This is a genomic window from Pseudomonas sp. TWI628 (genome assembly GCF_039673865.1).
Taxonomy (GTDB): Bacteria; Pseudomonadota; Gammaproteobacteria; order Pseudomonadales; family Pseudomonadaceae; genus Aquipseudomonas.
The window spans coordinates 1-57,671 of sequence record NZ_JBDJMM010000010.1; the positions used below are offsets into that span (position 1 = coordinate 1).

Annotated in this window: 47 protein-coding genes (1 of these 47 running past the window's edge); 27 read left to right on the forward strand and 20 right to left on the reverse strand. The window is 63.9% G+C overall.

The genetic code is table 11. The features are described from left to right. Positions 1 to 204: 204 nt before the first annotated feature. Positions 205 to 1,269, reverse strand: coding sequence for a 23S rRNA (cytidine(2498)-2'-O)-methyltransferase RlmM (rlmM, locus tag ABE528_RS09495; protein WP_152955829.1), 1,065 nt, complete (start codon positions 1,267 to 1,269; stop codon positions 205 to 207). Between the two features lie 222 nt (positions 1,270 to 1,491). On the opposite strand from rlmM, the gene acnA reads away from it, so the two are divergent. Further along, entirely contained in the window at positions 1,492 to 4,233 is a 2,742-nt protein-coding gene (gene acnA / locus ABE528_RS09500) for an aconitate hydratase AcnA (protein WP_346652780.1), read from the forward strand. 300 nt (positions 4,234 to 4,533) lie between these two features. After that, positions 4,534 to 6,099 carry a PAS domain-containing methyl-accepting chemotaxis protein gene (locus tag ABE528_RS09505; protein WP_152955827.1) on the forward strand — a complete coding sequence of 522 codons (1,566 nt, stop codon included), beginning with the start codon at positions 4,534 to 4,536 and terminating at the stop codon, positions 6,097 to 6,099. A 74-nt stretch (positions 6,100 to 6,173) separates the two neighbouring features. Here ABE528_RS09505 and ABE528_RS09510 read toward each other — a convergent pair whose 3' ends face one another. The 5 genes from ABE528_RS09510 to ABE528_RS09530 form a co-directional block, all read right to left on the reverse strand. Further along, positions 6,174 to 7,058, reverse strand: a complete 885-nt coding sequence (locus ABE528_RS09510; protein WP_152955826.1) for a pseudouridine synthase — start codon at positions 7,056 to 7,058, stop codon at positions 6,174 to 6,176. Between the two features lie 50 nt (positions 7,059 to 7,108). Next, entirely contained in the window at positions 7,109 to 7,417 is a 309-nt protein-coding gene (locus ABE528_RS09515) for a transcriptional regulator (protein WP_346652781.1), read from the reverse strand. Between the two features lie 71 nt (positions 7,418 to 7,488). Next, the gene (locus tag ABE528_RS09520) at positions 7,489 to 7,920 is read right to left on the reverse strand and encodes a D-Ala-D-Ala carboxypeptidase family metallohydrolase (protein ID WP_346652782.1); all 432 of its coding nucleotides are present in this window, start codon (positions 7,918 to 7,920) and stop codon (positions 7,489 to 7,491) included. Between the two features lie 108 nt (positions 7,921 to 8,028). Next, entirely contained in the window at positions 8,029 to 8,268 is a 240-nt protein-coding gene (locus ABE528_RS09525) for a glutaredoxin family protein (RefSeq protein WP_346652783.1), read from the reverse strand. A 76-nt stretch (positions 8,269 to 8,344) separates the two neighbouring features. Continuing rightward, positions 8,345 to 9,553 carry an ammonium transporter gene (locus ABE528_RS09530; RefSeq protein WP_152955822.1) on the reverse strand — a complete coding sequence of 403 codons (1,209 nt, stop codon included), beginning with the start codon at positions 9,551 to 9,553 and terminating at the stop codon, positions 8,345 to 8,347. Between the two features lie 322 nt (positions 9,554 to 9,875). On the opposite strand from ABE528_RS09530, the gene ABE528_RS09535 reads away from it, so the two are divergent. The 6 genes from ABE528_RS09535 (at position 9,876) to ABE528_RS09560 (ending at position 16,843) form a co-directional block, all read left to right on the forward strand. After that, on the forward strand, positions 9,876 to 10,190 hold the full coding sequence (locus ABE528_RS09535) for a YqjD family protein (RefSeq protein WP_110631147.1): 315 nt from the start codon (positions 9,876 to 9,878) through the stop codon (positions 10,188 to 10,190). Positions 10,191 to 10,199: 9 nt separating this feature from the next. Continuing rightward, positions 10,200 to 10,574: a phage holin family protein gene (locus ABE528_RS09540; protein ID WP_152955821.1), complete on the forward strand. Its 375-nt coding sequence runs from the start codon at positions 10,200 to 10,202 to the stop codon at positions 10,572 to 10,574. Next, on the forward strand, positions 10,571 to 10,900 hold the full coding sequence (locus tag ABE528_RS09545) for a hypothetical protein (protein WP_152955820.1): 330 nt from the start codon (positions 10,571 to 10,573) through the stop codon (positions 10,898 to 10,900). Before ABE528_RS09540 ends, ABE528_RS09545 begins: the two co-directional genes overlap by 4 nt. A 102-nt stretch (positions 10,901 to 11,002) precedes the next feature. Continuing rightward, entirely contained in the window at positions 11,003 to 12,334 is a 1,332-nt protein-coding gene (locus tag ABE528_RS09550) for a deoxyguanosinetriphosphate triphosphohydrolase (protein WP_346652784.1), read from the forward strand. 280 nt (positions 12,335 to 12,614) lie between these two features. Beyond that, positions 12,615 to 13,235, forward strand: a complete 621-nt coding sequence (locus tag ABE528_RS09555; protein ID WP_152955818.1) for a response regulator transcription factor — start codon at positions 12,615 to 12,617, stop codon at positions 13,233 to 13,235. An 8-nt stretch (positions 13,236 to 13,243) separates the two neighbouring features. Next, a complete protein-coding gene (locus ABE528_RS09560; protein ID WP_346652785.1) occupies positions 13,244 to 16,843 on the forward strand; it encodes a transporter substrate-binding domain-containing protein in 3,600 nt (1,199 codons plus the stop codon). A gap of 38 nt (positions 16,844 to 16,881) precedes the next feature. On the opposite strand, the gene ABE528_RS09565 is transcribed toward ABE528_RS09560, so the two are convergent. Next, positions 16,882 to 17,226 (reverse strand): YggL family protein, encoded by a 345-nt coding sequence (locus ABE528_RS09565; RefSeq protein WP_027919421.1) that lies wholly within the window; start codon positions 17,224 to 17,226, stop codon positions 16,882 to 16,884. Between the two features lie 187 nt (positions 17,227 to 17,413). On the opposite strand from ABE528_RS09565, the gene dacB reads away from it, so the two are divergent. Beyond that, a complete protein-coding gene (gene dacB / locus ABE528_RS09570) occupies positions 17,414 to 18,877 on the forward strand; it encodes a D-alanyl-D-alanine carboxypeptidase/D-alanyl-D-alanine-endopeptidase (RefSeq protein WP_346652786.1) in 1,464 nt (487 codons plus the stop codon). Between the two features lie 60 nt (positions 18,878 to 18,937). On the opposite strand, the gene ABE528_RS09575 is transcribed toward dacB, so the two are convergent. Together ABE528_RS09575 and rlmKL are read right to left on the reverse strand one after the other, a co-directional pair. After that, positions 18,938 to 21,331 (reverse strand): diguanylate cyclase, encoded by a 2,394-nt coding sequence (locus ABE528_RS09575; protein ID WP_346652787.1) that lies wholly within the window; start codon positions 21,329 to 21,331, stop codon positions 18,938 to 18,940. 94 nt (positions 21,332 to 21,425) lie between these two features. Further along, positions 21,426 to 23,618 (reverse strand): bifunctional 23S rRNA (guanine(2069)-N(7))-methyltransferase RlmK/23S rRNA (guanine(2445)-N(2))-methyltransferase RlmL, encoded by a 2,193-nt coding sequence (gene rlmKL / locus ABE528_RS09580; protein ID WP_346652788.1) that lies wholly within the window; start codon positions 23,616 to 23,618, stop codon positions 21,426 to 21,428. Positions 23,619 to 24,180: 562 nt separating this feature from the next. Between rlmKL and ABE528_RS09585 the strand changes: the two genes are divergently transcribed. Further along, positions 24,181 to 24,396 carry a ribosome modulation factor gene (locus ABE528_RS09585; RefSeq protein ID WP_079227119.1) on the forward strand — a complete coding sequence of 72 codons (216 nt, stop codon included), beginning with the start codon at positions 24,181 to 24,183 and terminating at the stop codon, positions 24,394 to 24,396. Positions 24,397 to 24,492: 96 nt separating this feature from the next. On the opposite strand, the gene ABE528_RS09590 is transcribed toward ABE528_RS09585, so the two are convergent. Continuing rightward, positions 24,493 to 25,518 carry a quinone-dependent dihydroorotate dehydrogenase gene (locus tag ABE528_RS09590; protein ID WP_346652789.1) on the reverse strand — a complete coding sequence of 342 codons (1,026 nt, stop codon included), beginning with the start codon at positions 25,516 to 25,518 and terminating at the stop codon, positions 24,493 to 24,495. Between the two features lie 127 nt (positions 25,519 to 25,645). On the opposite strand from ABE528_RS09590, the gene ABE528_RS09595 reads away from it, so the two are divergent. From ABE528_RS09595 to cobA, 5 genes are all read left to right on the forward strand, one after another. After that, the gene (locus tag ABE528_RS09595; RefSeq protein ID WP_346652790.1) at positions 25,646 to 26,848 is read left to right on the forward strand and encodes a CmpA/NrtA family ABC transporter substrate-binding protein; all 1,203 of its coding nucleotides are present in this window, start codon (positions 25,646 to 25,648) and stop codon (positions 26,846 to 26,848) included. 11 nt (positions 26,849 to 26,859) lie between these two features. Further along, positions 26,860 to 27,435 carry an ANTAR domain-containing protein gene (locus ABE528_RS09600; protein ID WP_346652791.1) on the forward strand — a complete coding sequence of 192 codons (576 nt, stop codon included), beginning with the start codon at positions 26,860 to 26,862 and terminating at the stop codon, positions 27,433 to 27,435. A 187-nt stretch (positions 27,436 to 27,622) separates the two neighbouring features. Continuing rightward, on the forward strand, positions 27,623 to 28,834 hold the full coding sequence (locus ABE528_RS09605) for a nitrate/nitrite transporter (protein ID WP_152955810.1): 1,212 nt from the start codon (positions 27,623 to 27,625) through the stop codon (positions 28,832 to 28,834). Positions 28,835 to 28,843: 9 nt separating this feature from the next. Beyond that, complete coding sequence (locus tag ABE528_RS09610; protein ID WP_346652792.1) at positions 28,844 to 30,511, forward strand: bifunctional protein-serine/threonine kinase/phosphatase; 1,668 nt, start codon at positions 28,844 to 28,846, stop codon at positions 30,509 to 30,511. 27 nt (positions 30,512 to 30,538) lie between these two features. Further along, positions 30,539 to 31,279 carry a uroporphyrinogen-III C-methyltransferase gene (cobA, locus tag ABE528_RS09615; RefSeq protein ID WP_152955808.1) on the forward strand — a complete coding sequence of 247 codons (741 nt, stop codon included), beginning with the start codon at positions 30,539 to 30,541 and terminating at the stop codon, positions 31,277 to 31,279. A 74-nt stretch (positions 31,280 to 31,353) separates the two neighbouring features. On the opposite strand, the gene ABE528_RS09620 is transcribed toward cobA, so the two are convergent. The 8 genes from ABE528_RS09620 to ppsA form a co-directional block, all read right to left on the reverse strand. After that, on the reverse strand, positions 31,354 to 32,391 hold the full coding sequence (locus tag ABE528_RS09620) for an OmpA family protein (protein WP_346652793.1): 1,038 nt from the start codon (positions 32,389 to 32,391) through the stop codon (positions 31,354 to 31,356). Between the two features lie 110 nt (positions 32,392 to 32,501). Then, the gene (gene sigX / locus ABE528_RS09625) at positions 32,502 to 33,068 is read right to left on the reverse strand and encodes an RNA polymerase sigma factor SigX (protein WP_033696348.1); all 567 of its coding nucleotides are present in this window, start codon (positions 33,066 to 33,068) and stop codon (positions 32,502 to 32,504) included. A 113-nt stretch (positions 33,069 to 33,181) separates the two neighbouring features. Then, a complete protein-coding gene (locus ABE528_RS09630) occupies positions 33,182 to 34,006 on the reverse strand; it encodes a mechanosensitive ion channel domain-containing protein (RefSeq protein ID WP_027919410.1) in 825 nt (274 codons plus the stop codon). A 2-nt stretch (positions 34,007 to 34,008) separates the two neighbouring features. Continuing rightward, positions 34,009 to 34,272: a CrfX protein gene (locus ABE528_RS09635; RefSeq protein ID WP_103449775.1), complete on the reverse strand. Its 264-nt coding sequence runs from the start codon at positions 34,270 to 34,272 to the stop codon at positions 34,009 to 34,011. Between the two features lie 93 nt (positions 34,273 to 34,365). Beyond that, the gene (locus ABE528_RS09640) at positions 34,366 to 35,361 is read right to left on the reverse strand and encodes a zinc transporter ZntB (RefSeq protein ID WP_346652794.1); all 996 of its coding nucleotides are present in this window, start codon (positions 35,359 to 35,361) and stop codon (positions 34,366 to 34,368) included. Positions 35,362 to 35,388: 27 nt separating this feature from the next. Next, complete coding sequence (gene rraA / locus ABE528_RS09645; RefSeq protein ID WP_054883439.1) at positions 35,389 to 35,880, reverse strand: ribonuclease E activity regulator RraA; 492 nt, start codon at positions 35,878 to 35,880, stop codon at positions 35,389 to 35,391. Between the two features lie 95 nt (positions 35,881 to 35,975). Continuing rightward, complete coding sequence (locus ABE528_RS09650) at positions 35,976 to 36,968, reverse strand: alpha/beta hydrolase (RefSeq protein WP_346652795.1); 993 nt, start codon at positions 36,966 to 36,968, stop codon at positions 35,976 to 35,978. A 102-nt stretch (positions 36,969 to 37,070) separates the two neighbouring features. After that, positions 37,071 to 39,446 carry a phosphoenolpyruvate synthase gene (gene ppsA, locus ABE528_RS09655; RefSeq protein ID WP_346652796.1) on the reverse strand — a complete coding sequence of 792 codons (2,376 nt, stop codon included), beginning with the start codon at positions 39,444 to 39,446 and terminating at the stop codon, positions 37,071 to 37,073. A 190-nt stretch (positions 39,447 to 39,636) separates the two neighbouring features. On the opposite strand from ppsA, the gene ABE528_RS09660 reads away from it, so the two are divergent. After that, entirely contained in the window at positions 39,637 to 40,455 is an 819-nt protein-coding gene (locus ABE528_RS09660) for a pyruvate, water dikinase regulatory protein (RefSeq protein WP_054885785.1), read from the forward strand. Positions 40,456 to 40,540: 85 nt separating this feature from the next. On the opposite strand, the gene ABE528_RS09665 is transcribed toward ABE528_RS09660, so the two are convergent. After that, the gene (locus ABE528_RS09665; RefSeq protein ID WP_152955803.1) at positions 40,541 to 45,406 is read right to left on the reverse strand and encodes an NAD-glutamate dehydrogenase; all 4,866 of its coding nucleotides are present in this window, start codon (positions 45,404 to 45,406) and stop codon (positions 40,541 to 40,543) included. 275 nt (positions 45,407 to 45,681) lie between these two features. Here ABE528_RS09665 and ABE528_RS09670 point away from each other — a divergent pair, with 275 nt between their 5' ends. From ABE528_RS09670 to ABE528_RS09715, 10 genes are all read left to right on the forward strand, one after another. Beyond that, the gene (locus ABE528_RS09670; protein ID WP_152955802.1) at positions 45,682 to 46,035 is read left to right on the forward strand and encodes a hypothetical protein; all 354 of its coding nucleotides are present in this window, start codon (positions 45,682 to 45,684) and stop codon (positions 46,033 to 46,035) included. A 144-nt stretch (positions 46,036 to 46,179) separates the two neighbouring features. Then, the gene (locus ABE528_RS09675; protein WP_346652797.1) at positions 46,180 to 46,890 is read left to right on the forward strand and encodes a FadR/GntR family transcriptional regulator; all 711 of its coding nucleotides are present in this window, start codon (positions 46,180 to 46,182) and stop codon (positions 46,888 to 46,890) included. A 104-nt stretch (positions 46,891 to 46,994) separates the two neighbouring features. Further along, positions 46,995 to 48,188, forward strand: a complete 1,194-nt coding sequence (lhgO, locus tag ABE528_RS09680; RefSeq protein ID WP_346652798.1) for an L-2-hydroxyglutarate oxidase — start codon at positions 46,995 to 46,997, stop codon at positions 48,186 to 48,188. 58 nt (positions 48,189 to 48,246) lie between these two features. Continuing rightward, complete coding sequence (locus tag ABE528_RS09685; RefSeq protein ID WP_346652799.1) at positions 48,247 to 49,578, forward strand: MFS transporter; 1,332 nt, start codon at positions 48,247 to 48,249, stop codon at positions 49,576 to 49,578. A gap of 147 nt (positions 49,579 to 49,725) precedes the next feature. After that, positions 49,726 to 50,685, forward strand: coding sequence for a MoxR family ATPase (locus ABE528_RS09690; RefSeq protein ID WP_027919334.1), 960 nt, complete (start codon positions 49,726 to 49,728; stop codon positions 50,683 to 50,685). 3 nt (positions 50,686 to 50,688) lie between these two features. Beyond that, a complete protein-coding gene (locus ABE528_RS09695) occupies positions 50,689 to 51,633 on the forward strand; it encodes a DUF58 domain-containing protein (RefSeq protein WP_152955798.1) in 945 nt (314 codons plus the stop codon). Continuing rightward, positions 51,630 to 52,124, forward strand: coding sequence for a DUF4381 domain-containing protein (locus ABE528_RS09700; protein WP_152955797.1), 495 nt, complete (start codon positions 51,630 to 51,632; stop codon positions 52,122 to 52,124). Before ABE528_RS09695 ends, ABE528_RS09700 begins: the two co-directional genes overlap by 4 nt. Beyond that, a complete protein-coding gene (locus ABE528_RS09705; RefSeq protein ID WP_152955796.1) occupies positions 52,117 to 53,193 on the forward strand; it encodes a VWA domain-containing protein in 1,077 nt (358 codons plus the stop codon). The genes ABE528_RS09700 and ABE528_RS09705 overlap by 8 nt, the downstream gene beginning before the upstream one ends. Further along, positions 53,190 to 54,908 carry a tetratricopeptide repeat protein gene (locus ABE528_RS09710; protein ID WP_346652800.1) on the forward strand — a complete coding sequence of 573 codons (1,719 nt, stop codon included), beginning with the start codon at positions 53,190 to 53,192 and terminating at the stop codon, positions 54,906 to 54,908. Before ABE528_RS09705 ends, ABE528_RS09710 begins: the two co-directional genes overlap by 4 nt. Continuing rightward, on the forward strand, positions 54,905 to 56,530 hold the full coding sequence (locus ABE528_RS09715) for a BatD family protein (protein WP_346652801.1): 1,626 nt from the start codon (positions 54,905 to 54,907) through the stop codon (positions 56,528 to 56,530). The genes ABE528_RS09710 and ABE528_RS09715 overlap by 4 nt, the downstream gene beginning before the upstream one ends. Positions 56,531 to 56,913: 383 nt before the next feature. On the opposite strand, the gene ABE528_RS09720 is transcribed toward ABE528_RS09715, so the two are convergent. Further along, positions 56,914 to 57,345, reverse strand: a complete 432-nt coding sequence (locus tag ABE528_RS09720; protein WP_346652802.1) for a DUF2628 domain-containing protein — start codon at positions 57,343 to 57,345, stop codon at positions 56,914 to 56,916. Between the two features lie 232 nt (positions 57,346 to 57,577). On the opposite strand from ABE528_RS09720, the gene ABE528_RS09725 reads away from it, so the two are divergent. Further along, a protein-coding gene (locus ABE528_RS09725; RefSeq protein WP_152955788.1) for an exonuclease SbcCD subunit D C-terminal domain-containing protein crosses the window boundary here: on the forward strand, positions 57,578 to 57,671 show its 5' end (the start). 1,145 nt of this gene lie beyond the right edge of the window; only the first 94 of its 1,239 coding nucleotides appear in the window; it begins with the start codon at positions 57,578 to 57,580; its stop codon lies off the right edge, out of view.

Here is a 57,671-nt window from a genome sequence, read left to right on the forward strand (position 1 = left end):
GACGGGCATCCATGCCCGTCACCTCCCTCCGCAAGACCTGCGTTCGGCCTCCTGAAGTCGCAATCTGCGTCGCCTGAACTACCGCGCGCTTAGAAGCAAAAGCAAGAGCAAGAGCAAGAGCAAGAGCAAGAGCAAGAGCAAGAGCAAGAGCAAGAGCAAGAGCAAGAGCAAGAGGCAAGCGGATCGCGGATCGCGGATCGCGGATCAGCGTGGCTTAAGGTCCAGCCTGCGCAGGTGGCAAGTCACTTCCTCACGGTCGTGATACAGCTGCTTGCAGGCAATCGATACCTTGATCTTGCGCGCCTTGAACGTCGCCTCCATGCGGTCAAGCAAACGACGCACCTCGGCATAGCGCTGCTTCATTGGCAACTTCAGGTTGACCACCGCCTCTCGGCACAACCCCTCCCCCAGCCACGTCTCGATCAGCGAGGTGGTCCGCGCCGGTTTCTCGACGATGTCGCAGACCATCCAGTCCACCGGCTGCTTGGGCTGCCACGTAAAACCGTCCGCCATCAGGTGCTCTACCAGCCCAGTCTCCATCAGGCTTTCGGCCATCGGCCCATTGTCGATGGCGGTGACCAGCATGCCACGGCGCACCAACTGGTAAGTCCAGCCGCCTGGCGAAGCGCCCAGGTCGACACCCTTCATGTCGTCGCCAAGGCGCTGCTCCCACTGCTCACGCGGGATGAACTGGTGCCAGGCCTCTTCCAGCTTGAGCGTCGAACGGCTGGGCGCCTCACGCGGGAACTTCAGGCGCGGGATGCCCATCGGCCACAAGGCGCTGTTGTTCGCCTCAGCCATGCCAACGAACACCCGACGACCGCTGATGAAAGTCAGCAGCAGCCGCGGCAAGCTGGGGTTGTCGACCAGGCGACCAGCCTTTTCCAGGGCCTTGCGCAGAGGCACTTCGAACTTGCGGCAGAACGTCGACAGCTCCTTGCCGTCGTTGCTGTCCAGCACTTCCAGCCAAAGGCTGCCAAATACCGGCTGCCCAGCCAGATGCTCCAGCAGCACGCTGATACGGTCGCTCTCTGGCAGCTCGATATAAGTGCCTCGCGCCCACTGGCGCGGGAAGATCAGTTGCGCGAAGCGCAGTTGGGCCATCAGGCGTTCGGCACCTTCGGCCTCGGCACAGACAAACTCGGCACAAGCGCTCTGCGGCTTGCCCTTGGCATAGCCGGCCACGCCCAACACGGCGGCATATTCGCTGATCTCGGCGCAGACCTCACCCTCGAAACCGGGCCGGCAATGCATGAACAGGGTATTCATCTCTCACTCCACTACGGCTGGCGCACTACGGGCGCCGGCAGGGCGGCGATGATAAAGGAAGATCGGAACCTGCGACATGCCCCGCCGGTCCAGAAAAGAGTCAGGGGCAGCAAACAGAGCTACCCTGACCCTTCAGCCAGGCCCGTGCCGTACGGGCCGAAACAGCGCGCTGGCACCGGCCATAACCCGCAGTGCCGGGCCCCGCCGCACAAGGAGTTGGCAATGCCCTCGCTCGATAGCCTGAACACCCTCCAGACCCTCCAGGTGGCTGACCGCACCTATCACTATTACAGCCTCGCCGAAGCCGCTCGGCAGCTGGGCGACCTGCAGCGCCTGCCCATGTCGCTCAAGGTACTGCTGGAAAACCTGCTGCGCTGGGAAGACGGCAAGACCGTCGCCACCGATGACCTGCGCGCCCTCGCCGGCTGGCTGCAGGAACGCCGCTCTGACCGCGAAATCCAGTACCGCCCGGCGCGGGTGCTGATGCAGGACTTCACTGGCGTGCCAGCTGTCGTCGACCTCGCCGCCATGCGCGCGGCCATGGCCAAGGCCGGTGGCGACCCTCAGCGAATCAACCCACTGTCGCCAGTGGACCTGGTGATCGACCACTCGGTGATGGTCGACCGCTACGCCACGCCACAAGCCTTCAGCCAGAATGTCGACATCGAAATGCAACGCAACGGCGAGCGCTATGCCTTCCTGCGCTGGGGCCAGAGCGCGTTCGACAACTTCCGCGTGGTACCGCCAGGCACCGGCATCTGCCACCAGGTCAACCTGGAATACCTCGGGCGCACAGTCTGGACCCGCGACGACGATGGTCGCACCTATGCCTTCCCCGACACCCTGGTCGGCACCGACTCGCACACCACCATGATCAACGGCCTTGGCGTACTCGGCTGGGGCGTGGGCGGCATCGAGGCGGAAGCAGCCATGCTCGGCCAGCCGGTGTCGATGCTGATCCCCGAAGTGATTGGCTTCAAGCTCACTGGCAAGCTGCGCGAAGGCATCACCGCCACCGACCTGGTACTGACCGTGACGCAGATGCTGCGCAAGAAAGGCGTCGTGGGCAAATTCGTCGAATTCTACGGCGATGGCCTGGCCGACCTGCCGTTGGCCGACCGTGCCACCATCGCCAACATGGCACCTGAGTACGGCGCCACCTGCGGCTTCTTCCCGGTCGACGAGGTCACCCTCGACTACCTGCGCCTGTCGGGTCGCCCAAGCGAGACGGTGCAGCTGGTCGAACAGTATTGCAAGGCGCAAGGCCTGTGGCGCCTGCCTGGGCAGGAACCGCTGTTCAGCGACACGCTAGCCCTGGACATGCATGACGTCGAGGCCAGCCTGGCCGGGCCCAAGCGGCCACAGGACCGGGTTGCCCTGGGCCAGGTTGGCCAGGCCTTCGACCACTTCATCGAGCTGCAACCCAAGCCGTTGGCCAAGGAGGTCGGCCGCCTGGAGAGCGAAGGTGGCGGCGGAGTGGCGGTCGGCAACGCCGATCAGGCCGGCGAAATCGACTACAGCCATGAAGGACAGACCTACACCTTGCGCGACGGCGCCGTGGTGATCGCCGCGATTACCTCATGCACCAACACTTCCAATCCCAGCGTGATGATGGCGGCCGGCCTGGTGGCGAAAAAGGCCCTGGAAAAAGGCCTGCAACGCAAACCCTGGGTCAAGAGTTCACTGGCCCCCGGCTCCAAGGTAGTGACCGATTATTACAAGGCCGCAGGGCTTACCCCTTACCTCGACCAGCTTGGCTTCGACCTGGTCGGTTATGGCTGCACCACTTGCATCGGCAACTCCGGGCCACTGGACGATGCCATCGAAAAAGCCATCGGCAGCGCCGACCTCACGGTCGCTTCGGTGCTGTCGGGCAACCGCAACTTCGAAGGCCGCGTGCATCCGCTGGTCAAGACCAACTGGCTGGCCTCACCGCCGCTGGTAGTGGCCTACGCGCTGGCCGGCAGCGTGCGCGTCGACCTGACCCAGGATGCACTGGGGACGGGCAAGGACGGCCAGCCCGTCTACCTGCGCGATATCTGGCCAAGCCAGCAGGAAATTGCCGACGCCGTGGCCAAGGTCGACACCACGATGTTCCACAAGGAATACGCCGAAGTGTTCGCCGGCGATGCGCAATGGCAGGCTATCGAGGTGCCACAAGCGGCCACTTATGTGTGGCAGGACGACTCCACCTACATCCAGCACCCACCGTTCTTCGATGGCATCGGCGGGCCGCTGCCCGAGATCAGGGACATCCAGGGTGCGCGCATCCTCGCCCTGCTCGGCGACTCGGTGACCACCGACCACATCTCCCCGGCCGGCAACATCAAGGCCGACAGCCCCGCCGGGCGCTACCTGCGCAGCAAGGGCGTGGAACCCCGGGACTTCAACTCTTACGGCTCGCGGCGTGGCAACCACGAAGTGATGATGCGCGGCACCTTCGCCAATATCCGCATCCGCAACGAGATGCTGGCTGGCGAGGAAGGTGGCAACACCGTGCATGTGCCCAGTGGCGAGAAGCTGTCGATCTATGACGCCGCCATGCGCTATCAGGCCGAAGGCACGCCGCTGGTGGTGATCGCCGGCCAGGAGTACGGCACCGGCTCCAGCCGCGACTGGGCGGCCAAGGGCACCAACCTGCTGGGGGTCAAGGCGGTGCTGGCGGAGAGTTTCGAACGCATCCACCGCTCCAACCTGGTGGGCATGGGCGTGCTGCCGTTGCAGTTCAAGGCCGGGCAGGATCGCAAGCAATTGGCGCTGACCGGCAAGGAACAGATCGACCTGCTGGGGCTCGCTGGCGCGCAGATCAGACCGGGCATGAGCCTGCCGCTGCGTATCACTCGCGAGGATGGGCAACAGCAGCAGATCGAGGTGCTGTGCCGGATCGATACGCTCAATGAGGTGGAGTACTTCAAGTCAGGCGGGATCTTGCACTATGTGCTGCGGCAGATGATTCGCAGCTGATTGGCTTGGCAGTTGTAGCGTCGGCGAAGATCGTGCGCCGCGCGGGGGGCGCTCGATCTTCGCTCCACCACAGAAAAACATCAGGCACCCGGCAGTAGCACTTTAATGGCCGGTCAGTCATCATGCCCCCGATTTGCCACAATATGGTCACAAATATGGACAATCTGCTGCGAATATCCAGTTTCCCATAGCGCACCCGCAATAGCGGCCAATTGCCACAGATCAACTAAATTAAATATCCATTCAATAAAACCAGTGGCTTGCCGATATCAGTCGAAAGCCTTGCGGATTATTCAACCCATGCGTAACAACCAGCCGATTACCCAGAGGGAACGGACCTTCCCTGCCCAACAACGGTTGATCTCCACCACCAATGCCAAGGGTGTGATCACCTACTGCAACGATGCATTCATCGAGATCAGCGGTTTCACCCGCGAGGAGCTGATTGGCGCCCCCCACAACCTGGTGCGCCACCCCGATGTGCCGACTGCGGTGTTTGCCCACATGTGGCAAACCCTCAAGCAGGGCTTGCCGTGGATGGGCATCGTCAAGAACCGTTGCAAATCCGGCGATCACTACTGGGTAAACGCCTACGTCACCCCGATTTTCGAGAACAACCAGGTCGTTGGCTTCGAGTCGGTGCGGGTCAAGCCTAGCGCCGAGCAGATCCGCCGTGCCGAGGCCCTGTACCAGCGCATCAACGATGGCAAGACTGCCATCCCGCGGCGTGATCGCTGGCTACCGGTGCTGCAGGACTGGCTGCCGTTCATCCTGATCAGCCAGGTCGGTTTCCTGATTGGCAACTGGCTCGGCCACTCGTGGGGCTTCGCCCTGGCCGCCGGCCTGTCGGTACCGCTCGGCCTGCTCGGCCTGAGCTGGCAGCAGCGTGGCCTGAAACGCTTGCTGCGCCTGGCCGAACAGACCACCTCCGACCCGCTGATCGCGCAGATGTACACCGACAGCCGTGGGGTACAGGCACGCCTGGAGATGGCCATGCTCAGCCAGGACGCGCGCATGAAGACCTGCCTGACCCGCCTGCAGGACAGCGCCGAGCACCTCAGCGAGCAGGCGCGCCAGTCCGATGTCCTGGCGCACAAGAGCTCCTCGGGCCTGGAGCGCCAGCGCGTGGAGACCGAGCAGGTCGCCGCCGCCGTCAACCAGATGGCCGCCACCACGCAGGAAGTGGCCAACCACGTGCAGCGCACCGCAGACGCCACTCAGGAAGCCAACCGCCTGACCAGCCAGGGCCGGCAGATCGCCGGGGAAACCCGCGACGCCATCGAGCGCCTGTCGACCGCCGTGGGCGAAACCGGCCAGACCGTGACCCAGCTGGCCAAAGACAGTGACGAGATCGGTGGCGTGGTCGATGTGATCAAGGGCATTGCCGACCAGACCAACCTGCTGGCACTCAACGCCGCCATCGAAGCGGCCCGTGCCGGCGAGATGGGCCGTGGTTTCGCCGTGGTCGCCGACGAAGTGCGCCAGCTGGCCCAGCGCACCGCCGAATCGACCGGGCAGATCCACGGCCTGATCGCCAAGCTGCAACAAACGGCCAACAACGCCGTACTGACCATGGAAACCGGCCACCGCCAGGCCCAGGAAGGCGTTGACCGCGTCATGCAGGCCGACCAGGCACTGGTCGGGATCAGCGAAGCCGTGGCCAATATCACGGACATGGCGACCCAGATTGCCGCCGCCACCGAAGAGCAGACTGCAGTGGCCGACGAGATCAGCCGCAACATCAGCACCATCGCCGAACTGGCCGACCAGACAGCCGAGCAGGCGCAGCATTCGGCGTTGCTCAGCGAGGAGCTGACCACCACTGCCGGCGGGCAGTATTCGCTGGTGGAACGGTTCAACCGCTAGTTCTGACCTAGGCGGTCACTGAACTGCGCCCCTGAGGCTGGACTTTTTGTCCAACGTCAGGGGCGCAGTTCACCTTACCAGTCCAGGGCCAGCCGGCTCTCGAAGTAACGCTCCTCGCCGGTCAGCGGGTCGGCAAAGCGCAAGCTCTGCGCCAGCAGTTTCAACGGCCGCTGATAGTCGTCTTCTTCCTTGAGCAATTCGGGATAGAACGGGTCATTGCAGATCCCCGCCCCCAACGCCGCCATGTGTACCCGCAACTGATGCGTCTTGCCCGTTACCGGCGACAGCCCGTAACGCCACAACTCGCCATGCTTCTCCAGCACTTCGGCAAAGGTCTCGCTGTTGGCCTCCCCCGCCACTTCGTGCATGCGGAAGAACGGCTCGCCATGCACCAGGCGACTTTTGTGCACCAAGGGGAATGCCTGCTGCGGCAACGCGGCAGCAATGGCTTGATAGCGCTTGTCGATCCGCCGCTCCGGGAACAACCGCTGATACGCGCTGCGCGTCTGTGGATTGGCAGAGAACAGCACCAACCCGGCCGTGTGCCGGTCGATGCGGTGCAACGGCACCAGATGCGGGTTGTCCAGGCGCCGGATCAGGCGGCGCAACAGGGTTTGCTCGACGTATTCACCCGTGGGTGTCACCGGCAGAAAGTGCGGTTTGTCAGCCACCACCAGGTGCTCGTCCACATGCAGGATGGTCTCCTGCACCGGGATCGGCCGCTCGTTGGGCACCTCGCGAAAATAGTGAAGGCGCATGCCGCGACGGTATGGCAAGTCGGCGGCAATCGCCCTGCCCTCGGCATCCAGCACCCGACCGCGCGCGAAGCGGTCGAGCCACTGCGCGCGCTCGATGGCCTTGAAATGGTCGCACAGGCAATCGAGCACCGTGGCCCAGTTGCCGGGCGGCAGGCAAACCGTACTGGCTTGCTGGTGGGCGGGGTCGAAAGGCGTAGTCATGGCAGGGCTCGAGCAATCAAAGCCAAGCATTATCCCCCAAGCCCGGTGCCTCAACCAGCCTCGACCATCCCCTCGCTATGCGCCTTCAACCAGCGCAGGACCTGCACAGGTTCCCAACGCCCGGGGTCATAGAGTGCGTAGACCAGGCCCTGGTAACCCACCACATCCAGCCCCCGATGGTAACCGGCACGCTGGAACAAGGCCTCGATTTCTGCAAAACAGGTATTGAAATGCACCTTGCCGAATGGCGTGCGGTCATCGGTGACCAGACCTTCGAAGCGCAATTCCAGCACGGCATCGCACACCCGCTCGACCGGCATGCGGTTGATGCTGTACTTGAGTTGCTCGACGTTGAGCATGGTTCCACCTCGATACTGTATTTATATACAGCATACGAAGAGTGACACCGCTGCGTCAATCGGCCAGGACGTCACTGCAAGCCTGGCAGGTAGCCCGTACCCTTGCGAATGGTCAGCACCTCGCGGCGCGGCGCGGCGGCTGACACCGACAGGTGAACCCAGCTGTCGAACTCGAGGATCAACTGGTCGAACGCCACGTCACTCTTGCTTATCTGCCTGACCACTTCCCGGTTGTCGACGCCGATCACCGTGAAATCCGCTGCCAGGCCTTGCACGTGCTGGCTGCCTCGCGCCCCGCCGACGCGCGCATTGACTGCCGCGCTGCGGTATCCGCTGCTGACGATGATGGGGCAACCCAACAACACCCGGACCTGCTCCAGCACTTGGCAAAGCAGGCGCAAATTACTCAGGACTGCAGGCGTAGGGGTGTTGTCCAACCCATCTCTCGCGGCAATTTGCGAAGTAGTCAGTTCTTCCAGGGAGAAATGTGGCGTGATCAGCATGACGGGGCTCTCGATGACAATGCAAAAGTACCGATGACCATTCAACGGTGCGACATCATCATTTCTGGCCCGCCGGCGATGCACGAGGGCAGGCCTTCCCTCTGCCCGTCACTGGGCGAGGAAGGCCACTACCTGCTGGGCATCGAATGGCCAATGCAGCTCTGCCGACGTATCGCTGCGCCGCAACACCGGAATGATCAGACCGTACCGCTCGAACAACGCCTGGTCATCGGCGATGTCGACCAACTCGATCAGCAAGCCGTGTTCAACGAAGGGCATCAGCACGGCTTCGGCCACTTCGCACAAGTGGCACCCGACGGTGCTGAAGAGTTGGCATTCAGGCAGCATGGAGGGCAAGTCCCGATTTGGCTGTAGGAAGAAACTCATTCTAAGTCTGTCCTGCCCCCTCTGCACCTGACCCTGCTCAATCCTGACTGGTGGCACCGATGCGGTGCAGCGACAGGTCCGCGCCCTGGAACTCCTGTTCATGGCTCAAACGCAAGCCATTTACCTGGCGAATCAGTCCGTACACGGCAAAGCCTCCGACCAGTGCGACCAGCACGCCCGCCAGGCTGCCCAGCAGTTGGCTTATCAGGCTGACCCCGCCCATCCCCCCCAGCGCTGCCTGGCCAAACACACCACAAGCGATTCCCCCCCACAGGCCGCACAAACCGTGCAGTGGCCAGACACCGAGCACATCATCGATCTTCCAGCGGTTCTGCGCGGCCGTGAAACTCCAGACGAACAGCACCCCGGCCACCAGCCCGGTGACCAGCGCACCAATGGGGTGCATGAGGTCAGAGCCGGCACAGATTGCCACCAGCCCGGCCAACGGCCCGTTGTGCAGGAAGCCCGGGTCGTTGCGCCCGGCCAGCAAGGCGGCCAGGGTACCGCCGACCATGGCCATCAGCGAGTTGATCGCCACCAGGCCGCTGACACCCTGCAACGTCTGGGCGCTCATCACGTTGAAGCCGAACCAGCCGATGATCAGGATCCACGAGCCCAGCGCCAGGAACGGAATGCTCGACGGGGCAAAGGCCACCAGGCGGCCGTCGCGATAGCGCCCCCGCCGCGCGCCCAGCAACAGCACCGCCGCCAGCGCCAGCCAGCCGCCCATGGCATGCACCACCACCGAGCCGGCAAAGTCATGGAACGGCGCACCGAAGCGGGCCTGCAGCCAAGCCTGCACGCCGAAATTGCCATTCCACACCACACCTTCGAAGAATGGGTAGATGAACGCCACGATCAGCGCCGTGGCGCACAGCTGCGGTGCGAAGCGCGCACGTTCGGCGATCCCCCCCGAGATGATCGCGGGAATCGCGGCAGCGAAGGTCAGCAGGAAGAAGCATTTGACCAGCGCATAGCCGTGCTCGGCAGCCAGTTGCGATGCAGGCTGCAGGAAATTCACGCCATAGGCGATCCAGTAGCCGATGAAGAAATACACCAGCGCGGAGATGGCGAAATCGCTGAGGATCTTCGACAGCGCGTTGACCTGGTTCTTGTGGCGCACGGTGCCCACTTCGAGAAAAGCGAAGCCGGCGTGCATGGCGAGCACCAGAATGGCGCCCATGAGGATGAACAGGGTGTTGGAGCCGTGGACAAGAGAGTCCATCGCGCTGTGCATGTTTTCCATGAAAGAGGCAGACCTGCTGAAAAAAAGCACCAGGACAGTTCAAGAACCTGCATCCCTGCACCGAATCGGTGCCAGCTTTTGCCCTGTTTTGCCGAACCGGGCGCGGCCTGCGTGGTTTTTTCTTGGGTTTGTCGTGGATTGGGTTAAGGTTTATCGGTATCCGCCAGGGTCGACGCCCTGGTTCGGCGCACCGCCCCGGGTTACGCCCCGCGTTGTGGCAAATCTCAGTAGCAAGGCCCATACCAGCACTGCCAGTGAACCTTCCACACTCCCGGTCACTCGAATAACCTACACACCTGCACACCTGCATAGGGAGAGCCCCATGGCCAGCAAATCGGCAAAGACTGCACAAGAGATATTGATGGCTGACTTCCAGGCCTTGGTTCGTGATACCGAGCGATTGCTGGCCGATACCGCCAACCTGGCGGGCGACCAGGCCGACGAGCTGCGCGAGCAGATCCACGATCGCCTGACCCAAGCCCGTGAAACCTTGCAACTGACTCAGGACTCGGTGCGTGAGCGCGGCCAGGCAGCCCTTGGCAGCGCCGAACAGTACGTCCAGGAAAAACCCTGGCAGGCCATTGGTATTGCCGCAGGCGTCGGCCTGTTGATCGGCCTGCTGGCCAATCGGCGCTGAGGAGTCCCCATGGAGAATGACAGCATTGGCACCAGCGCCTCGGGCAAACGCCTGGGCGCGGCGCTGCTGGGGCTGCTGCACAGCCACATCGAACTGTTCGGCATCGAGCTGCAGGAACAGAAAGCCCGCACCCTGAGCCTGCTGCTGTTCGCCGGCCTGGCACTGGTGTTCGCGCTGCTGCTGCTGACGGCCTTGTCCGGCTTGTTGCTGGTGCTGCTGTGGGACAGCTATCGCCTGGCTGGCATCATTGGCCTGTGCGTCTTCTATGGAGCGGCGGCGCTGTATTGCGGCCTGCGCCTGAAAGCAGCCGTGTTCGATGAGTCCTCACCCTTTGGTGCGACCCTCGATGAACTGGCCAAGGACCGGGAGCGCCTGTTGCCATGAGCCTGCCTGAGCTACCGAATACCCGTAACCCACGGGAACTGCGCAAAGCGTTGCTGCGCCTGCGCATGGAAATGCACCGCCAGGAGATTCGCCATGAGTCCGGGCAGCTGCTGCAACCCTTGCAGCGCCTGCGCGGCATGGGCAGCTCGCTGCATGACGGGCTGGGTATCAAACACGCGCCGTTGTGGGGCATCGGCGCCGTCGTGGCGTTGGGCTTTCTGACCGGCAAGGGAGTACGCAGCGGCAACCTGCACCGCCTGGTCCGCCTGGGAACCAGCCTGTTACCCCTGGTGCGCCTCTACCTGCAGGGCAATCGTCGCCCTTGAACGCTCACCGGCCCTGATCCCACAGGGCCGGTCTCGATCTGCCCCTTGCACGCCTGCTCACGACACCGGAAGCTATACCCTTCGATCGAAGGAGACCGCGCCTTGGACTGGCACACCCTGCTCACCCGCGAACGCCTCGGCAAAGCCCTCTACAGCGCCGAAGAACTGGGCCGCAGCCCTTTCCACAAAGACCATGACCGGATCATCTTCTCAGGGGCTTTTCGCCGCCTCGGGCGCAAGACCCAGGTCCATCCCGTTTCCAGCAACGACCATATCCATACGCGCCTGACCCATTCACTGGAAGTCAGCTGCGTTGGCCGCTCGCTGGGCATGCGCGTGGGCGAAACACTGCGCGCCAGCCTGCCCGAGTGGTGCGAGCCCAGCGACCTGGGCATGATCGTGCAGTCGGCCTGCCTGGCCCACGACATTGGCAACCCGCCGTTCGGCCACTCCGGTGAAGATGCCATTCGCCACTGGTTCCAGCAGGCCGCCGGGCGCGGCTGGCTGGACGACATGAGCGACGACGAGCGCGCCGACTTCCTCAATTTCGAAGGCAACGCCCAAGGCTTTCGCGTGCTCACCCAACTCGAATACCACCAGTTCGATGGCGGCACCCGGCTCACCTACGCCACTCTTGGCACCTACCTCAAGTACCCTTGGACGGCCCGACATGCCGATGCCCTCGGGTACAAGAAGCACAAGTTCGGCTGCTACCAGAGCGAGTTGCCGCTGCTCGAACAGATCGCCCGCAAGCTCGGCCTGCCGCTGCTCGAAGAACAACGCTGGGCGCGCCACCCGCTGGTCTACCTGATGGAGGCGGCAGATGACATCTGCTACGCCCTGATCGACCTGGAAGACGGCCTGGAAATGGAGCTGCTGGACTACGCAGAAGTCGAGGCGCTGTTGCTCGACCTGGTCGGTGACGATTTGCCGGAAACCTATCGCCAGCTTGGCCCTGCCGATTCCCGGCGACGCAAACTGGCAATCCTGCGTGGCAAGGCTATCGAGCATCTGACCAATGCCGCTGCGCGCGCCTTCGTCGAGCAGCAGCAAGCACTGCTGAGCGGGCGCCTGAGCGGTGACCTGGTCGAGCACATGCACGGCCCGGCCAAGCGCTGCGTACTGCAGGCCAAGGACATGGCACGCAACAAGATTTTCCAGGACAAGCGCAAGACGCTGCATGAGATAGGCGCCTATACCACGCTGGAAATCCTCCTCAACACGTTCTGCGCTGCCGCCCTGGAACAGCACGGCGGAGGTACCCCTTCGTTCAAGAGCCGCCGCGTGCTCGATCTGATCGGCAACAATGCACCCACCCCGCAAGACTCGCTGCACAAGGCGTTCCTGCGGATGATCGATTTCATCGCCGGCATGACCGACAGCTATGCCAGCGAGATGGCCCGGGAAATGACCGGGCGCTCAAGCCCGACCTGAAGACACGGCAGCGTCGCCCGGTGCAATACCGAGCGACGCTTGACCTTAGGAAACTTCCTACAAACAACACCTGCTCATTAAACGCCAACTAAACAAGCTGATAAAAAGTTACCAAAACAGCTTTGACAACGAAGCATGCTCTTACACTTCGTAGCCAAATTTGTACTAAGCTGTAAGCCGTTTCCCATATATAGCGAATCTCCCTGCTACGTATCCCTGCCGACTTGTAACTGGGGTAAGGTGCCTCCTGCCTCCGTCATCCGCCGCAGGAAACCTGAACATGAATACTGTATTTATTGTCGATGACCATCCTGTCATCCGCCTGGCTGTCCGCATGTTGCTTGAAAACCAGAACTACAAGGTCGTGGGCGAGTCGGACAACGGCGTGGAAGCCATGCAGTTGATTCGTGAAACCCAGCCTGAGCTGGTCATTCTGGACATCAGCATCCCCAAGCTCGATGGCCTTGAGGTCCTTTCGCGCTTCCAGGCCATGGCCCTGCCGCTGAAAGTCCTGATCCTCACTGCACAGTCTCCGGCGCTGTTCGCCGTGCGCTGCATGCACTCGGGCGCAGCAGGTTATGTCTGCAAGGAGGAAGACCTGAGCGAACTGCTCAGCGCAATCAAGGCCGTACTCGCCGGATACAATTACTTCCCCAGTCAGGCGATCCATAGCAATCACGAAACAGCGGACTCCGATTTGCGACTTTTCCGACTCGTTAACGATCGCGAACTTATGGTTCTGCAACTTTTCGCCCAAGGCCGCAGTAACCAGCAGATCGCCAAAGGCATGTTCCTCAGCAACAAGACCGTCAGTACCTACAAGAAGCGGCTCATGCAGAAACTACAGGTCGATACGTTGGTCGACCTGATTGAAATGGCCAAACGCAACGCCCTGGTCTGAGGTTTTCGATGGTGCAATTGATCGCCTGCCTGGCGCTAGTCCTGGCATTGGCCTGCGACCTGGCGCAGGCCTCATCCCATGAAGTGGTGCCCTACACCCTGCTGGCTCGCTCTGCGACGATGCCGCTGCACCCGCAACTGACGGAACAGCAACGGCAGTGGGTGCAGGGCCGTCATGCCCTGGTCCTGGGCACCTCGGCGCCCGACTACCCGCCCTTCGACATCACCAGTGGCGGGCAGATCTACCAAGGCCTCACCGCCGAATATGCCAACCTGATCGGCAGGGCACTGAACCTGCCGATTCAGGTCATGCGCTACCCCCACAGGCAGGCGGCGCTGCAGGCGCTCAAGCGTGGCGACATCGACCTGCTCGGCAGCGCCAATGGATACGAAGCGGCAACCGAAGGGCTGACGCTTTCACACCCTTATGCCGTTGACCAGCCTGTGCTGGTCACGCGGGAGGATGAACCGCGCGCCCTCAATGGCGGCCTGAATGGCATGCGCCTGGGCATGCTCTACCACTACCTGCCCCAGGAGGAAGTCCATGCCGCCTACCCCAACGCCGAAGTACTGGTTTTCGGCTCCTCCACCCAGGCCCTCAACGCCGTGGCCTTTGGCCAGGCCGACGTGTTCATCGGCGACACCATTTCGACCCACTACCAGCTCAATCGCGGGCACCTGCCACGCCTGCGCATGGCCAGTTTCGGCCAGCACGAGCACTTCGGCTTCAGTTTTGCCATGCGCGCCGAGGACGTGCAGCTCAAGGAGCTGGTCAATGCAACCCTCGACCGCCAGTCGGGCGCCGTGCGCACCAGCATCCTCAAGCGCTGGAGTGCTGGCAGTGACCTGCTGCTGAGTGATCGTCAGCTGCGGCTGACACCCGAGGAGGAGCAGTGGCTGGCCAGCCATCCGATGATGCAGGTCGCCGTCGACGAAACGGCGGCTCCCCTGTCCTACTTCGACGGCAATGGCCATTTTCGCGGGATAACCGCCGACCTGCTTGACCTGATACGCCTGCGTACCGGCCTGCGCTTTGAGGTACAGCGGGCCAATGGCATCGCCGACATGCTCGCCCGGCTGGAAAACGGCCACGTGAACATGATCGCCGCACTTGCCAGCGACGGTACCACCAACAAACACCTGCACCTGAGCCGCCCCTACCTCGAAAGCCCACATGTGCTGGTTACCCGCGCCGCAGATGAACAGTACGGTTCACTGATGCAACTGAACGGGCACCGCGTTGCCATCTCCCGTTACAGCAATCTGGACGACTTGCTGGCAACCCGCTACCCGCAGGTTGGCTGGATCGAGACCGAAAGCCCCTATTTTTCCGTCGCGCTGCTCAACAGTGGCGCCGTTGACGCGATGATCACCCCCTTGATCGATGCCAACCACGCCTTGGCCGGCAATACCGACCTGATCATTCGCAACACGGTAGGCAGCGAGCCCGCGATCTTCGCCATGGCCACCCGCGAACAGGACATGCCACTTGCCTCGATCCTCGACAAGGCCCTGCTGAGTATTTCGCCGGAAGAGCTGGGGGTCATCAACAACCGTTGGCGCGGCTACGATCTGCATGAAGATGCCAGCTGGCGAGCCTTGCGCCGCCTGATCCTGCAGGTGCTGCTGGGCACCGGCGTGTTACTGTTGCTGGCCCTGATCTGGAACGCCCGCCTGCGGGGGCAGATCAAACAGCGCCAAAGCGCCGAGCGCGCGCTGAGCGATCAGCTGAAGTTCATGGAAGCGCTGCTCAACGGCACGCCGCACCCGATGTACGTGCGCGACCGGGAAGGCCACTTGCAAAGCTGCAACGCCAGCTACCTGGAAGCCGTCCAGTCCCGCCTTGAAGACGTGATTGGCAAGCGCCTGGACGAGAGCCTGTTCGCCGACGCCGAGCACACGCGCCAGATCCAGGCCGACTACCAACAGGTGATGGCTGCCGGCATGCCGCTGATCATCGACCGCCCTTTGCGCGTCAGGGGTCGGGAAATCACCCTCTACCACTGGATCCTGCCCTATCGTGATTCGCTGGGTGAAGTGCAAGGGATCATCGGCGGCTGGATCGACATCAGCGAGCGCCGCAAGCTGGTTCAGGAATTGCGCGATGCCAAGCGCCTGGCCGACGACGCCAACCGCGCCAAGAGCACCTTCCTCGCCACCATCAGCCACGAGATCCGCACACCGATGAACGCGGTCATCGGCATGCTCGAACTGGCGTTGAGGCGTGCCCTGCAGGGGCAGGTGGACCCCACCTCACTGGAGGTCGCCCATCACTCGGCCAGGGACCTGCTTGGCCTGATCGGCGATATTCTGGATATCGTGCGTATCGAGTCAGGCCACCTGTCCCTCAGCCCGGAAGCGGTCGATCCCGCAGCACTGGTCGAGGCGGTTGGCCGCGTGTTCGATGGCCAGGCCCGGCAGAAGGGCCTGGCCCTGGACATCAGTATCAGCCCCAGTGCCCGCGGCCATGGAATGCTCGATCCACTGCGCTTCAAACAGATCTTGTCCAACCTTGTCAGCAATGCCATCAAGTTCACCGAGCAAGGGCAGGTCCACGTCACGCTCGGCTTGCGCGAGGAAGGCCCTGGCATCCCCCCTACGCTGGAGCTCGAGGTGCGTGACAGTGGCATGGGCATTCATGAAGATGACCTGCAGCGGCTGTTCAACCCGTTCGTCCAGGCCAACCTGCACAGCGAGGGTGCACGTGCAGGCACCGGGTTGGGCTTGGCCATCTGCCGCAGCCTGAGCGAGATGATGGGTGGAAACCTGAGCATCAAGAGCCTGCCGGGGTTGGGCACACAGGTTCGCCTGATGATGCCGCTGGAGCGCGTCGATGCCCCGGCGTCCCCGGTACCGGAAGTCGAAGAACTCGAGGCCCCTGCCCCCGACCTGAAGGTGCTGGTCATCGACGATCACCCTGCCAACCTGATGTTGATGGCTCAGCAACTGGGCTACCTGGGGCTCAACCATGCCAGCGCCAGCAATGGCCGCGAAGGCCTGGAAAAATGGCGGCAAGCGCCGTTCGACGTTCTGGTGCTCGATTGCAACATGCCGCACATGAACGGCTACCAGCTAGCCACTGCCGTACGCAGCGAGGAACGCAAGCGCGGGCGCCCGCGGTGCGTCATCCTGGGCTACACAGCGAACGCGCAACCTGAAGTCAGGCAAAAGTGCCTCAGCGCCGGCATGGACGATTGCCTGCTCAAGCCCATCAGCCTGCGCACCCTCAGCCAATGCCTGGCCAAGATCGCACCCCGGCGACGGCAAGCCAATGCCCCACCGTTCAGCCTGGCGGGCCTGGCCGGCATCGTCGGCAACAATGCCAGCAGCCGCACCCGTTTTCTCACCGCCGTGCACACAAGCCTGCAGGAAGACCTGGCATTGCTCATGAGCCTTGATCCCCAGCATCAGGCCGCCGAGATTCGCGAGCAGGCGCACAAGATCCTCAGCGCGGCACGGCTGCTGGAAGCGAAGGGCATGATGAAGGCCTGCGAGGCCCTGGAGGTAGCAACGTCGCCTGCAGCCTGCATCAAACTGCAGCGGCAGGTACTGGCTCGGCATATGCGCCGAGTGGAGAAAGCGCTGGCCAGCGAATTGACCCAGGCTTGACTGAGCGACGCCCGCGCAGGGCGCCGCTCAAGCACAGATCAGGAAGCCGGGTTGATCGGCTTTTCCGGATACCATGCGTCCAGCAGCGGGCTGACTTCGATGGTGGTCAGTTCGCTGCGGCCCTTGAGCCAGGCTTCAACAGTGGCACGCTGCTCTTCGCTGACCGAACCACGGTTGGCCAGGCAGACCAGACCGAAGTCATCACCGCCGACGTAGTCCAGGCCGTTGGCATCCATGGCTTCTGCCAGGAACGCGTCGAGGAAGGCATCGATGGCTTCGTCGGACAGGTCTTCCTTGAAACCCAGGTTCAGTTCGAAACCCAGCTCCTGGAATTCATCAACGCACAGCTTCTTGCGCAGACGACGGGAACGGTTGGTAGCCATGAAACAATCCTCTTGAGTATTAACGCGCGGCACTTTACCAGTTTCCGCGCTATAAAGGCGCTTTTCCGTCGAACGTGGCGCATGAACGCTGCGCTTGGGGCATAATGCGCTCTATATTTCACCCTGGGGTGATCATCTCTTACAGCCCCATTGTCTTTTTCCCTCGTCCGTAGGGTATTTAATCCATATGATCAAAAAGCTCCGCCCCCTCGTTCTCGCCGGCCTGCTGCTGCCGCTTGCTTTGCCCAGCCACGCAGCTGCCGTCAATACCTCCCTGCCGCCGAAAGTCCAGCAGGCGCTCAAGGCCAACAAGCTGCAGGACAGTGCACTGTCGCTGGTCATGCTGCCGCTTAACGGCCCAGGCTCGGCCACCGTGTTCAACGCCGATGTATCGGTCAACCCGGCCTCGACCATGAAGCTGGTCACCACCTACGCCGCCCTCGAACTGCTCGGCCCGACCTTCCAGTGGAAAACCGAGTTCTACACCGATGGCACCCTGAGCAATGGTGTGCTCAATGGCAACCTGTACCTCAAGGGCGGCGGCGACCCCAAGCTGAACATGGAAAAGCTCTGGCTATTGATGCGTGACCTGCGCGCCAATGGCGTACGCACCGTTACCGGCGACCTGGTGCTGGACCGCAGCCACTTCGTGCAGCCCAACCTGCCGCAGTTCGACGATGATGGCGGCGACGTCAACAAGCCGTTCCTGGTCAAGCCCGACTCGCTGATGATCAACCTCAAGGCCCTGCGCTTCGTTACCCGCAACGACGGCGGCAAGGTCACCGTCGCGGTCGAGCCACCGATCGCCAGCATCCACATCGACAACCAGGTCAAGGCCGTGGCCTCCAAGCAGTGCAGCGGCGACGTGCGCTACAACCCGGTGCAGCAAGCTGACGGCGCCAGCGTGACCGTCACCGGCCAGCTGGGCGATGGCTGCAACTCGCAGACCTACCTGTCGTTGCTCGACCACCCGACCTACGCTGCCGGCGCCGTACGGGCCATCTGGAACGAGCTGGGTGGCAGCATCCAGGGCCGTGACCGCATCGAGAACGTACCGAAAAGCGCTCGCCTGCTGGCCCGGGCCTTCTCGCCCGACCTGGTGGAAGTCATCCGCGACATCAATAAGTACAGCAACAACACCATGGCCCAGCAGCTGTTCCTGAGCCTGGGTGCACAGTTCCGTACCGACGCCGATGGTGACGACGCCCGTGCCGCCCAACGCGTGGTGCGCCAGTGGCTGGCGAAGAAGGGCATCACCGCGCCGCACCTGGTAATGGAAAACGGCTCGGGGCTGTCACGCGCCGAGCGGGTCAGCACCCGCGAGATGGCAGCGCTGCTGCAGGCGGCGTGGAACAGCCCGTATGCCGCCGAGTTCATGAGCTCGATGCCACTGGTAGGTATGGACGGCACCATGCGCAAACGCCTGAAGCGCACCGCCATGACCGGCGAAGGGCACATCAAGACCGGCACCCTGAACACCGTGCGGGCGATTGCCGGCTTCAGCCGCGACAGCAATGGCAATACCTGGGCGGTAGCGGCGATCCTCAACGATCCCAAGCCATGGGGCGCCTCGCAGGTGCTCGATCAGGTGCTGCTGGACCTGTATCGCCAGCCGAAGCTGAACAACAGCGCGACTGCTGCAGCGCCTTGATGCTTCGATAACCTGTACCGGTCTCTTCGCGGGCTTCCCGCGCAGCGACCGGTACAGGCTTCAGGTCAGTTCTGCCTCAACCCGGTCCCGGCCTGCCTGCTTGGCCGCATACACCCCGGCATCGGCCCGCAACAACAAGGCATCCGCCCCCTCCCCCAACCGCCACCCGGCCACGCCAAAGCTCGCAGTCACTTTGCCCACCCCATCGACCGGCACGCTGCGCACCCCTTGCCACAATTCCATGGCCAGCATCCGCGCCTGCTCGGCATTGCTGCCCGGGCACAGCACCATGAACTCCTCCCCACCCAACCGGCAGAACACATCGGTGCGGCGCAAGCGCTGGCCAATCCGTTGGCACAAACAGCGCAGCACATGATCACCCACGGCATGGCCGTATTGATCGTTGATCCGTTTGAAATGGTCGATGTCGAGCATGATCACGGCCAGGTCCAGCTCATCACGCTGGGCGCGATCCAGTTCGACCTTCAGTCGTTCCTGAAAATAGCGGCGGTTATGAATGCCGGTCAGCGCATCGGTCACCGACAGCGCTCGCAACTCTTCCTCCACCCCTTTGAGGTCGGAGATATCGGTCAGATAGCCATGCCACAGCGTGCAGCCGTTTTCGCCGACCTCCGGCGTTGCCTCGCCGCGCACCCAACGCAACCCGGCACGCGGCAGGCGCACCCGGTACTCTTCGCGCCACGGTGAAAGGTGTTCGGCGGAATAACGCACCGAACGGCGCACCCGCTCCAGGTCATCAGGATGAATGCGCTCGAATACCACCGAGGCATCCTCGCGCAGCAACTGCAGGTCGACCTCGTAGATGTCGAACAGCCCCTGGCTGGCATAGGGGAAGCACGAGTGGCCATCGGCGTCCAGACGGTATTGATAGATCCCGCCCGGCACTTCCGCGCTGAGCTTCTCCAGCAAGCGATCACGCAGGGCCAGGGCCTCGTGCACCCGGCGCCGCTCGGTCACATCGATGCAGATCGCCAGGTAGCCGACCCAGAGACCCTGCTCATCGAGCACGGCAGTGACCAGCATGTTGGCCAGCAAATGGCTGCCATCCTTGCGCACCAGGGTCCACTCGCCCGGCTCGCCGCCACTTTCCTGAATGGTCTCGGCGAACATCGCCTGGCCTCCAGCGATATGCCGCCCATAGCGCAGGCTCAAGGCATGGGCGCGCTGGCTGAGCTCTTCAGGCATCACCAGATCTTCCAGCTGCAGGTGCCCGATGGCTTCACAGGCCGAATAGCCGAGCATGCGTTCGGCACCGGCGTTGAAGGTGCTGACCTCGCCCTTGAGGCTGGTCGCGATGATCGCCACCTGGGTCGCGGCATCCAGTACGCTGCGCAACTGGTTGTGGGTCTCACGCAACGATTGCTCGCTGACCCGCAGTTGCGCCGTGCGCTGCTCGACCAGGGTCAAGGCTCGCTGGCGCTGGCTGAACAGGTTGTACAGCAACGTGCTCAGCAACAGGCTCAGCAAGCCGCCGAGCAACCCCACAGCCAAGGCGGCGGTGGACGGGTTGGCCTGCAGGAATGCCTGGCTAGGGCGAATGTCGAGCTGGAAGTGGTGGTCGGCAAGGCGCAGCAACTGGGTGCTGACCAAGGCCAGTGCCGCCACCGGGTTCTGCGAATCAAACAGCACTTCATGGCCATCGCGCCCGCTCGGGTCGATGATGCGCACCACCAGGTTGTCATCCGCAACGACAGGCAGGCCTTCAGTGACCAACTGGCGCATGTTCAGCAAGGCCATGACATAACCCGCTGGCGGGTCATTCGGCCGTGCATCGGAGAACACCGGTGCGACCATGAGCAGCCCGCGGCTGAAGTCGGGGGCGACGTTGAGCATGTCCAGCGGTTCGGAAACCGCCATGCTGCCTGGCTGCAGTGCCCGGGCCAAGGTCTGCTCGCGGGCCGGCTGGCTGCGCAGGTCGAGCCCGTAGGGTTGCCCCTGCATATCGCCGGCCTGGGTATAGAGCACGGGGTAGTAATAGGCGCGCTGTGGCGAAGGGTGCCAGTTACCGGCGCCGTCCTCCTCGCGGATCTGGTAATCCTGCCCCAGCCAGGCACTGGCCTGGCGCTCGAACTCGCGCCGCTGCGCGGCCTCGACCCGCGGCGCCCAGGAATAGGCCTGGGTCCGCTGCAGCAAGGGCCGGGCATAGCCATTGAACTCGCTCGGGGTGATTTCGCTGGAGTAGGTGAAGAAGCGCCGCAAACCATCCAGGCGTTGCTCCTGGTCGTCGAAGCGCTCGGCGATGCGGCTATGGCGCTCGCTGGCCAGCAGCTCGAAGCGCTGACGCAACTGCTGCTTGTAGAACGCCTGCGCGGCCAGCGCCAGGCCCGCCGACAGCAGGACGCCGGCCACCAACGCGACCAGCGCCACCGCCCAGGCAGCCATCGCCTCGCTGCACAGGCCCAGCACCTTCGCACGCACGCCCCACTTCGACATAGATCGATCTCATCACGTCAGCGTCCTGCGAATCTTCTGGCCCTGTGCTGAGTTATAGCTATTGGCCATTAGGCGCGCAATGCGCCTCGTCGAATTAACGCAACTGCAGGCGCCAGGCGCGGTGGATGCGGTTGTTGCGGGCGAAGTCCGGGTCCAGGGTCTGGGCGCTGATCTCCTCCACCGCATAGCGCGTGCTCACATGTTCATCGAGCTGGAACTTGCGGAAGTTGTTGGAGAAATACAGCACGCCACCGGGCGCCAGGCGGGCCATGGCCAGGTCGAGCAGTTGCACATGGTCGCGCTGGACGTCGAACACCCCTTCCATGCGTTTGGAGTTGGAGAAGGTCGGCGGGTCGATGAAGATCAGGTCGTAACTGTCGCGGTTGGCCTCCAGCCAGGCCATGACGTCGCCCTGCTCCAGGCGGTTACGCTCGGAGAAGCCGTTCAACGACAGGTTGCGCCGTGCCCAGTCCAGGTAGGTTTTCGACAGGTCGACGCTGGTGGTGCTGCGGGCACCGCCCTTGGCCGCGTGCACGGTGGCCGTGGCGGTGTAGCAGAACAGGTTGAGGAAGCGTTTGCCGTTGGCCTCGCGCTGGATGCGCATGCGCATCGGGCGGTGGTCGAGGAACAGCCCGGTATCGAGGTAGTCGGTAAGGTTGACCAGCAGCTTGACGCCGCCTTCGTTCACTTCCTGGAAGCGACCTTCGGTGGCCTGGCGCTCGTACTGGCGGGTGCCGCTCTGGCGCTCGCGGCGCTTGAGCACCACGCGCTGCGGGTCGATGTTCAGTGCCTGGGGGATTGCCGCCAGGGCATCGAGCAGGCGTGCCTGGGCCTTGTCCGGGTCGATGGAGCGCGGGGCGGCGTATTCCTGCACGTGCACCCAGTCCTGGTAGAGGTCGACTGCCAGGGCATACTCAGGCATGTCGGCATCGTACAGGCGGTAGCAGTCGACCTGCTCGCGGCGGGCCCACTTGCCAAGCTGCTTGAGGTTCTTCTGCAGGCGGTTGGCGAACATCTGCGCGCCTTCCGACAGGCGTGCCGGCTCGCTGGCAACCGCCGCTGGGCGACGCGTCTCGCCATTGTCGGCCTGGGCCTCGCGGCGCTCGCCGGTGACGAACTGGTCAGGCTGGACCTTGAACAGCAGCAGCTTGCACGGCAAGGCGCCGTTCCAGAAGGCATATTGCTTGTGGCTGCGGATGCCCATGCGCTTGCCCAACTCCGGTGCGCCAGTGAACACCGCCGCTTCCCAGCCCATGCAGGCCTGGCGCAGGCGCTCGCCAAAGTTCTGGTAGAGGTACAACAGGCTGGCCTCGTCACCCAGGCGCTCACCGTATGGCGGGTTGCTGATGACCAGGCCTTTCTGGTTCTGGTCCGGGCGTGGCTCGAAGGTGCTGACTTCGCCCTGGTAGATCTTCACCCAGTCGCCCAGGCCAGCACGCTCGACGTTGTTGCGCCCCGGCTGGATCAGCCGTGGGTCGGCCTCATAACCGCGAATCCACAGTGGCGGCTTGGCAAGGCCCGCTTGCGCGCGGGCCAGGCCCTCTTCGTGGACCTTGCGCCAGGTGGCCGGCACATGGCCGAGCCAGGCACTGAAGCCCCAGCGCTCACGCTTGAGGTTGGGCGCGATGTCGGCGGCAATCATCGCCGCCTCCACCAGGAAGGTACCCACACCGCACATCGGGTCGGCCAGGGCGCCGCCTTCGGCGGCAATGCGCGGCCAACCGGCGCGGATCAGCACCGCAGCCGCCAGGTTTTCCTTCAGCGGCGCGGCGCCTTGCTGCAGGCGGTAGCCACGCTGGTGCAGGCTGTGGCCTGACAGGTCGAGCGAGAGGATCGCCTCGCCACGGTCCAGGCGCAGGTGCACGCGTACATCCGGGTCGACCTTTTCTACCGAAGGGCGCAGGCCCTCACGGTTGCGCAGCTTGTCGACGATTGCGTCCTTGACCTTGAGCGCACCGAAATGGGTGTTGTCGATGCCCGAGCCATGGCCGCTGAATTCCACGGCCAGGGTGCCATCGGCGGCCAGGTGGTCAGCCCAATCGACAGCGTTCACGCCATCGTAGAGGTCGTCGGCGTTCTTCATCGAAAAGCGCTTGAGCACCAGCAACACGCGGTTGGCCAGGCGTGACCAGAGGCACAGGCGGTAGGCGGTTTCCATGTCGGCGGCGCCGCGAATGGCCGAGGTGTGCTCACGCACTTCATCCAGGCCGAGGCCTCGGGCCTCTTCGGCAAGCAGGCCTTCCAGGCCTTTGGGGCAGGTGAGATAGAGTTCGAAACGGTCCGACATGAGTTTTCCAGCGCCTTGGGCTATGTAAGTGACGAGGCGACGCATCGCCTTGCCGATGTTTGCCCGAACGCCCTTCCAGCAAGCGTCCGAGTGGCCTTCCCGACTGCGTCATCGCAGCCGGGGGCCGGGCCGCCTGATCAATCTGCCGCTCACCAGGTGGCAAAAACAGCTTAGATCATCAGGCAGTACCAATAATTTCCGTCGACTTCAGGGCCCGTGTGACCCTTCGTCGCATTACCAGATATTTCTGTCATCTCGTCGCAACGCTGGCGAAATGACGTCAAGGTTCGGCAAACCCTGATCATAGCGGGCTCAACGCCAAACAAGGTTGAGTCGCATTTATTTACTTATCCCTTCACCCTTGGAAAGGTTACGTGCTTATGACAAATCGATCATTCACAGGGTGACCTGCATTCGTTAGAACTGGTCTCAGGCCGCTTCGCAACGAGGCGGCACCTTCAGCTCGCCACGCCGGCAGCGAGCGCAAAACCGGCAGAAAGACTCTGCCCGGCCTCGGAGAGGCCGACGGGACATTACAGTCAACAAGTGAGGGCAACACCCTATGAGAAGACTTAAGCGTGATCCGTTGGAAAGAGCATATTCACGTGGCTACCAATACGGGGTCACCGGCAAATCCCGCGAACTTTGCCCCTTTACACTTCCTTCAGTTCGCCAAGCCTGGATCAACGGCTGGCGCGAAGGTCGCGGTGATAACTGGGACGGAATGACTGGCACCGCTGGCATCCATAGACTCAACGAAAATCACGCCGTTGGCTGAACGAGGACACTGAATTCGAGTTACCATGCGCGCCCTATCCGGGCGGCGGGCTTCGGCCCAGGGGCCCCTTGACGGGGCCCTTTTTTATGGCCGCCTTCAGGCCTTGGGCATTGCCGCGATCGCATCCACCGCTTCACGAATCAGCGCCGGGCCTTTATAAATGAAGCCCGAGTAGATCTGCACCAGGCTCGCCCCAGCGGCGATCTTCTCTGCCGCATGGCGGCCTTCGGTAATGCCTCCGGCGGCGATGATCGGCAACTTGCCTCCCAGCTCGCCCGCCAGCACCTTCACAATGTGCGTGCTCTTCTCCAGCACCGGCGCACCCGACAGGCCACCGGCCTCGCCACCATGCTCCAGCCCTTCGACGCCCTCGCGGCCCAGGGTGGTGTTGGTGGCAATCACCGCATCCATTCCCGATTGCATCAGGGCCGCTGCCACCAGCGCGGTTTCCTCGTCGCTCATGTCTGGGGCGATCTTGATCGCCAGCGGCACCCGCTTGCCATGCTCGGTGGCCAGTTGCTCACGGCGTTCGGCCAGGGCATCGAGCAGTTGCTTGAGCGAGTCGCCGAACTGCAGGCTGCGCAGGCCCGGGGTGTTCGGCGAGCTGACGTTGACGGTGATGTAGCTGGCCTCGCTATAGACCTTGTTCAGGCAGATCAGGTAATCGTCGACCGCACGCTCGACCGGGGTATCGAAGTTCTTGCCGATATTGATGCCCAACACGCCGTCGTAGCGCGAAGCACGCACGCGCTCGAGCAGGTGATCGACGCCCAGGTTGTTGAAGCCCATGCGGTTGATGATCGCCGTCGCCTGCGGCAGGCGGAACAACCGTGGCTTGGGGTTGCCCGGCTGCGGACGCGGGGTCACCGTGCCGATCTCGACGAAGCCGAAGCCCAGCTGGGCGAAGCCGTCGATGGCCGCGCCGTTCTTGTCCAGGCCCGCCGCCAGCCCCACCGGGTTGGCGAAGTTCAAGCCCATCACGGTCACCGGCAGCGCGGCCGGCTGCTTGCACAGCACACCGTTGAGCCCAAGCCGGCCACCGGCGCCGATCAGGTCCAGGGACAGGTCATGGGAGGTTTCCGGGGAAAGCTTGAACAGCAGCTGGCGGGCCAGGGTATACATGGGCGGGCAAGGCTCGGGGTGAGTGAGGCAGCGATTATAGCCAGCGCGCGCCCGGCATGACAGGGGCTTGGCACATGGGTTGCAACTTCCCTTGCCTACAGCCTATTCAGTACGGGCGAGGACCTTCGTGAATACAGCACCTCTAGCCTGGGTAAACGGCAGCGATGCACCGGAAAAACCCAGCCTCAACATCGGCTACATGGCCCTGACCGATTGCGCCTCGGTGGTAGTCGCCGCCACTCAGGGCTTCGCCCAGCAGCACGGCCTGACCCTCAACCTCAAACGCCAGGGCTCCTGGGCCGGCCTGCGCGACAAGCTGGCCAGCGGCGAGCTGGATGCTGCCCATTGCCTATACGGCCTGGTCTACGCCGTGCACCTGGGCATCGGCGGTGTTCCGGCCAGCGACATGGCGGTGCTGATGGGGCTGAACCAGAATGCCCAGGCCATCAACCTGTCGCCGGCTTTGCAGCACCAGGGTGTGACCAGCCCTGAGGCACTGGCGCAACGGGCGCACCAGCATGGCGCACGGCTGACCTTCGCCCAAACCTTTCCCACCGGCACCCACGCCATGTGGCTGTATTACTGGCTGGCCAGCCAGGGCATCCACCCGTTGCATGACGTCACCAGCGTGGTGGTGCCGCCGGCCCAGATGGCGGCACATATCCAGGCCGGGCGCATCGACGGTTTCTGCGTGGGCGAGCCTTGGGCGGCTGCCGCCGTCAGCCAGGGCCAGGGCTTCACCCTGGCCACCAGCCAGTCGATCTGGCCCGACCACCCGGAGAAAGTACTGGCCAGCACCCGCGCCTTCGTCGAGCACTACCCCAATAGCGCACGCGCACTGGTCAAGGCGGTACTCGCTGCCAGCCGGTTCATCGAGCAGAGCCCGGAGAACCTGCGCAGCACCGCGCAACTGCTCAGCGGTAGTGCCTACCTCGACACACCGCTGGAAAACGTCGAGCCGCGCCTGCTGGGCGACTATCAGGACGGCCTCGGCAATGCCTGGCATGACCGGCACGCTCTGCGCCTGTACGACCAAGGCCGCGCCAACCTGCCTTACCTGTCGGATGGCATGTGGTTCATGACCCAATTCCGCCGCTGGGGCCTGCTGCGCGACGACCCCGACTACCTCGGTGTGGCTCGCCAGGTGCAGCAGTTGCAGCTGTACCGCGAGGCCGCCAGCGCACTCGGCGTGCCCTGCCCCGAGTCAGCCATGCGCAGCAGCCTGCTGATCGACGGCATACGCTGGGACGGCAGTGATCCGTATGCCTACGCCCGCAGCTTCCGCCTGCACGCCTTGGGCGATACGCCCGATGCCCGGATCGGTCTGTGAGGGCCTTCGCCATGCTGCGCATACTGCTGATCGACGACACCCAGAAGAAACTTGGCCGTCTCAAGGCCGCACTGCGCGAAGCCGGGTTCGAAGTGATCGAGGCCCCAGACCTGACCATCGACTTGCCGGCCTGCGTCGAAACAGTGCGTCCGGACGTGGTGCTGATCGATACCGACTCACCCGACCGTGACGTGATGGAACAGGTGGTGCTGGTCAGCCGCGACCAGCCACGGCCAATCGTGCTGTTCACCGACGAGCACGACCCGGCGGTGATGCGCCAGGCGATCCAGGCCGGGGTCAGCGCCTACATCGTCGAAGGCATCCATGCGGCGCGGCTGCAGCCCATTCTCGATGTAGCCATGGCGCGCTTCGAGAGCGACCAGGCGCTCAAGGCCCAGCTGCTGGCCCGCGACCAGCAACTGGCCGAGCGCAAGCGCATCGAGCAGGCCAAGGGGCTGCTGATGAAGATGAAGGACTGCAACGAGGAACAGGCCTACACCCTGATGCGCCGGCAGGCCATGAGCCGGCAGCAGAAGTTGATCCAGGTGGCCGAGCAGATCATCGCCATGCATGAAATGCTCGGCTAGCCCGGCAGTATCGACTGGGCTGCCAGATCCAAAAAGTTGGCCCAGCTCTTGCTGAAGATAATCCACCGGTAGCCAACGGCGGTTGCCTCATAAAACTCCCGACAAAGACGTCGCTCTCCCCTCCACGCCAGTGGACCGGGTAGCGGCGTCTTTTTCGTTTCCGTTGCATTGCCGAGTGAGGTGTTCGATGAGTACCAGCTTCTGGAAATCCGGGCATGTGCCCACGCTGTTCGCCGCGTTCCTGTATTTCGACCTGAGCTTCATGGTCTGGTACCTGCTTGGCCCGCTGGCAGTGCAGATCGCCGCCGACCTGCAACTGAGCGCCCAGCAGCGCGGGCTGATGGTGGCCACGCCAATCCTTGCCGGAGCAGTGCTGCGCTTCATCATGGGTGTACTGGTCGATCGTCTGTCGCCGAAGACCGCTGGTCTGATCGGCCAGGTGATCGTCATCCTCGCCTTGGCCTGCGCCTGGTACCTGGGCGTGCACACTTATGAGCAAGCCCTGCTGCTGGGTGTGTTCCTCGGCGTGGCCGGCGCCTCGTTCGCCGTGTCGCTGCCGCTCGCCTCGCAGTGGTATCCGCCACAACACCAGGGCAAGGCCATGGGCATCGCCGGCGCAGGCAACTCCGGTACGGTGTTCGCCGCCCTGCTCGCCCCGGTGCTCGCCGCCGGGTTTGGCTGGAACAACGTATTCGGCTTTGCCGTGCTCCCACTGTTGCTGGCCCTGGCGCTGTTCGCCCTGCTTGCCCGCAATGCCCCGCAGCGGCCCAAGCCCAAGGCGGCAGCCGACTACCTCAAGGCCCTGGGCGATCGTGACAGCTGGTGGTTCATGTTCTTCTACAGCGTCACCTTCGGCGGCTTCATCGGCCTGGCCAGCGCCCTGCCTGGCTACTTCAGCGACCAGTACGCCCTGAGCCCGATCACCGCTGGCTACTACACCGCCGCCTGCGTGTTCGCCGGCAGCCTGATGCGCCCGCTGGGTGGCGCCCTGGCCGATCGTTTCGGCGGCATCCGCACCCTGCTCGGCATGTACAGCGTGGCCGCCATCTGCATCGCGGCAGTCGGCTTCAACCTGCCGAGCGCCGCAGCCGCCCTGGCACTGTTCGTCAGTGCCATGCTCGGCCTCGGTGCCGGCAATGGCGCGGTGTTCCAACTGGTACCCCAACGCTTCCGCCAGGAGATCGGTGTGATGACCGGGCTGATCGGCATGGCCGGTGGCATCGGCGGCTTCCTGCTGGCGGCAGGGCTCGGTGCCATCAAGCAGCACACCGGCGACTATCAGCTGGGCCTGTGGCTGTTCGCCAGCCTCGGCCTGCTCGCCTGGTTCGGCCTGCACGGGGTCAAGCAACGCTGGCGCACCACTTGGGGCTCGGCAGCGGTTACCGCTGCACGGGTCTGAGGCATGACGATGAGCCTGCAGCTCAGCTTCGCCCAGGCCAGCGCCACCGGGCCACGCACGGAGAACCAGGACGCCCTGCGCCTGGTCACCCCGGCGCCGGAGCTGGCCGCCAGCAAGGGCTACCTGTTCGCCCTCGCCGATGGCGTCAGCCAGTGTGCCGACGGTGGCCTGGCAGCCCGCGCCAGCCTGCAGGCGCTGGCCATGGACTATTACGCCACGCCCGCCACCTGGGGCGTGGCCCAGGCCCTGGACCGCCTGCTACTGGCACAGAACCGCTGGTTGCGCGCCCAAGGCAGCCAGCCGCTGCTGACCACCCTGAGCGCCCTGGTGCTGCGCGGGCGCCGCTTTACTCTGGCCCACGTGGGCGATTGCCGGGCCTATCGCTGGCACGCCGGTCACCTGCAATGCCTGAGCGAAGACCACGTCTGGGACCAGCCCGGCATGCAGCACGTGCTCAAGCGCGCACTGGGCCTGGACCAGCACCTGCTGGTCGACTACCTGGACGGTGAACTGCAGGCCGGCGAGTGCTACCTGCTGCTCAGCGACGGCGTCTGGGCCAGCCTTGGCGACCAGCACATCCAGGCTGTGCTGCGCGAGCAGCCCGACCTGCAGTCGGCCGCCGACACCCTGGTTGCCAGCGCCCACCACAACGGCAGCCAGGACAACGCCAGCGCCTTGTTGGTGCGGGTCGAGCAACTGGGCACGGCCAACCTCGGCGACACCCTCGCGCAACTGCAGCAGTGGCCCTTGCCTGGCCCGCTGCGCGAGGGCCAGGCGCTCGATGGCTGGCAGGTCGAGACGCGCCTGGCACACAGCCGCCAGTCACTGCTCTACCGCGTACGCGATGCCCAAGGCCAACCCTGGCTGCTGAAAACCCTGCCCGGCGAGCGCGAACAGGAACCGGGGGCCGCCCAGGGCCTGCTGCTGGAAGAGTGGTTCCTGCGCCGGGTCGCTGGCCGCCATTTCCCCGAGCTGCATGCCGCCAGCCAGCGCCAGCACCTGTATTACGTAATGCGCGAGCACAGCGGCAAGACCCTCGCCACGCAGCTCGACGACCATGGCCCGTTAGCGCTGGCACAGTGGCTGGAAATCGCCCGCCAGCTGCTCCAGGCCGCCGGCGTGCTGCATCGGCGCAACCTGCTGCACCGCGACATCAAACCGGAAAACCTGCACCTGGGTGATGATGGCCAGGTGCGCCTGCTGGACTTCGGCCTGGCGTATTGCCCAGGCCTGTCCCAGGACCCGTTGCACGAATTGCCCGGCACGCCCTCGTACATCGCCCCCGAGGCCTTCGAAGGCCAGCCACCGAGCCCGCGCCAGGACTTGTACGCCGTCGGTGTCACGCTCTATCGCTTGCTGACCGGGCACTATCCTTACGGGGAGATCGAGGCCTTCCAGCGCCCGCGCTTTGGTCAGGCCGTAAACCCCTCCCGCTACCGCCCCGACCTGCCCGAATGGCTGCAGCACAACCTGCTGCAAGCCGTGGCGGCGGACCCGGCACAACGCTTCGAAACCGCCGAGCAATGGTTGCTGTTGCTCGAACGCGGTGACCGCCAGGAGCTGCCCAGCCGCCCACGCCCGCTGCTGGAGCGTGAACCGTTGAAGGTGTGGCGCACCCTGGCGCTGCTGTCCCTGTTGCTCAACCTGATTCTGCTGTTCGCCCTGCTCAAGGGCTGAACGCGCCTTGCCGATGAGGAAACACTGATGAATGCAAAAGTCTGGCTGGTCGGCGCAGGCCCCGGCGACCCTGAACTGCTCACCCTCAAGGCCGTGCGTGCACTACAAATGGCCGAGGTGGTGATGATCGACGACCTGGTGAATCCGCAGGTGCTGGTGCATTGCCCACAAGCCAGGGTGATTGCCGTGGGCAAGCGCGGCGGCTGTCGCTCCACCCCCCAGGCCTTCATCCAGCGCCTGATGCTACGCCATGCACGGCAGGGGCGTTGCGTGGTGCGCCTCAAGGGCGGAGACCCATGCATCTTTGGCCGTGGTGGCGAGGAGGCCGCGTGGCTGCAAGGGCATGGCATCGAGGTGGAGCTGGTCAACGGCATTACCGCAGGCTTGGCCGGTGCGACCCAATGCGGGATCTCGCTGACCTCCCGTGGGGTCAGCCGCGGGGTCACGCTGGTGACGGCCCACACCCAGGATGACAGCGAACTGAACTGGGCAGCACTGGCGCAAGGCGGCACGACCCTGGTGGTGTACATGGGCGTGGCGCGGCTGGAGCAGATCCGCCGGGGGCTGCTGGAGGGCGGCATGGCGCCAGGGATGCCGGTGGCAATGATCGAGAATGCGTCATTGCCGCAGCAACGGGAGTGCCGCAGCGATGTATCGGGAATGCTCGAAGACGCCCAGGCATTCGGGCTGTGCAGCCCGGCAATTCTGGTAATCGGCGAGGTGGTTGGGGAACAGGTGATGCAGGAATGGCTGGCTGAGGCCGTGTGATGCGCAGCCTGCACAAATGACAGGCAAAGAAAAACCCGGCCGAGGCCGGGTTTTTCATTGAAGCTTCAAGCCAATTACTTGGACTGGGCTTCTACCTGAGCTTCAACGCGACGGTTGACAGCACGGCCTTCTTCGGTGGCGTTGTCGGCAACCGGACGGGTTTCACCGTAGCCAACCGACTGAACGCGGCTGGATTCAACACCGTACTGCTGGGTCAGAACCTGCTTGACAGCATTGGCACGACGCTCGGACAGCTTCTGGTTGTAGGCGTCTGGGCCGACGGAGTCAGTGTGACCTTCAACCACGGTGGTGGTCTGTGGGTACTGCTTCATGAAGTCAGCCAGGTTCTTGATGTCGCCGTAGCTGTTTGGCTTGACGACCGACTTGTCGAAGTCGAACTTGACGTCCAGCTCAACGCGAACGACTTCGGCAACAGCCGGGCAGCCATCAGCGTCAACGGTAACGTTGGCTGGGGTGTCCGGGCACTTGTCGACGTTGTCGCAAACGCCGTCGTTGTCGGAGTCGGAGCAGACTTCAGCAACTGGAGCCGGAGCAGCAGCAACTTTGCCACCGCTGCCACCGAAGTTCAGACCAACACCAACGCTTGGGCCCCACTCGGTGTTGCCGTTGTCGATGTTGTACATGGCTTCAACGCCAGCACGGGCGAAGAACATGTCAGTGATGTACCACTTGGCGCCAGCGCCAACGTTGGCGAAGGTGGAGTGATCACGGCCGCTACGAGTGGCCTGGCCCAGGCTCTCGTGAGCGAAACCAGCGGAAACGTACGGACGCAGAGCGTCGCCGACGGTACCGAAGTGGTAGGTAGCGTCCAGCTTGGCCTTGGAACCTTTGATGTCTTTGTTGAAGACTTCGCCACGAGCGTTGTGAGTCTCGTTGTAGCCCAGGTCCAGGGATACGTCGTCAGTCAGGAAGTAACCCAGACGAACACCAGGGTTGGTGCCGTCGTTCTTGAAGTTACGTTCGCTGTCGTAGTACTGCTTGGTCACGTTGCCTTCGACTTCGACTGCGCCCTGGCCCTGAGCCATAACGCCGAACGAAGTAGCTGCGACGAGCGAGCCAATGGCCAAGCCCAAGGTGTTTTTCAATTTCATCCGTTAAATCCCCATCTGGTGATAGTTAAGCAGTCCCACCAACATCCGGGGGACAACTCGACGGCAAGTCTAGCAGAACTCGCCGATCCGTTAGAGATATTTACAAGGGACTAAGTTTCATCCAGGCCTGCAAATTTCTCACGAAGCTTGTCTAGCGCGCGCTTGTAGCGCATTTTCGTTGCGCTCAAGCCCATGTGCATGATATCGGCGATCTCCTGAAATTCCAGCTCTGCGACAAAACGCAGCACCAGGATTTCCCGGTCGATCGGGTTCACATGCACCAGCCACTTGTCCAGCCCGCCCTTTTCTTCCGGTTTCGGAGCCTTCTCTTCGGACGCCTCTTCGACAGGGTCCAGGCTCAAGGCATCCATCAACCGGCGTTTACGACGCTCCTTGCGGTACTGGGTAATGCATTCGTTGTAGGTAATGCTGTAGAGCCAGGTCTTGAACTTGGACTTGCCCTCGAAGTTCTTCAGACCGTACAGCACCTTCAGCATCACTTCCTGACAGACATCATCAGCGTCGCGGTCGTTCCCCAGATAACGCGCACAGACGTTGAACAGGGTCCGCTGGTAGCGCCGCATGAGTTCCTCATAGGCGCGGGTTACGTGATACAGCTCCTCATGCGAACGCGCCACCAACTCCTCGTCGGTGAGTTCGCGGGGGTCGTAACGCATGGGCGGCGAATGAACTTTATTCAAAACGGATCTGGCCGACAGTCAGGTCAATGTCGCCGCTCAGCCCCATGGGGCGATTTTCGCGGCGGCATACATTAACAGCTTTTGTGCGGTTAGCGGCTATTGACTCGCTGCTCAAGGAGCACGCGATTGGACAGCGACACCAGTTCGCCATCATCGGTCAACAGCGTCGTCTTGACCGTGCCGATCTCTTCGATCATCCCTTCAACCTCTCCAATCCGCACCTGCTGGCCGACCTGGTAGAGTTCGCGAACGTAGATGCCGGCCAGGATCTGCCCGGCGATTTCTCGGCTGCCCAGGCCCATGGCAAGCGCAACGGCCAGACCAACGGTAATCAGCCCAATGACGATCACGTGGTTGAGCAGGTCGGTCTTGACCTCCAGCTGGCTGATGGCCACCGAGATGCTGATGATGATCACCAGGCCCTGGGTGATGCGCCCCAGGCCTGCGGAATATTCCAGGCCGATCCCTTCGGCCGCACCGCGCACCAGGCCGTTGGCCACCTGCGCCAACAGCACCCCGGCCAGCAGCACCAGGGCTGCGCCGAACACCTTGGGCAGGTACAGGGCAAGCATGTCGAGGGTGGCCGAAACCCGCTCCAGGCCCAGCGATTCAGCGGCAGAGACGAGGAAGATCAGCAACACGAACCAGTAGACGACCTTGCCGATCAAGGTCGAGATCGGCACCTGGATGCCAACCCGGCCAAGCATCTTGGTCAGCCCGGTGCCGGCCATCAGGCGGTCCAGGCCGACCTTGGCCAGGAGCTTGGAAAGCAGCGTATCGAGTAGCTTGGCCACCACAAAACCGAGCAGCACCACGACCAGCGCGCCGAACAGGTTGGGGATGAAGTTCGCTACCTTGGTCCATAGGGCGGTCATGGCAGTGACCAGGCTCTGGGTCCAGAGATCGAGTTCCATATTCAATCGGCCTTATCTGCTTTGCTGCCATTGGCAGCGTTGCGGGTAGAGTGTCGACGCACCGGTGCAACGTGCGCCGAGCCATTGTTCACGGCGATCAGCAGCGCCTGGCTCCAGCGGCCAAGCAGGCTGAACAGATCACCGGCACCGACCTGGCGGTTGGCGGTTTTCAGCACGCGCCCCAGGCACGCGGCATCGTCTCGCTCCTCACCGGAGGGCGACGCCTTGAGCAGGTCACGCAGGGATTCTTCAAACGGATCGTGCATGGGCACCTCGCGCAGTGTCACTCAGAGACGAGGTGGCCGGGCGATGGGTCACACATCGCAGTGGAACGAATGTTTCGAGATGACTCGGCATGTTCATACCCAGCGCAACCGCCGGAACAACCACCACTGCCCCACCGCCAGGCCCAGCACGACGATGCAGGCCAGCAGGAAGCCATACGGGTTGCTCGCCCCCGGAATGCCGCCGACGTTGATGCCGAGCAGCCCGGTGATGAAGCTCATGGGCAGGAAGATGCAGGTGATGATGCCGAAGCGGTACATGGTCCGGTTCATCCGCTCGCTGCGCCGGCGGTCTTCGCTTTCCAGCACCAGCGCCGCCCGCTCGCGGGTCAGCTCAAGTTCTTCGAGGTAACGGATCAGGCTGTTGTTCAGCTCGTTCCAGTAATCGGCGTCGGCATCGCAGAACCAGCTCCATTTGCTGCGCGACAGCTGGGCATAGATCTCCCGCTGTGGCGCCAAAAACCGGCGCAAGCCCGCGGCGCGACGGCGAATCTGCTGCAGGCTGTCATGCTCCGGAGAGTACCGTTCGTCGGATTCAACCTTTTCTTCTTCCAGGTCGACCAGTTCCGAGAGGTCGCTGACCAGGCTCTGGACCTTCTCGGTCAGCAGCTCGCCCATCAACAGCAGCAGCTCGGACGCCGATTTCGGCCCCCTGCCCTCTTCCAGCTGCTGAAGGACTTCATCGCTGGCACGCAATGGCCGCAAACGCAGCGAAATGACCCGCTGCGCCTGGGCATGAATGCGTACCGAAACCATATCCTCGGGCTCGGCGCCCGGGTTCAGATTGACCCCGCGCAGGAACAGCAGCATCTGCTCACCGGCCTGCGGCAACAGCCGTGGCCGGGTGTTTTCCTCCAGCAGCAGGTCGCAGGCGAACTCGCTCAGGCCACTGTCCTGCAGTAGCCAGGTGCGGGTTTGCGGATGGCTGCGATCCCAGTGCAGCCACAGGCTTTCCTGTGGCTGCAATTGCAGGTCGTCCAGCTCGGTCCGGGCAATCGAACGCGCGCCGCCTTTACCATCGAGCACCAGGGCATGTACCAGCCCCCACTGCGCGTTGTCTTCCTCGAACATCAAAGCTCCATCAGCGCGTACCGCGCGTCACTCCGGCATCTTCAGCGGGCTTGGCGAGATGATCACGCCGTTGTTGTCGGCATACAGGTACTCGCCCGGGCGGAAGGTGACACCGGCAAAGGTCACGGCCACGTTGAGGTCGCCGATGCCGCGCTTGTCGGTTTTCATCGGGTGGCTGGCCAGCGCCTGCACACCGACGTCGGTCTGGATCAGTACGTCGACGTCACGCACGCAGCCGTAGATCACCAGGCCTTCCCAACCGTTTTTGGCGGCCTTTTCGGCGAGCATGTCACCGAGCAGCGCACGGCGCAGCGAGCCACCGCCGTCGACCACTAGGACCTTGCCCTTGCCATCGAGCTCGACCTGCTCCTTGACCAGCGAGTTGTCTTCGAAGCACTTGATGGTGACGATCTGGCCACCGAAGGAATCGCGGCCACCGAAGTTGCTGAACATCGGCTCCAGCACCTGAACCAGGTCCGGGTAGGCGTCACACAGGTCGGGCGTTACGTAATGCTGCATGGGAAGCTCCTGTCAGTCACAACGAAAGCGGGTATCGGCCAAGGCTACACCGTACAAGCTGTTGCAGTCATCCGGGACCGGGCAGTCATTTGCATTCACCTGACCGGTACAGGCTCCTGCACCACCGTCGATTCATGCACCGGCAGCAGCGGATCGCGCAACCAGCGCTCCACCAACGGCCAGACCTGCGCCTGCGCCGCCTTGCTCACCAGCATGTCGACATGCCCAAAGGCCTCGAAGCCTTCTTCACGACCCAGGCGCAGGAACTGCTTGCGCTGCCCGCCAAGCTGATCGAACAGCTTGCGGCAGGCCCACACCGGGTCCTGGAAGTCCCCCGCACCCGCCACCGCCAGCAACGGCACATCCACTTCGGCCAGCCCCGCCCACCAGTCGTTCTGCTTGTCACCAAAACGCCCGAACAGGCCATGCCAGCGCATGCTCTCAAGGGCCAGGCCGATTGGCTCGTCCTCCGGGCCACGCTTGAACCGCGGCCCGGAAATCTGCCCCCAGCGCTTGAGCAGCCATTTTGCCCCCCAGGTCAGCGGTGGCACTTTGAGCGGCCAGTAGACCCGGCTGATCTGGGTGCCGAAAAGCGCCACGCTGGCCACCTGCTCGGCCTTGAGAAAGCCGCCGCCCAAGGCTGCTACCAAGGTGGTGCCACCCAGGGAGTGGCCGACCCAGTGCGGCGCCTGGCCAGACTGCTCGTGCACGAATGCCGCGATCAGCGGCAGGTCGTCGCGGGCGTAGTCAGCCACGCTGTTGTGTTTCCAGTTGCGGTTACGCGGTGACAGGCCATGGCCGCGCATCTCCGGGATCCACACGTCGAACCCGGCCCGCGCCAGATGGGCCCCAAGGCCGATACCTTTGGGCGAATACCAGAAGCGCCGGTTGGAAAAACTGCCATGCAGCAGAATCACCGGCACACCCACAGCCCGGCCTTGATCAGCCAGGCCCAGGCGGGTAATAGCCAGCTCGACGCTGGGGTCAGGGCTGTTGCCGGCCTTGATCCGGTACACGTCTTCGCTGAGGTCGCCGCGGCGCTCGGCACTGAGCAAGGCCACGGGAAAAAGATTGCTGCTGCTTTGCATAAGGTTGCTTGGTGCACAAAAAAGGGCGGGATCCATCACTGGAACTCGCCCTGGAAAAAACCAGGCGGGGGCGCGCCAGACGCACCCCCGCAATTTACCGCATCAGGCCGCGCCCTGGCCTTCGGCCAGGAAGAACCAGGTCTCCAGGACCGAGTCCGGGTTCAGCGACACGCTCTCGATGCCCTGCTCCATCAGCCATTTGGCCAGGTCCGGGTGGTCCGAAGGGCCCTGGCCGCAGATGCCGATGTACTTGCCAGCCTTGTTGCACGCCTGGATGGCGTTGGCCAGCAGCTTCTTCACCGCCGGGTTACGCTCGTCGAACAGGTGGGCGATGATGCCCGAGTCACGGTCCAGGCCCAGGGTCAGCTGGGTCAGGTCGTTGGAACCGATCGAGAAGCCGTCGAAGTACTCGAGGAACTCTTCGGCCAGAATGGCGTTGGACGGCAGCTCGCACATCATGATCACGCGCAGGCCGTTGTCGCCACGGGCCAGGCCGTTTTCGGCGAGCAGGTCGACGACCTGGCTGGCTTCGCCCAGGGTGCGCACGAACGGCACCATGATCTCGACGTTGGTCAGGCCCATTTCGTTGCGCACGCGCTTCAGCGCACGGCATTCGAGCTCGAAGCAGTCACGGAACGACTCGCTGATGTAGCGCGAGGCGCCGCGGAAGCCCAGCATCGGGTTTTCTTCTTCCGGCTCGTACAGCTTGCCACCGATCAGGTTGGCGTACTCGTTGGACTTGAAGTCCGACAGGCGCACGATGACCTTTTTCGGGTAGAAGGCCGCCGCCAGGGTGCTGATGCCCTCGACCAGCTTCTCGACATAGAAGCCGACAGGGTCGTTGTAGCCAGCGATGCGCTTGTCGACGCTTTCTTTCAGGTCGGCAGGCAGGCCGGCATAGTTCAGCAGCGCCTTGGGGTGCACACCGATCATGCGGTTGATGATGAATTCCAGACGCGCCAGGCCGACACCGGCGTTGGGCAGCTGGGCGAAGTCGAAGGCGCGGTCCGGGTTGCCGACGTTCATCATGATCTTGAACGGCAGATCGGGCATGGCATCGACCGAGTTCTGCTTGACGTCGAAGCCCAGCTCGCCCTCGAAGATGAAGCCGGTATCGCCCTCAGCACAGGACACGGTCACGCCCTGGCCGTCTTTCAGCACCTGGGTAGCGTTGCCGCAACCGACCACGGCCGGGATGCCCAGCTCACGGGCGATGATCGCCGCGTGGCAGGTCCGCCCGCCACGGTTGGTGACGATGGCGCTGGCGCGCTTCATCACCGGTTCCCAGTCCGGGTCGGTCATGTCGGAAACCAGCACGTCGCCTGGCTGCACCTTGTCCATCTCGGACACATCGTTGATCACGCGGACCTTGCCGGCGCCGATGCGCTGGCCGATGGCACGGCCTTCGACCAGCACGGTGCCCTTCTCTTTCAGCAGGTAACGTTCCATGACGTTGGCGCTGGCGCGGCTCTTCACGGTCTCAGGGCGAGCCTGGACGATGTACAGCTTGCCGTCGTCACCGTCCTTGGCCCACTCGATGTCCATCGGGCGCTGGTAGTGCTGCTCGATGATCATCGCCTGCTTGGCCAGCTCGTTGACTTCGTCGTCGCTCAGGCAGAAGCGTGCACGTTCGGCGCGGTCGACCTCGATGGTCTTGACCGAACGGCCGGCCTTGGCTTCGTCGCCATAGACCATCTTGATCGCCTTGCTACCCAGGTTGCGGCGCAGGATGGCCGGGCGGCCAGCCTCCAGGGTTTGTTTGTGCACGTAGAATTCGTCAGGGTTGACCGCACCCTGCACCACGGTTTCACCCAGGCCGTAGGCGCCGGTGATGAACACCACGTCACGGAAGCCCGACTCGGTGTCGAGGGTGAACATGACGCCGGCGGTGCCGGTCTCCGAACGGACCATGCGCTGCACGCCGGCGGACAGGGCCACCAGCTTGTGATCGAAGCCCTGGTGCACGCGGTAGGCGATGGCGCGGTCGTTGAACAGCGAAGCGAACACTTCCTTGGCCGCGCGGATCACGTTATCGACGCCACGGATGTTGAGGAAGGTTTCCTGCTGACCGGCGAACGAGGCGTCCGGCAGGTCTTCGGCGGTGGCCGAGGAACGCACGGCCACGGCCATGTTGTCGTTGCCCTGGGACATTTCGGCGAAGGCGGTGCGGATTTCCGCATCCAGGCGGGCCGGGAATTCGGCCTCCATCACCCACTGACGGATCTGCGCGCCGGTCTTGGCCAGGGCATTGACGTCATCCACGTCGAGGGCGTCGAGGGCCGCATGGATCTGGTTGTTCAGGCCACTCTGTTCGAGAAAGTCACGGTACGCCTGAGCCGTAGTGGCAAAGCCGCCCGGCACCGACACGCCGGCACCAGCGAGGTTACTGATCATCTCGCCGAGGGATGCGTTCTTGCCCCCCACATGCTCCACATCGTGGACGCCGAGCTTATCGAGGGAAACTACGTACTCTACCAAGGTGATCTCTCCACTAACTGTATTGGAAAAGCTCAAGGGCGCCCGCCTGCCTTCGTTGACTGGGCCGGACGCTTGTGGCCTGTACCTGGAAAATAGGTTCGCAAAATATGGCAGAATGCCGACAGCCGCATTCGGCAAACCGAACTTATCATATCCAAGAAACGACATCAGCTTAAGGCCCAGATCGCAAATGAAACGAACCGCGTTCTTCATCTCCGACGGCACCGGCATCACCGCCGAAACTCTGGGCCAGAGCCTGCTCGCTCAATTCGAGAGCATTCCGTTCAATAAATTCACCCGCCCGTACATCGACAGCCCGGAAAAAGCGCGGACCATGGTGCAGCAGATCAACGCTGCCGCAGAGCGCGACGGCATGCGGCCGATCATCTTCGACACCATCGTCAATCAGGACATCCGTGAGATCCTGGCGACGTCGAACGGCTTCATGATCGACATCTTTTCTTCGTTTTTATCCCCGCTCGAGCAGGAACTGACTGCCCATTCGTCGTATTCCGTGGGCAAATCGCACTCCATTGGTGGCAATTCCAACTACATGGAACGCATCGAGGCGGTGAATTTCGCCCTGGACAACGATGACGGCGCACGCACCCACTACTACGACAAGGCCGACCTGATCCTGGTCGGCGTGTCACGCTGCGGCAAGACCCCGACCTGCCTGTACATGGCCATGCAGTTCGGTATTCGCGCCGCCAACTACCCACTGACCGAGGACGACATGGAGCGCCTGCAGTTGCCGGCGGTGCTGAAAAAGCACCACAGCAAGCTGTTCGGCCTGACCATCGACCCCGACCGCCTGACCGCCATCCGCCACGAGCGCAAGCCCAACAGCCGCTATTCGAGCTTTGCCCAGTGCGAATTCGAGGTGCGCGAGGTGGAGAACCTGTTCCGCCGGGAGAACATTCCCAACATCAACTCCACGCATTTCTCGGTGGAAGAGATTTCGGCGAAGATCCTCGTCGAGAAAGGTGTGGAGCGGCGGTTCAAGTAAGCCTGCACCCGCGAAGAGGCCAGCACAGGAATACAAAAAAGCCCCGGCATCACTGCCGGGGCTTTGTTTTACCTCACTAAAAGGCTCAGGACGGCACCACCGCCGCCTGCCCGCTCATCGCCAGGTCGACCAGCTCGCGGTTGGCCACCGCGTACATCGCATAGTCAGTGCCGGTGGCATTGCGCAGGTCGTCGAGCATGGCGCGCCAGCGCTCGACCATCACCCGGTGCTGCTCAGCCCACAGCGCCACCCGGGCGTCCATGTCTTCCGGCGCATCGGCCATCTGCAGGACCGAGATGGTGATCGCCCGCTGCTGCAGGTCTATGTCGTCGCGGAACGCCTCGCGGGCCAGGGCCTGCCAGTTGTTTTCCACCGGCAGGTTGCTGATTTCCTGCAGGTACCAGGTCAGGTCCAGCGCGCTGCCCACGGCGAAGAACGCCTTGGCCACCTGCGCCGGGTCATGCCCCGTCACGTCCGAGGCCTCGATGATTGGCAGCAGGGTGTACAGGTGGGTGGTACCGGCAACCATCCGCGCCAGCAGCTCTGGCACACCGGCATCGACGAAGCCCTGGTAACGCACCATCCAACGCTCGCGGGTCGGGCCTTCCAGCAACTCGTCGAGCTTGAGCCCCAGCTGGGCGATCTTCGGCCCGAAGTGCGCGCTGTCGCGCCCGGCATCCTGTTCGTTGCGCCGGCTGCGCAGGAACCAGCGGGTGGCACGGCGGCCCAGGCGCATCAGTTCGTCCATCAGGGTCAGCTGGATTTCCGCCGGCACCTGGTAGTCCAGTGCCTCGATCTGGCGGAACCAGTGCGGCAGGTGGAAGATGTCGCGCACGATCACATAGGCGCCGGCGACGTTGGCCGGGCTCATGCCGGTCGACTCCTTCAGGCGCTGGACGAACGTGATGCCCATGGTGTTGACCAGGTCGTTGGCGATCTGCGTGCTGACGATTTCACGCTTCAGGCGGTGACGGCGCATGGCTTCGGCGAACTTGCTGACCAGCGACGGCGGGAAGGCGGTTTCCATGTCGCGGGTCAGGTAGTCGTCATCCGGCACCAGCGACTTGAGCAGCTGTTCCTTGAGGTCGATCTTGCTGTACGAGATCAGCACCGACAGCTCGGCGCGGGTCAGGCCCTGGCCGGCAGCCAGGCGCTCGGCCAGCTGTTCTTCGGACGGCAGGAACTCGATGGCCCGGTCCAGCTTGCCACGGCCTTCGAGGTCAGCCATCAGGCGCTTGTATTCGGCGATCCGCTCGCGGGCGCGGCGGGCAGCCAGCGACAGCGCCTGGGTCTGCTTGTAGTTGTTGCCCAGCACCAGGCCGGCCACTTCGTCGGTCATGCTGCCGAGCAGCTGGTTGCGCTGCTTCTCGGTCATGTCGCCACCCTGCACCACTTCATTAAGCAGGATCTTGATATTGACCTCGTGGTCGGAGCAGTCCACACCACCGGCGTTGTCGATGAAGTCGGTGTTGGTGGCGCCGCCATGCAGGCCGAATTCGACACGGCCGAGCTGGGTCATGCCAAGGTTGCCGCCCTCGCCCACCACCTTGCAGCGCAGTTCGTTGCCGTTGACCCGCAGTGCATCGTTGGCCTTGTCGCCGACATCGGCGTGGCTTTCGCTGCTGGCCTTGACGTAGGTGCCGATACCGCCGTTCCACAGCAGGTCGACCGGCGCCTTGAGCAGCGCGTGCAGCAGTTCGGTCGGGGTCAGGCGGTCGGCTTCGATGGCGAAGCGTTCCTTCATCTGCGGGCTGATGGTGATGCTCTTGGCGCTGCGCGGGAAGATCCCGCCGCCTTCGGACATGATGCTGCTGTCGTAGTCGCTCCAGGCCGAGCGCGGCAGGTCGAACAGGCGCTTGCGCTCGACGAAGCTGGTGGCCGGGTCCGGGTTCGGGTCGATGAAGATGTGCAAGTGGTTGAACGCCGCCACCAGTTGCAGCTTGTCGGACATCAGCAGGCCGTTGCCGAACACGTCACCGGCCATGTCGCCGACGCCGATCACGGTGATCGGGTCCTGCTGCACATTGATGCCGCGCTCGCGGAAGTGGCGCTGCACGCCGACCCAGGCGCCACGGGCGGTAATGCCCATTTTCTTGTGGTCATAACCGGCCGAGCCGCCCGAGGCGAACGCATCGCCGAGCCAGAAGCCATAGTCGATGGCGATGCCGTTGGCGATGTCGGAGAAGGTCGCGGTGCCCTTGTCGGCCGCCACCACCAGGTACGGGTCGTCGTCATCGTGACGCACCACGTTGGCCGGCGGCACCACGCCGCCGTCCTTGAGGTTGTCGGTGATGTCGAGCAGGCCGCAGATGAAGATGCGATAGCACGCCACACCCTCGGCAGCGACCTCGTCGCGGGTACCGCCCAGCGGCAGCCGGCGCGGCAGGAAGCCGCCCTTGGCGCCGACCGGCACGATCACCGAGTTCTTCACCTGCTGGGCTTTCACCAGGCCCAGCACTTCGGTGCGGAAGTCTTCCTCGCGGTCCGACCAGCGCAGGCCGCCGCGGGCGACGTTGCCGAAGCGCAGGTGCACGCCCTCGACCCGTGGCGAATAGACGAAGATCTCGAACTTCGGCACAGGCTTGGGCAGCTCGGGAATCAGCTTGGGGTTGAACTTGAAGCTGAAGTACGACTTGTTCTGGCCGTTGGCATCCGGCTGGTAGAAGTTGGTGCGCAGGGTGGCCTTGATCAGGTCCAGGTAGCGGCGCAGGATGCGGTCCTCGTTGAGTACCTGGACATCGTCCAGGGCGGTGAGGATCGCCTGCTCCAGGCGCTGCTGCTTGTCGTCCAGGTCTTCGTTGGTGAGCTTGCGCGCCAGGTAGAAACGGGTCTTGAACAACCGGGTCAGCTCGCGAGCGATGTCGGTGTGGTTGTTCAGGGTGCTGGCGATGTAGCCAAGGTCGAAGCCCAGGCGGATCTGCTTGAGGTACCGGGCATAGGCACGCAGCAACGCCACGTCACGCCATGGCAGGCCGGCGGTGAGCACCAGGCGGTTGAAGGCGTCGTTCTCGGCGTCGCCCTTGACGATGTGGATGAAGGCATCCTGCAGGGTGTCGTTGAGCTGCTGGATGTCCAGGTTCAGGCCTTCGCTGTAGGTGAAGGCGAAGTCGTGGATCCAGAACTCGCGCCCGCTGGCGTGGCGCAGGCGGTAAGGGAACTCGCCGAGTACGCGCAGGCCGAGGTTTTCCAGGATTGGCAGCACATCCGACAGCGCCAGCGGGGTGTCGGCGTGGTACAGCTTGCAATGCAGCAGGCGGTCGCCCAGGCGGGTCAGGGGCTGATAGAAACTCATCGCCAGCGGCTTGTTCTCGGACAGCGCCACCACATGCTGCAGGTCGACCACCGCCGAATGCGCCGGGAAGCGCTCGCGGTAGCCCGCCGGGAAGCCTTTGGGGAAGTCAGCGAGGATATTGGTGCCCTGGGCTTCGCCGAAGTTCTCGATGACCAGCGCCGAGTAGTCGTCTTGCCACGAGCGGCAGGCCTGGATCACTTCGTTTTCCAGTTGCTGCGGGTCGATGTCGATGCGGTTCTTCGGGTCGACCCGCAGAATCAGCTGCACGCGCGCCAGCACCGATTCGGAGAAGAAGGTCCAGAACTCGCAGTCGCTGGCCTTCAGGCGCTCCATCAGCACCTGCTGGATCTTCTGCCGCACTTCGGTGGAGTAGATCTCCCGCGGCACGTAGGCCAGGCAGTAGCAGAAGCGCCCGTACGGGTCCTTGCGCAGGAACACGCGGATCTTGTTGCGCTCCTGAATCTGCACGATCGACATCACGGTATTGAACAGCTCGTCGATCGGCGTCTGGAACAGGTCGTCACGCGGCAGCACTTCGAGCACCTGGGCCAGCTCCTTGCCCAGGTGCGCTTTCGGGTCGAAGCCGGAACGGCGTTCGACTTCAGCGACTTTCACGCGGATGTAAGGGATGGCATGCACGCTCTCGCCGTACACCGACGAGGTGTACAAGCCCATGAAGCGGCGCTCTTTGATAACCTTGCCATCGGCGTCCAGCTGGCGAATCGACACGTAATCCGGATAGGCCGGGCGATGCACGCGGCTGGGATGTGCGGCCTTGGCGAACGACAGCAGCAGTGGCTCGTTGAGATAGGCCACGGCGTATTCTTCGATGCGCAGTTCTTCCGCCGTCAGCCCCACCCGCAGGCGGCGCGGCAGGCCGAGGAACGACTGCTCGTCATAGACCATCTGGCCACCGTCGCTGTCGGCCTGGACGGTGAATTCTTCATAGCCAAGGAAGGTGAAGTGGTTGTCCAGCAGCCATTCGAGGAAGGCCTTTACCTCGCCCTTCTCATGCTGGGCCGGGCCGTAGGCGGTGTTTTCCACCTCGGCGACGACTTCGCGCAGCTTGGCTTTCATCGGCTCGAAATCCGCCACCGCCACGCGCACTTCGGCCAGCACCTGCTCGATCTCGCGGGTCAGCACGGTCAGCTCGGCGGCATTGGCGCAGCGGTCGATCTCCAGGTACATCAGCGACTCATGGCGCACGCCTTCGCCCTGGGTGCCTTTGGGCAGCAGTTCGAGCAGCTCGCCCTTGGCGCCCCGGCGCACGCTGAGCACCGTGGTCTGCAGGGTGTGGATGCTGTAGCCGCGGCGGTTCAGCTCGGTGCGCACCGAGTCGACCAGGAACGGCAGGTCGTGGTGCAGCACTTCGACCACGGTGTGGGTCGATTGCCAGCCATTGCGTTCGTAATCGGGGTTGTACACCCGCACTTGCGGGTATTCGGGGTCGAAGCGCTCGATGATGCGCCATGCCGACAGGGTGCAGCCGGCCAGGTCCGAAAGCCTGCGCTGGGTGAGTTCGTCCAGAGAGATGATGCCGAAGAACTGCTCGGCGAACAGCGCCACTTGTGGCAGGGACTGTTCGCTGATGTGCTGCGCCAGGGCCGCTTGCAGTTGATGCTGGAAGTCGGCTTTGCTGGCTGCGGTGAAGAAGGCCATCTGTGGTACTCCGCTTGGGCTTTGTAATAGTTGAAGCGTCGCGCACGTCCGCCATGTACGGATCAACGATAGCCAACCCATGGCAAGCCGGACGGTAAAAACCAGACGTAGAACGTGACAGGTACGTTCAGGGCTCGCGGAAGCTTAACGACTGAGCGGTCATTGCCGCTTGCGAGGCTGCGACAATTTCGGTCAAGGGCTGGCAACTTTACGTTTATGGATGTGTGCAAGGCTGTCAGAATTCCCTCTCATTTCCAGAAGCCCGAGCCGTTGCCATGCAAATCAAGACCGCCCTGCTGTTCGCCACCCCTTGCGATGACGAGGAAGACAACATGGCGACCCTGTGCTGCCACAGCGACAAGGGGCAGATGTTTCTGCTGACCCGCTACCCGGATGAAGACACCGTCGACCTGACCCTGGATGACGAGCCGTCGACGCTGGATGGGCTGAAGGTGACCTTGAGTGCACAGCGCCTGCTGATCGAAGTGGCGGCCGGGGATCGCGATGCGCTGAAAGGGGATGAGGCGCTGGAGATCGTACTGACTTCGGCGGGGACCGACCTTGAGGAAGTGGCGCTGACGCTGAAGAACATCCTCGAAGGCACGGGCACCTTCGTCAGCGAGCTCTGAGTCTTCCTGTTCCGGCCCTTTCGCGGCGGTTCGGCGCCCCGATGAACCCGCGAAGAGGCCGGGCCTGCAAAGCAGATAATCCATTGACACCTCTGCCCTACCACAGGCATTGTCTGACAACCTGATCACTAGGCAACCGCTTCCATGCTAGAGCTCCAGCGCCCCGATACCCTGGTAGACCGGGTTGTCAGCGCCATCCGCGCCGAGATCGATTCCGGCCGTTTGGCCGCCGAATCGCGCCTGCCCACCGAACAGCAACTGGCCGAACAGCTGAACGTCAGCCGCTCGGTGGTGCGCGAGGCGGTAGCGCAGCTCAAGGCCGATGGTGTGCTGATCGCTCGTCGCGGGCTCGGTTCCTACATCTCGCAAACCCCAGCCGGCACCGTGTTCCGCTTCCCCGGCAGCAATGGCCGCAAGCCGGACCTTACGCAGATGTTCGAAATGCGCCTGTGGATCGAAACCCAGGCCGCCGCCATCGCCGCCCGCCGGCGCGACGAGCAGGACCTGGCGCACATGGCCAAGGCCCTGCAGGAAATGCTCGACAAGCGCAGCGACTTCGCCACCGCCTCGGCCGCCGACGTGGCCTTCCACCGGGCGATTGCCGAAGCCAGCAAGAACGATTACTTCGTGGCCTTCCACGACTTCCTCGGCGGCCAGCTGGCCAGCGCACGGCGCACCGCCTGGGAAAACTCCGCCGCCCACTCGGTGGGCGGTTCGGCCGATGCCAACCGCGAGCACCAGGCGCTGTACCAGGCCATCGCCGATGGCGACCGCCAGGCGGCCGCAGCTTGCGCCGAAGCGCACCTGCGCGCCTCGGCCAAGCGCCTGAAGATCGACCTCCCCGCCCTCGACTGACCCCGGAGAAACCAACGCGCCCTGACGCGGGCCTTTTTTGCGCACTACTTAGTCTGACAACCTGATAAGCAGACCCACTGACAAGAACACCAAGGTACTCTTGCATGACCTACGACTACTGCATCATCGGCGGCGGCATCGTCGGCCTCGCCACCGCGATGGCCCTGCTCGAACAGCGCCCGGGCGCATCCCTGCTGATCCTGGAGAAGGAAGCCAGCCTCGGCCGCCACCAGACCGGCCACAACAGCGGCGTGATCCATGCGGGCATCTACTACGCACCGGGCAGCCTCAAGGCCGACCTGTGCAAGCGCGGCGCCCAGGCGACCAAGGACTTCTGCACTGAGCACGGCATCGCCTTCGAGGTCTGCGGCAAGCTGCTGGTGGCCTCCAACGACCTTGAAGTGCAACGCATGCAGGCGCTGTACGAGCGCTCGCAGCAGAACGGCCTGAAGGTCGAGCGCCTGGATGCCGCCGCGCTGGCTGAACGTGAGCCGAACATCGTCGGCAAGGGCGCGCTGTTCCTCGATGCCACCGGCATCGTCGACTACACCCAGGTGTGCAACGCCATGGCCAAGGTGATCCGCCAGGCCGGCGGCGAGGTGCACTTGTCGACCCGCGTGCGCGCTATCCAGGAGCACGCTGACCATGTCGCCATCGGCACCGACAGCCACACCTGGCGCGCGCGCCGGCTGGTGGCCTGCGCCGGCCTGCAGTCCGACCGCCTGGCGCGCCTGGCCGGGGTGAAGATCGACCATCAGATCATCCCCTTCCGCGGCGAGTACTACCGCCTGCCGGCCAGCAAGAACCAGATCGTCAACCACCTGATCTACCCGATTCCCGACCCGGAACTGCCGTTCCTCGGCGTGCACCTGACACGCATGATCGACGGCAGCGTCACTGTCGGCCCGAATGCCGTGCTCGGCTTCGGCCGTGAGAACTACCGCAAGTTTTCGGCCAACTGGCGCGACGTGGCCGAGTACGCCAGCTTCCCGGGCTTCTGGAAAACCATTTGGAACAACCTCGGCTCCGGCACCACCGAGATGAAGAACTCACTGTTCAAGCGCGGTTACCTGGAACAGTGCCGCAAGTACTGCCCATCGCTGCAAGTGGCAGACCTGCTGCCCTACGAGGCGGGCATTCGCGCCCAGGCGGTGATGCGCGACGGGGCCCTGGTGCATGACTTCCTGTTCGCCGAAACCCCGCGCATGGTGCATGTCTGCAATGCCCCGTCGCCGGCTGCCACTTCGGCCATTCCGATCGGCCAGATGATCGCCGAGAAGATCCTCAAGGCCTGCTGAAATCTGCTTCACCCTTAACCCAAAAAGACGCAACTACAAATACAATAAGGAACCCCCCATGTCGGTACATGAGGCGGCCCCGGCCGCGCACGAGACCCCGCAACAGCAACGCAAGCGCCTGCGCAAGGTGGCGGCGGCAACCATCTTCGGCTCGATGCTGGAGTGGTACGACTTCTACCTCTACGCGACCATGGCCGCGATCGTGTTCTCGAAGATCTTCTTCGATGCCAGCAACCCGGCGGTGGCCTCGCTACTGGCCTTCTCCACCTTCGCCATCGGCTTCATCGCCCGCCCCTTCGGCGGCATCCTGTTCGGCTACCTGGGCGACCGTTTCGGGCGCAAGCATGTGCTGGTGATCACCTTCTGCATGATGGGCGTGTGCACGGCGCTGATCGGGCTGATTCCAAGCTATGCCACCATCGGCATCTGGGCACCGATCCTGCTGGTGGTGATCCGCATCATCCAGGGCCTGGGCGCAGGGGCCGAGCTGTCCGGCGCGGCGGTGACCTCCTACGAGCATGCCAGCGAAGGCAAGCGCGGCAGCCAGGGCGCCTGGCCCGCGCTGGGGCTCAACCTGGGGCTGCTGCTGTCGTCGCTGACCGTGTACATGCTGACCATGAACGGCAACGACTTCCTCCTCGCCGGCGGCTGGCGCATCCCGTTCATTGCCAGCATCGCCCTGGTGGCGGTCGGCCTGTGGGTGCGCAAGAGCATCCCCGAGACGCCGGACTTCAAGGAACTCGACAAGGCCGACAGCAGCAAGCCGCAGGTGTCGCCGCTGAAGCTGCTGTTCAGGAACGACCTCAAAGGCCTGGCCGTGGTGTTCTTCGTGGCCATCGGCTACAACGCGCTGAGCTACATCTTCAAGACCTTCTCGCTGGCCTACCTGACCCAGTTCAAGGGCGTGCAAGCGCATGTCACCTCGCTGTCGGTGACCATCGCCAGCCTGGTGGCGATCTTCGCCGTGCCGTTCTTCGGCTGGCTGTGCGACCGCTGGAGCAGCAAGACCGTGCTGATGCTCGGCGGGGTCCTGTCGGCCTTGTTCGCCTACCCGTTCCTGCAGCTGTTGAGCACCGGTGAGCCCACCCAGATCTACATCGCCATCGCGATCGGCACCGGCATCCTCGCGCCGATGATGTTCGCCCCGCAGGGTTCGTTCTTAAGCCGCCAATTCCCGACCCAGACGCGCTCGTCGGGCTTTGGTACCGGCCGTGAGATCGGCACCGCGGTAGCCGGTGGCCTGGCGCCGCTGGGCGGCTTGGCGCTGGTGGCCGGGTCGGCTACCCATTCCACCGATGGCGTGGCGCTGATCCTGGCGATTGCCGGGGTGCTGGTGGTGGTGTTTGCCCTGTGCGACCAGGGGCGCAGGCACTCCACCTCGAAGAACTGAGCCGAAAAGCGTGCGGGCGCGCCCTGCAGCGACCGTGGCAGCGATAAAAATCCCGGCCTTCATTGGTCGGCGCCCCCCTGGATAGATTAAAGTATCAGCCCCTGCCAGGTCGCCCGCGACCTGGCGCAATCCCAGGAACCGCCGCCGATGGAACACCGTGAAGCGCTGATCGCGCTACGCACCTTTCTTTCCTCCCAGATCCTAGGCCAGGAGAAGCTGGTCGAGCGGCTGTTGATCGTGTTGCTGGCCGACGGCCACATGCTGGTCGAAGGTGCGCCCGGCCTGGCCAAGACCAAGGCCATCAAAGAACTGGCCGAAGGCATCGAGGCGCAGTTCCACCGCATCCAGTTCACCCCCGACCTGCTCCCGGCCGACATCACCGGCACCGAGATCTATCGCCCGGAAACCGGCAGCTTCGTGTTCCAGCAGGGGCCGATCTTCCACAACCTGGTGCTGGCCGACGAAATCAACCGCGCCCCGGCCAAGGTGCAGTCGGCGCTGCTCGAAGCCATGGCCGAGCGCCAGGTCAGCGTGGGCCGCAGCACCTACGACCTGTCGCCGCTGTTCCTGGTGATGGCCACGCAGAACCCGATCGAGCAGGAAGGCACCTACCCGCTGCCCGAAGCCCAGCTCGACCGCTTCCTGATGCACGTGAAGATTGGCTTCCCCGATGCCGCCGTGGAGCGCCGCATCCTCGCCCAGGCCCGTGGCGAAGCACTGGGCGGTGAAGTGAAGCCCGAGCGCCGGGTCAGCCAGCAGGCGATCTTTGCCGCGCGCAAGGAGATCCTTGGCCTGTACATGGCCGACGCCGTGGAGGAATACCTGGTGCAGCTGGTGATGGCCACCCGCACTCCGGCCAAGTTCGATGCCGAGCTGGCCGACTGGATCGCCTATGGCGCCAGCCCGCGCGGCTCGATCGCCCTTGACCGCTGCGCCCGTGCCCATGCCTGGCTGGCCGGGCGCGACTTCGTCAGCCCGGAAGACATCCAGGCGGTGCTGTTCGATGTGCTGCGCCACCGCATCATCCTGTCGTTCGAAGCCGAAGCCGCGGGGATCGACCAGGACCGCGTGGTCCAGCGCATTCTCGACGTCGTGGCCGTCGCCTGACCCATGCCCACCACGCAGCAGGCCGAACCCGGCATCCGCATCGGCCTCACCGAATTGATCGACATGCGCCACCGCGTGCGCGAGATCCAGCTGTTTTCCCGCCCTGGCCAGCGCAGCCCGCTGGTCGGCCTGCACCATTCCAAGCTGCGCGGGCGCGGCGTGGACTTCGACCAGGTGCGCGTGTACCAGGCCGGTGACGATGTGCGCAACATCGACTGGCGCGTTACCGCGCGCACCCAGGAGCCGCACACCAAGCTGTTCCACGAAGAACGCGAACGGCCGATCTTCATCCTCGTCGAGCAAAGCCAGCGCCTGTTCTTCGGCTCGGGGCTGATGTTCAAGTCGGTGCTCGCAGCCGAGGCTGCCGCGCTGTTCGGTTGGGCCGCGCTGGGCCACAACGACCGTATCGGCGGGCTGGTATTCGGCGACAACGAGCACCATGAGATCAAGCCACGGCGCAGCAAGCAGAGCCTGCTGCAGCTGCTCAACCGCCTGGCCAAGGTCAACCAGGCCCTGCACACCGAAGCTGCGCCGCAGGCCGACAACCTTGGCCTGGCCCTGCGCCGCGCCCGTGAAGTGCTGCGCCCCGGCAGCCTGGCCATCGTCATCTGCGACGAACGCTCGCTCAGCGCCCAGGCCGAGCAACACCTGGCGATGCTCTCGCGCCATTGCGACCTGCTGCTGATGCCAGTGTCCGACCCGCTCGACCACGCCCTGCCCGCCGCCGGCCTGCTGCGTTTCGCCCAGCGCGGTGCGCAGCTGGAGCTCGACACCCTGGACGCCAACCTGCGCCAGGCCTACCGTCAACAGGCCGAAGCGCGCATCGAGCGTTGGGAGCTGATGGCGCAGAAGCTGCGCGTAGTGCTTATGCCGCTGAGCACCCAGAGCGAGATGATCGAACAACTGCGCGAATACCTGAACGCCCAGCGCCCCGGGAGTGGCCAATGAACCCGCTGGACCAGCTACAACCGCTGATCGCACCGCCGGCGATCGGCCTGTGGCCGCCAGCACCGGGCTGGTGGCTGCTGCTCGCGCTGCTGCCGCTGCTGGCCTGGGGCCTGTGGCGGTTGCGCCGCTGGCGCCCGGGCAAGCGCCCGGTGGTGCGCGCCGAGCTGCCGCTCGACCCGGTGCGCCTGGAAGCCCTGGCCGAACTCGCCCGCCTGCCGCGCCCCTACGACGGCGCCCCGGCCGGCGCCTGGCTGCAGCAGATCAACGCCCTGCTCAAGCGCCTGTGCCGCAACCACTACCCCGGCGCCAACAGCCATACCTTGAACGGCCGCCAGTGGCTGGCCTTTCTCGACAACCGCTGCCCGGCCGCCGGCCTGACCCGCTGGATGGTGCTGGTCGAAGGCGCCTACAAGCCCGAGTGCAAACTTGACGACAAGGCCATCGTCGGGCTCAGCCAGGCGGTCGAAACCTGGATTCGCAAACATGTTTGAACTGGCCTGGCCGTGGATCTTCACACTGCTGCCGCTGCCGTGGCTGGCGCGCCTGCTGCTGCCCGCTGCCGACAGCGGCGAGCCGGTGCTCAAGGTCGGCTTCCTCGATGAACTCGAAGGCCTGGCCGGGCGCCGCGCACGCCTGAACCTGCCGACCCTGCGCCAGCAGGCGCCGTATGTCGTGATCTGGCTGTTGCTGCTGCTGGCCGCCGCCCGCCCGCAGTGGCTTGGCGAACCGGTGCCGGTGGCCTCCAGTGGCCGGGACCTGCTGGTGGCGGTGGATGTCTCGGGCTCGATGGACTTCCCCGACATGCAATGGAAAGACGAAGACATCAGCCGCCTGGACCTGGTAAAAGCACTGCTCGGCGACTTCCTGCAGGACCGCCAAGGCGACCGTGTCGGCCTGATCCTGTTCGGCAGCCAGGCCTACCTGCAAGCGCCGCTGACCTTCGACCGGCGCACCGTGCGCACCTTTCTCGACGAGGCGCAGATCGGCATCGCTGGCAAGAACACCGCCATCGGTGACGCCATCGGCCTGGCGGTCAAGCGCCTGCGCCAGCGCCCGGCACAAAGCCGGGTATTGGTGCTGGTCACCGACGGCGCCAACAACGGCGGGCAGATTCACCCGCTGACCGCCGCCCGCCTGGCCGCCCAGGAAGGCGTGCGCATCTACACCATCGGCATCGGCGCCAACCCCGAGGCCAGCGGCACACCCGGCCTGCTCGGCCTGAACCCGAGCCTGGACCTTGATGAAGCGTCGCTCAAGGAAATTGCCGACATCACCCACGGCGCCTACTTCCGCGCCCATGACGGCGCCGAGCTGAACGCCATCGGCGATACCCTCGATCAGCTTGAACCGGTTGCTCAACAGCCGACCCAGGCGCGCACGGCCAAAGCCCTGTATGCCTGGCCGCTGGCCTTGGCCCTGCTGCTCAGCGTGTTGCTGGTGGTGGCGGTGCAATGGCCCGACAACCTGCTGCACAAGGTGCTGCGCAAGCCGCGTTTCCTGCAGCCCCATCCGGAATGGCGCCAGCGCCTGAAACGCCTGCGCCTGAGGAAACGGCGATGATCGATCTCTGGCCACAATGGCTGCGCCCGCTCTGGCTGCTGGTGGTGCCCCTGCTCGGCTGGCTGCTGTTCAAGCTGTGGCACCGGCGCAAGCGCGCCGGGCGCTGGCAGATGATCCTGCCACCAGCCTTCCACCCGGTGCTGCTCGGCGGCGGCAGCGGCAGCAACAGCAAACTGCCCTGGGTGGCCCTGGGCCTGGCCTGGTTGCTGGTGGTGCTGGCCCTGCTCGGGCCGAGCTGGCAGCGCCTGGAAGAAACCCGCCAGCGCCCGGCCGACCCGCTGGTAATCCTGCTCGAACTGACCCCACAGATGCTTGCCGAAGACGTTGCGCCCAACCGCCTGGAACAGGCCCGGCGCAAGATCCTCGACTTGCTCGAACACCGCAATGACAGCCAGACCGCGCTGATCGTCTACGCCGGCAGTGCGCACACTCTGGTGCCGCTGTCGGATGACCTGGGTACCACGCGCAACCTGCTGGAAGCCATCGACCCGTCGATCATGCCCCAACCTGGCCAGCGCGCCGACCTGGCCGTGCAGAAAGGCCTGGCCCTGCTGGCCCAGAGCGGCCTCGGCCAGGGTCGCCTGCTGCTGGTCGGCTCGGCGCTGAGCGCGCCGGAGCGCCAGGGCATCTCCCAGGCCCTCGGCCGCCAGGGCCCGAGCCTGCTGATGCTCGGTATCGGCACCGGCGACGGCGCGCCAGTGCGCCAGGCCAATGGCGAATACCTCAAGGATGACCAGGGTGGCATCCTCCTGCCGCGGCTCGACAGTGCCAGCCTCAAGGCCTTCATCAGTGGCACCGGCGGGCGCTACCGCCATGCCCGCATCGACGACCTCGACCTGCGCGGCCTGGGCCTGTTCGACAACCCGCGCCACCTGCGCGATGCCGGCCAGACCCTGCAACTGGACAGCTGGGCCGACCAGGGTTACTGGCTGTTACTGCCGCTGTTGCTGCTGGCCGCCTGTGCCGGGCGCCGCGGTTGGCTGTTCTGCCTGCCACTGCTGCTGGCCCTGCCACAGCCGAGCCAGGCATTCGAACTCAACGACCTGTGGCTGCGCCCCGATCAACAGGGCCAGATGCTGCTGCGCAAGCAACGCCCGGCAGACGCCGCCCGGCACTTTCAGGACCCGCAATGGCGCGGCATGGCGCTGTACCAGGCCGGCGACTATGCCGGCGCCGCCGAGGCCTTTGCCCAGGGCGACAGCGCCGCAGCCCACTACAATCGAGGCAATGCCCTGGCCCGCAGCGGCGAACTGGAAGCCGCCCTGGATGCCTACGAACAGGCCCTGGAGCGCCAGCCCGACCTGCAGCCGGCACTGGCCAACCAGGCGCTGGTGCAGCAACTGCTGCAGCAACGCGAAGCCCAGGCCGAAGAACAACCGGCCAACAACGACACCCAAGGCACCCCAGGCAACGAAACCGAAGGCAACAGCAGCTCGGCCAGCAGCCCTGCCCAAGGCACGCCCGGCAGTGAAGAACAGGCCAGCGCGCAACAACCCGGTGAAGGCAGCAACAACAGCCAGGCGGCGCCTGGCAACCAGGGCGGCGATGACGACAGCATCACCCAGCCGCCGCAGCGCCCGGTATCGACCAGCCTCGATGCCGAACAGCGCCAGGCCCTGGAACAATGGCTGCGAGAGATCCCCGACAACCCGGCGGAGTTGTTGCGCCGCAAATTCTGGTATGAACAGCAATTGCATCAGGAAAAAACACGATGAGTCGCTTCGGCGTCTTTCTTCTCTGCCTGTTGTGGGCCGTCATGGCCCAGGCCCTACCCACGCTGCAGGCCAGCGTCGACCGCACGCGCCTGGAAGCCGGCGAAACCCTTGAGCTGACACTCGAAAGCCAGGACGTGACCCAGTTCGGCAAGCCCGACCTGCGCGCCCTGGACAGCGACTTCGAAGTGCGCGGCACACGCCAGTTGAACAGCCTGCACACCCTTGATGGCGAAACCCGCGCCAGCACCCGCTGGATCATCACCCTGCTGCCCCGGCACAGCGGCAGCCTGCGTATCCCCGAGCTGCAACTGGGCCAGTCGCACAGCCAGGCCATCGACCTGCAAGTGCTGCAGGCCGACGCCAGCCGCCCGGAAGTCGCCTCGCAAGTCTTCGTCGAAGCCACCCTGGACAGCCACGAGGTATACGTCCAGGCCCAGGCCGTGCTGACCCTGCGCATCTACCATTCGGTGTCGCTGTACGACGACAGCAGCCTGAGCCCGCTGCAGCTGGAAAACGCCAAGGTCGAGCCGCTGGGTGAGTCGCGCACCTACGAGAAGGAAATCAACGGCGTGCGCCACGGGGTGATCGAAACCCGCTACGCGGTGTATCCGCAGCAGAGCGGCGACCTGGACATTCCACCGCTGACCTTCACCGCCACCGCCGCCGACAACGCTCAGCAACCTGCCGGCGCTGCCCGGGTTGGCCGCCAGGTGCAGGTCAGTTCACTACCGCTGCGCCTGGCCGTGCGCCCTATCCCCGCCGCCTGGCCGGCCAATGTGCCGTGGCTGCCGGCACGTGACCTGAGCCTGGAAGAACACTGGAACCCCGACCCGGCCAGCCAGCAGCCACAGATCGGCGACTCGCTGACCCGAAACATCACACTACGCGCCGAAGGCCTGTCGAGCACCCAGCTGCCACAGCTGCCCGCCACCGAGATCGTCGGCCTGCGCCGCTACCCGGACCAGCCAGTGCTGCGCAACGAGATCAGCGAACGCGGCATGACCGCCAACCGCGAAGAGCGTGAAGCGCTGGTGCCGACCCACAGCGGCAAGCTGGCCCTGCCAGCAGTGGAAGTTACCTGGTGGAATACCCGCGAAGACCACCTGGAACAGAGCAGCCTGCCGGCGCGTATGCTGGACGTGCAGGACAACCCCGCGCTGAGCGCCGACACTCCGGTTGGCGACAGCAGCGGTGCCAGCCACCTGCTGTGGCCCTGGCAGCTCGCCACCCTGCTGTTCGCCCTGACCACGGTGCTGGGTTTCGCCCTGTGGTGGCGCGCCCGCTCGCAGCCGGCGGTGCTGCGTGCTGCGCAGAACGGGCCGAGTCCGCGTACCTTGCTCGACGATCTCAAGCGCGCCTGCCAGGCCAACGACCCGCAGGCTACACGTCAGGCGCTCGATGCCTGGGCGCGGCAGCAGCCGGAGACCCTGGCCGAGATGGCGGCGCGGTTTGTGCCGTTGTCGGATGCGCTGGATGGGTTGAACGGGGCTTTGTATAGCGAGAGTGGCCAGTATTGGCAGGGTGAGGATCTGTGGCGGGCGATCGGCACGATTCCGCCGGCGGAGCAGGTGTTGTTGCCTGCGGGCGAGACTGGGAGCTTGCCGCCGCTTTATCCGAAGTGAGCGGTGGGGCTCAGAGGTGCATGCCTTGGAATTTTCAGCGCCCTTGAGATCGAGCGCCGCCCGCGCGGCGCATCGCGGATAAATCCGCTCATTTGTTGCAAGATACCGAACCTGTTACGCCATGGTTGGCCGCCTTGGCGCATATCTTAAGCCCTACAAACAAGGCGAACAGCGGTGACCTCACAGGACTGATTGGCCCGAAACAGATGGAGCAGATTTATCCGCGATGCGCCGCGCGTGCGGCGCTCGATCTCACAGGCGCTGAATCTCTCTCGCCAGCCCCCTGGAAGTCCGGACGCAATCCTGTTTCGGGCCGATGCGTCCTTTGGCATTTGCGCACAACCGCTTTGGCGCAGGGCACACTATTGCGTACTACAAAGATTTCAAATGACACGCATGCCCTCGAATGGGTTCCAGCCTTGCTTGCCCGTGGTCTTTTTCAGGTAATAGGCATAGTTGGTCAGGACGCCATACATCACGCTGATCGCCACGTTGATGCCGGTATCCAGAGCCCGCGGTATAGCGATGCCGGTAGCACCTTGCAAAATTTGAATCGCCACAATGACGACTACCGAGATGCCCAGCAGGGACAGGTTCTTTTTCCAGAGGCCTAGCACGAACAAGTAGATCGGGCCGAAGAAGAAGGCGATGAAGTTCATTCCGATCAGCAGCCTTTTTCCGATGGGCGCGGCTTTCAGGGCGTCCTTGTAGGCGGCGCTGCTCGGGTTGCCGTACTGATCGAAGAAGGCGAAACGCTCTTGCCATTTCGGCTTGAGGTTGCCAGAGGTGAGTTGGGCTTGCGGGATACCTTCCATGGGGAGCTCCTGAACTTGTCATCCATGCATGTGCACTGGCCAGCTTATCCTGGCCGGCTCAGAGCGTAATTCAGGCAAGTGCCCGAAACAAGCCGATTGAGACTGGATGTATCGCTTGCCCCGCTGGGAGCAAATGCCTTGTCCCCCGGCTTGGGTTACCATACCCGCCTCCGCAAAGCCCATCATTCACGCCAAGCCCCCGGCTTGCTGACTCGACACCAACAGGTCATCCATGCGTCTGTTTCACACCTCCGACTGGCACCTGGGCCAAAGCCTGCACGGCCAGGAACGCGACTTCGAACACGCCTGCTTCCTCGACTGGCTGC

Bases quoted from the DNA above. Each gene is read 5' to 3' on its own strand.
- rlmM (WP_152955829.1), bottom strand. From the start codon at position 1,269: ATGAATACCCTGTTCATGCATTGCCGGCCCGGTTTCGAGGGTGAGGTC.
- acnA (WP_346652780.1), top strand. From the start codon at position 1,492: ATGCCCTCGCTCGATAGCCTGAACACCCTCCAGACCCTCCAGGTGGCT.
- ABE528_RS09505 (WP_152955827.1), top strand. From the start codon at position 4,534: ATGCGTAACAACCAGCCGATTACCCAGAGGGAACGGACCTTCCCTGCC.
- ABE528_RS09510 (WP_152955826.1), bottom strand. From the start codon at position 7,058: ATGACTACGCCTTTCGACCCCGCCCACCAGCAAGCCAGTACGGTTTGC.
- ABE528_RS09515 (WP_346652781.1), bottom strand. From the start codon at position 7,417: ATGCTCAACGTCGAGCAACTCAAGTACAGCATCAACCGCATGCCGGTC.
- ABE528_RS09520 (WP_346652782.1), bottom strand. From the start codon at position 7,920: ATGCTGATCACGCCACATTTCTCCCTGGAAGAACTGACTACTTCGCAA.
- ABE528_RS09525 (WP_346652783.1), bottom strand. From the start codon at position 8,268: ATGCTGCCTGAATGCCAACTCTTCAGCACCGTCGGGTGCCACTTGTGC.
- ABE528_RS09530 (WP_152955822.1), bottom strand. From the start codon at position 9,553: ATGGAAAACATGCACAGCGCGATGGACTCTCTTGTCCACGGCTCCAAC.
- ABE528_RS09535 (WP_110631147.1), top strand. From the start codon at position 9,876: ATGGCCAGCAAATCGGCAAAGACTGCACAAGAGATATTGATGGCTGAC.
- ABE528_RS09540 (WP_152955821.1), top strand. From the start codon at position 10,200: ATGGAGAATGACAGCATTGGCACCAGCGCCTCGGGCAAACGCCTGGGC.
- ABE528_RS09545 (WP_152955820.1), top strand. From the start codon at position 10,571: ATGAGCCTGCCTGAGCTACCGAATACCCGTAACCCACGGGAACTGCGC.
- ABE528_RS09555 (WP_152955818.1), top strand. From the start codon at position 12,615: ATGAATACTGTATTTATTGTCGATGACCATCCTGTCATCCGCCTGGCT.
- ABE528_RS09560 (WP_346652785.1), top strand. From the start codon at position 13,244: ATGGTGCAATTGATCGCCTGCCTGGCGCTAGTCCTGGCATTGGCCTGC.
- ABE528_RS09565 (WP_027919421.1), bottom strand. From the start codon at position 17,226: ATGGCTACCAACCGTTCCCGTCGTCTGCGCAAGAAGCTGTGCGTTGAT.
- dacB (WP_346652786.1), top strand. From the start codon at position 17,414: ATGATCAAAAAGCTCCGCCCCCTCGTTCTCGCCGGCCTGCTGCTGCCG.
- ABE528_RS09575 (WP_346652787.1), bottom strand. From the start codon at position 21,331: ATGTCGAAGTGGGGCGTGCGTGCGAAGGTGCTGGGCCTGTGCAGCGAG.
- rlmKL (WP_346652788.1), bottom strand. From the start codon at position 23,618: ATGTCGGACCGTTTCGAACTCTATCTCACCTGCCCCAAAGGCCTGGAA.
- ABE528_RS09585 (WP_079227119.1), top strand. From the start codon at position 24,181: ATGAGAAGACTTAAGCGTGATCCGTTGGAAAGAGCATATTCACGTGGC.
- ABE528_RS09590 (WP_346652789.1), bottom strand. From the start codon at position 25,518: ATGTATACCCTGGCCCGCCAGCTGCTGTTCAAGCTTTCCCCGGAAACC.
- ABE528_RS09600 (WP_346652791.1), top strand. From the start codon at position 26,860: ATGCTGCGCATACTGCTGATCGACGACACCCAGAAGAAACTTGGCCGT.
- ABE528_RS09605 (WP_152955810.1), top strand. From the start codon at position 27,623: ATGAGTACCAGCTTCTGGAAATCCGGGCATGTGCCCACGCTGTTCGCC.
- ABE528_RS09610 (WP_346652792.1), top strand. From the start codon at position 28,844: ATGAGCCTGCAGCTCAGCTTCGCCCAGGCCAGCGCCACCGGGCCACGC.
- cobA (WP_152955808.1), top strand. From the start codon at position 30,539: ATGAATGCAAAAGTCTGGCTGGTCGGCGCAGGCCCCGGCGACCCTGAA.
- ABE528_RS09620 (WP_346652793.1), bottom strand. From the start codon at position 32,391: ATGAAATTGAAAAACACCTTGGGCTTGGCCATTGGCTCGCTCGTCGCA.
- sigX (WP_033696348.1), bottom strand. From the start codon at position 33,068: ATGCGTTACGACCCCCGCGAACTCACCGACGAGGAGTTGGTGGCGCGT.
- ABE528_RS09630 (WP_027919410.1), bottom strand. From the start codon at position 34,006: ATGGAACTCGATCTCTGGACCCAGAGCCTGGTCACTGCCATGACCGCC.
- ABE528_RS09635 (WP_103449775.1), bottom strand. From the start codon at position 34,272: ATGCACGATCCGTTTGAAGAATCCCTGCGTGACCTGCTCAAGGCGTCG.
- ABE528_RS09640 (WP_346652794.1), bottom strand. From the start codon at position 35,361: ATGTTCGAGGAAGACAACGCGCAGTGGGGGCTGGTACATGCCCTGGTG.
- rraA (WP_054883439.1), bottom strand. From the start codon at position 35,880: ATGCAGCATTACGTAACGCCCGACCTGTGTGACGCCTACCCGGACCTG.
- ABE528_RS09650 (WP_346652795.1), bottom strand. From the start codon at position 36,968: ATGCAAAGCAGCAGCAATCTTTTTCCCGTGGCCTTGCTCAGTGCCGAG.
- ABE528_RS09660 (WP_054885785.1), top strand. From the start codon at position 39,637: ATGAAACGAACCGCGTTCTTCATCTCCGACGGCACCGGCATCACCGCC.
- ABE528_RS09665 (WP_152955803.1), bottom strand. From the start codon at position 45,406: ATGGCCTTCTTCACCGCAGCCAGCAAAGCCGACTTCCAGCATCAACTG.
- ABE528_RS09670 (WP_152955802.1), top strand. From the start codon at position 45,682: ATGCAAATCAAGACCGCCCTGCTGTTCGCCACCCCTTGCGATGACGAG.
- ABE528_RS09675 (WP_346652797.1), top strand. From the start codon at position 46,180: ATGCTAGAGCTCCAGCGCCCCGATACCCTGGTAGACCGGGTTGTCAGC.
- lhgO (WP_346652798.1), top strand. From the start codon at position 46,995: ATGACCTACGACTACTGCATCATCGGCGGCGGCATCGTCGGCCTCGCC.
- ABE528_RS09685 (WP_346652799.1), top strand. From the start codon at position 48,247: ATGTCGGTACATGAGGCGGCCCCGGCCGCGCACGAGACCCCGCAACAG.
- ABE528_RS09690 (WP_027919334.1), top strand. From the start codon at position 49,726: ATGGAACACCGTGAAGCGCTGATCGCGCTACGCACCTTTCTTTCCTCC.
- ABE528_RS09695 (WP_152955798.1), top strand. From the start codon at position 50,689: ATGCCCACCACGCAGCAGGCCGAACCCGGCATCCGCATCGGCCTCACC.
- ABE528_RS09700 (WP_152955797.1), top strand. From the start codon at position 51,630: ATGAACCCGCTGGACCAGCTACAACCGCTGATCGCACCGCCGGCGATC.
- ABE528_RS09705 (WP_152955796.1), top strand. From the start codon at position 52,117: ATGTTTGAACTGGCCTGGCCGTGGATCTTCACACTGCTGCCGCTGCCG.
- ABE528_RS09710 (WP_346652800.1), top strand. From the start codon at position 53,190: ATGATCGATCTCTGGCCACAATGGCTGCGCCCGCTCTGGCTGCTGGTG.
- ABE528_RS09715 (WP_346652801.1), top strand. From the start codon at position 54,905: ATGAGTCGCTTCGGCGTCTTTCTTCTCTGCCTGTTGTGGGCCGTCATG.
- ABE528_RS09720 (WP_346652802.1), bottom strand. From the start codon at position 57,345: ATGGAAGGTATCCCGCAAGCCCAACTCACCTCTGGCAACCTCAAGCCG.